We start from the raw sequence: 55,285 nt of genomic DNA, 5'->3' as shown, positions 1-55,285 counted from the left end.
CCCGCTCGGGCTCGTCGACGAGGGTGGCGCTCACGCCGGCGTGGTGCGTGACCGCGCGGATCATCCGGTGGGCCGCGCGGTCGGCCTCGTCGGGGCTGTCGCCGTCGAATTGCACCATCAGCCAGGCGTGTCCGTCCGGCAGCCGCCGGATCGCCTGCTCGGCGAGGTGCCGGCTGTGCTCGAGCCGGACGAGCCGTTCATCCAATCCCTCCAGTGCGGCCGGGTGATGCTCCAGCACCTCGGGCACCGCGTCGGCGGCGGCGAACACGTCGGGGAAGCCCAGCACCACGAGCGCTGTCGCGGCGGGGACCGGGACCAGGTCGAGCTCGGCGCGCAGCACTGTCACCAGGGTGCTCTCACTGCCCACCAGCAGTGTGGCGGCATCGGAACCGTGTTCCGGCAGCAGCGCGTCGAGGTTGTAGCCCGAAACCCGCCGGGGGATGCGCGGATAGGCGCGGCGGATGTCGCCGGCGTGGCGTTCGGTCAGATCGCGCAAACCGGTGCGCAGCGGGTCGGTGAGTCCGGCCATCCCGGCGCCGACCCACATGCGGGTGCCGTCATAGGTGAGCACTTCCAGCCTGCGCACCGAATCGGCCATCTTCCCGTAGGCCTGCGCGGTGGAACCGCACGAGTTGTTGCCGATCATCCCGCCGATGGTGCAGCTGACGTGGGTCGCCGGTTTCGGACCCACCATGAGGTCATAGGGCCCCAGCTCGGTGTTCAGGGCGTCGAGGGCGATGCCCGGTTCGGCCACCACGGTCCGCGCTTCCGCGTCGAGTTCGGTGACCCGGTGGCAGTACTTGCTCCAATCCAGCACGACCGCCGCGTTGCAGCATTGACCCGCCAGACTGGTGCCGCCGCCCCGCGACAGGACGGGCATCTCGTGCTCGCGGCACACCGCCAGCGCGGCCTCGGCATCCTCGGGTGTGCGGGGCACGACCACGCCCAGCGGCAGCGCCCGGTAGTTGGACGCGTCGGTGGAGTACGCCGCCCGCGATCCCGGATCGAAGCGCACCTCCCCGGCGACGGCGCGTCGCAGATCGGCGGCGACCGCCTCCAGGGGCAGCCGGGTGCGTTGTCGGGCTCGGTGCTGTCGATCGGATCCGGCCGTCATCGGCGTGCCTCCACTCCGGTGGTCACCTGCGGGTTTGGGTTCTGCTGTCGCGAATACCCGCTGTGCCCGACTGATCACGTGCCGATTGGGGTGCGGGTTCGCGGGTACTCGGGCGCTGTTCGCGGAGAACCGGCACAGGGACAGGAGACGCCATGGCCCGGCAAGTGAGTGATCACGTCGTGCAGCGGTTGCGGGAATGGGGTGTCGAGCAGGTTTTCGGCTATCCCGGCGACGGCATCAACGGCCTCATCGCGGCTTTCGGTCGCGCCGACGGTGACCCGGCCTTCATCCAGGCCCGGCACGAGGAGATGGCCGCTTTCCAGGCGACCGGGTACGCGAAGTTCAGCGGCACGGTGGGGGTGTGCACGGCGACGTCCGGTCCCGGCGCGATCCACCTGCTGAACGGGCTGTACGACGCGAAATTGGACCATGTGCCCGTGGTGGCGATCGTCGGCCAGACCGCGCGCAGCGCCATGGGCGGCAGTTACCAGCAGGAAGTGGATCTGCAGAGCCTGTTCAAGGACGTGGCCTCGGACTATCTGATCGAGGTGAACGTGTCGAGCCAGCTGCCCAACGCGCTGGACCGCGCCTTCCGCACCGCCCTCACCCGGCGCGCGCCGACCACGGTCATCATTCCCTCGGATCTGCAGGAGGAGAAATACGAAGCGCCCGAGCACGAATTCAAACAGGTGCCCTCCAGCTCCCCGGGCGCGCTGGCGGCGCCGACGGTGGTTCCGCCTCGCGCGGAGATCGAGCGCGCGGCCGAAATCATCAATGCCGGAACCAGAGTCGCGATCCTGGCCGGACAGGGAGCGCGCGGGTGCGCGACCGAACTCACCCGCATCGCCGAACTGACCGGCGCCGGCGTGGCCAAGGCGCTGCTGGGCAAGGACGTGCTCTCCGACGAGCTGCCGTTCGTGACCGGTTCGATCGGGCTGCTCGGCACGCGGCCCAGCTATGAGCTGATGCGCGATTGCGACACCTTGCTGATCGTGGGCTCGAATTTCCCCTACACCCAGTTCCTTCCGGATTTCGGACAGGCCCGCGCCGTCCAGATCGACATCGACGGCACCATGATCGGCATGCGCTATCCGACCGAGGTCAACCTGGTCGGCGACGCGAAAGCCACACTGACCGAACTGATTCCGATGCTGGCGCCGAATCCGGACCGGGCCTGGGCGATCGACATCCAGGAGAGTGTGGCCCGCTGGTGGCAGACGATCGAGAACCAGTCCATGCTCGACGCGAAGCCGGTCAACCCGATGCGGGTGGCCTGGGAGCTGTCGCGGCGCCTGCCCGAGAACGCCATCCTCACCTCCGATTCCGGTTCGGCGGCCAATTGGTACGCGCGCTGCCTGCGCTTCCGCGGTGAGATCCGCGGATCGCTGTCGGGCACGCTGGCGACCATGGGGCCCGGGGTGCCGTACGCGATCGGCGCCAAGTTCGCCCGCCCTGATCGCCCGGTCATCGCCCTGGTCGGTGATGGGGCGATGCAGATGAACGGGCTCGCCGAACTGATGACCGTCCAGCGGTATCAGGATCGCTGGGCCGATCCGCGACTGATCGTGTGCGTCTTCCACAACAACGACCTCAACCAGGTCACCTGGGAGCTGCGCGCCATGGGCGGTGAACCGAAATTCGAGGAATCGCAGACACTTCCGGACATCTCCTACGCGGACGTCGCCCGCTGCATGGGCTTGGCCGCCGTCGCGGTCGACCGTCCCGAGGACGTCGGCCCGGCCTGGGACACCGCATTGTCCGCGGACCGGCCGGTGCTGCTCGACTTCCGCACCGACCCGGAAGTGCCGCCGATACCCCCACACGCCACCTGGGAGCAGTTGAAGGCCACCGCGGAAGCCATCCTGCGGGGCGACCCCGGCGGCTGGCACCTGGTCGTCCAGGGCGCGAAGACCAAGGCCCAGGAGATGCGCCCGGCCCGGCACTGACCGGCGGGACGCCGCCTCGAAACAAAATGGCCGACAACCTGTTTCGGGTCCGAAGCCCCGGGTAGGTCCTGAATGTCCCTGCAATCGATATACGGAGGTATATCCCATGTCAGAGCACGAGAAGAGCGGTCCTCGGGAAGGCGCCGAAGGCGTGGTCGAGGGTGTCAAGGGCGCGGCCAAGGAAGCCGCGGGCAAGGTCTTCGGCAATGAGGGGCTGCGCGAGGAGGGGCGGGCTCAGCAGGACAAGGCCGAGGCCCAGCGCGACGCCGCCAAGCGGGAGGCCCAGGCCGAGAAGGATCGCGCCCGGGCCGAGGCCGAGGAGCAGCGGCAGCGCGCGCAGCAGCACCGCTGATCCGATTCATACGTAACCACACCGAAATCCCCTGGCCCGCAGCGCGACAGGCCAGGGGATTTCCCCTGTGCGCCCACACTCGCGGAACGGCATCGATTGCCCCGTTAGGCGGCCGATTGTCGGGGTATTCGCCCGTCAGGAGAAGGTGATGAGAAATGAGAACTTTCACGAATGACCGTCGGGTGTGGCGTGGACGCCGCCGCACGGGCGCGAGCAGCCTGCTGCTGCTGGTGGTCGTGATCTGGCTGATCATCGGAGCCGTGGCCGCCGGGCAACGGCACTATTACGACAGCGCGCCGAGCAACTGCGCGAGCGCCGGAACCATCGCGGTCACGATAGTGGCGGGTCCGCTCAACTATCTCGGCCTGAACCCGAAGATCGCCGACTGCCATGTCGATGTGCCGCAACCCAGTCCATGAGTGACCGGCACGAAACCCCCACCGAACGGCTGGATCGCAATTGGAACAGCCTGATGCAGGAATTGCGCGTCGTGCAGACGGGCGTGCAATTGCTGACCGGTTTCCTGCTGACACTGCCGTTCCAGGCGCGATTCACCATGCTGTCCGGCGTGATGCGGGTGGTCTACCTCGTGGTGGTGGCCGCCTCGATCGGCGCCACCATCTGCCTGATCGCGCCGGTCGCCGCGCATCGTATGCTCTTCCGGCGGCACCGGCTCGAGAATGTGGTGACCGCGGCGCATCGTTATGCGATCGTGGGCCTGAGCCTGCTCGGTGTCGCGTTGACCGGGGTGGCGGTGCTCATTTTCGACACCGTCGGCGGTACCTGGCCGGGGATCGTCGCCGGAATTGTTTCCGGCATCCTCTTCGTGGCCATCTGGGTATTGCATCCATGGCACGAGCATCGCGGCAGGAGCGCTTGAACCCGCGATGATCGCAGGGGTCCGGCTCAACGGGGACCGTGCCTTCGCCCATGGAGGGGCGTCGTCACCGGACGGTTACTCCCGCGACGGCGTGGTAATCGAACCGAGTGGAACCGACCCGGATCGAGCAGCCGCACGTATTGCGGGAGTACGCGTTCGTGGCCGACGGCGAACGGGGCGCGCTGATCGGTCCGCGCGGTGACATCGCGTGGCTGTGCGCACCGCAATGGGACAGCGCGCCGGTCTTCGACACGCTGATCGGGGGATCGAGCGTCTACTCGGTGACTCCCGACGAGCGCTGCGTCTGGGGCGGCTACTACGACCCCCGGACGCTGATCTGGAATTCCCGGTGGGTCACCGGATCCACGGTGATCGAATGCCGTGACGCGCTGGCCTTTCCGGGAGACGAGCACCGGGTCGTCGTGCTGCGCCGGGTGCGGGCGCTGCATGACGAAGCCCGGGTCCTGGTCGAACTGAACCCGGTCCACGACTACGGAAAGGCGCCGCTGCGCGATGTCCGGCGCACGGCGGGTGCGTGGGAGGCGCGGTGCGGCCGACTCCGGCTGCGGTGGAGCGGTGCGCCCGACGCGGTGTTCGATGAAGACCCGGTGTGCCCGGGTTGGCGTCTGCTCCTGCGAGTGCCACCCGGCGAGTTCCGGGACCTGGTCCTCGAACTGTCGGACATCGGTTTGCCCGATGCTCCGCTGGATCCAGAATTCTCTTGGACGGCAACGGAATTCAACTGGAATCGGGAGGTACCCGGGCTGCGGGCGAATGCCGCGCCGCGCGACGCGTCCCACGCGTACGCGGTGCTGCGCGGTATGACCGGGTCCAGCGGCGGCATGGTCGCCGCGGCCACCACCGGGCTGCCCGAACGGGACGAACAGGGAGCCAACTACGACTACCGCTACGTCTGGATCCGCGATCAGTGCCTGGCCGGGCACGCGGCCGCGACGGCCGGCGCGTTACCCCTGCTCGATTCCGCGGTCGGCTTCATCGCCGAACGCCTGCTCGCCGGCGGCCCGTCGTTGATGCCCGCCTACACCCTGCGAGGCGAGGCGGTGCCGCGTGAGCGGGATGTCGACCTGCCCGGCTATCCCGGCGGCACCGCGGTCGTCGGCAATCGCGTGCGAGATCAGTTCCAGCTCGACATCTTCGGTGAGGCGCTGCTGATGTTCGCCGCCGCCGCCCGCCACCACCATCTGCCGGCCGAATGCCGGTCAGCGGTCGGTGTCGCGGTGGAGGCCATTGCCGCACATCATGATCGGCGTGACGCCGGGATCTGGGAGATCGACGACGAGCACTGGGCGCATTCGGGGCTGATCTGCGCCGCCGGGCTGCGGGCGGTCGCCGGATTGCCGGACACCGGAGCCGACAGCGCCATCTGCGCCGGCTTGGCGGACGCGCTGGTCTCGCGGGTGGCGAAGACGAGTGTGCACCCCACCGGCCGCTGGCAGCGGTCGCCGCAGCATCCGGAAGTGGATGCCGCGCTGCTCCTGCCGATCATCCGCGGCGCCGTGCCGCTGGATGATCCGCGAGTCAGGGCCACTGTGTCCGCGATCGCGCGCGAATTGTCCAGCGACTACTACGTTTACCGGTATCGCGACGGCGAGAACCCGCTCGGCGGCAACGAGGGCGCCTTTCTGCTGTGCGGCTTCGCGATGGCGATCGCGACGGCCGATCTGTCCCTGCCCGTCACCGCGGCCCGCTACTTCGAACGCAACCGCGCCGCCTGCGGCACACCGGGCCTGTTCGCCGAGGAATTCGATGTCGCGCAACGCCAGTTACGGGGCAATCTACCGCAGGCGTTCGTCCACGCCTTACTGCTCGAAGCGTCCAATCATCCCGCTCTGCAATGGGAATGGGCGGATCTCGAACCAGGCGACGGTTCGCCGTGACCGGGGAGTCATGGCGAACCGATGCCCGGGGCGGTTCAGGCTCGGCCGAGAGCGTGGGCGAGCTGCGCTTTCGACATTCCCGAGCGGCCCTTGATGTTTCGCTGCTTGGCCTCGTTGTACAACTGGTCCTTGGTCAGGCCCTTGGGTCCGCGCCGGCCCGAACGCTCACCACCACGCTGTTGCGGGGACTTACCCTGCAAGGACGTCCGGCTGGCGGTCTTGGTCTCGCCCGCGCGGGCACGATTCTTGTTGACCGTGCGGGCACCGATCTCCCGAGCCCGGGCCGGGCTCTCGCCGCGCTCCTCGGCGGAGTCGCGGACGTGCTCGTACTGACGTTCCTCTTTCTTCGTCCATTCCTTGGGCATGGCACTGCTCCGATGCTGTGTCTCCGCTCTCTGAGCGGGTACGCCGAAGGCATCAGCACTCGGCGAGGAGGGTAGGGACATGATCGCAGTACCCGGAACCGGCGGACCGAACCTGTCGATCGGGATCGATCCGGACCACGATCAGGCCAGGTGACGGGATGTCCGAGCGCCAGGATTCGACGGTGTCGGATGACCCGGGGTCGGCCGGGCAGTCCGGTGCGCCGGGCGGACGCGGTTCGCTGCGGGACGCGGTTCGGCCGGGTCTGCTGATCGGGGCGGTGGGGGTCGTGTTCGGCGACATCGGGACCAGTCCGATCTACACGATGCGGACCGTGTTCGATCCCGCGGACCCGCACCCCGTGCCGGTGGAACCCGCCACTGTGTACGGGGTCGTGTCGCTGGTGTTCTGGTCGGTGCTGATCATCGTGACCGTCACCTATGTGCTGCTGGCCATGCGGGCCGACAACGACGGTGAGGGCGGGATCATGGCACTGATCACGCTGGTGCGGCGCTTCGCCGCGCGCGGCCGCCGGCCCGCCGCGGTACTGGCGGCCCTCGGAATCTTCGGCGCGGCACTGTTCTTCGGCGACAGCATGATCACTCCCGCCATCTCGGTGCTGTCCGCGGTGGAGGGGATCGAGGTGGTGGAACCGTCGCTGGCCAAGGCCGTCGTCCCGGTCACGGCGCTGATCATCGTGCTGCTGTTCATCTTTCAGCATCGCGGCACCGAGTCGGTGGGCCGGTTGTTCGGGCCGGTGATGGTGATCTGGTTCCTGGCGATCGCGGCGTGCGGCATCGGCGGGATCTGCCGGCATCCGGCGATCCTGAAGGCGCTGTGGCCGGGCTACGCGCTCGGCTTCCTCGCCGGGCATTTCGCCGTCGCGTTCTTCGCGCTGGCCGCCATCGTGCTGGCGGTCACCGGAGCGGAGGCGCTGTACGCGGATCTGGGGCACTTCGGCCGCCGATCCATCACCACCGCTTGGCTTGTGCTGGTGCTGCCCGCCTGCGTGCTCAGCTATTTCGGGCAGGCCGCCCTGATCCTCGGGACCCGCGCCCACGTGGCGAGCCCGTTCTTCCTGCTGGTCCCGCAGTGGGGTCGGCTGCCCATGGTCGCCCTCGCCACCGCGGCGACGGTGATCGCATCGCAGGCGGTGATCACCGGCGCGTATTCGGTGGCGTCCCAGGCCGCGCGGATCGGATACCTGCCGAGACTGCGCATCGCGCACACCTCGGCCTCGGCGCCCGGGCAGATCTACGTGCCGTGGGTCAACTGGCTGCTGCTGGTCGCGGTGCTCACGCTGGTGCTGGCCTTCCGCAGTTCGACCGCCCTGGCCTTCGCCTTCGGTATGGCGGTCACGTGCACGATCACCATCACCACCCTGCTGCTCGGCTACCTCGCCCACGCGAAATGGCAACTGCCACTGTGGCTCGTCGTGGTGGTCTGGACGCCCTTGCTCACGGTGGACCTGCTGTTCGTCGCCGCCAACCTCACCAAACTCCTGCACGGCGCCTGGCTGCCGCTGCTGATCGGCCTGACCGCCTTCGTGGTCATGACGACCTTCCAACGCGGGCGCGGCGTGCTGGCCGACGAACGCGACCGCCTGGAAGGCTCCCTGCGCGAGTTCGTCGACGACCTGTGGCACGACCCATCACGGTTGACGATCGTCGACGGCACCGCCGTCTTCCTCAGCCGCGGCAAGGACGCCGTGCCGCTGGCCCTGCGCGCCAATGTCGAACACAACAGCGTCCGCCACCGTCACACCGTCATCGCTTCGGTGGAAACCGAACCCGTCCCTCGAATCGCACCCGACGACCGCGTCCGCGTCGACCACCTCGGCTACCGCGACGACGGCATCGTCCACGTCACCGTCCGAGTCGGCTATATGGAAACCCCCGATGTCCACGCCGCCCTGGCCGCCCTCGACACCGACGAGGCCGAAGGCGAACTCGACCTGGACCACGCCTCCTACTTCCTCTCCGAGATCGAACTACGCGCCGCCGACCACCCCGCCATGTCCCGGTGGCGCACCAGGCTGTTCATCGCCACCAGCCACCTCTCCGCGGACGTGGCCGACTACTTCCGCCTGCCTCGCCACCGCACGGTGACCCTCGGCGAGCGCATCGAGGTCTGACCGGCCTTCGGCGCGGACATCTCGCGGGCGGGTGTGTGAAAGCGCCCGGCTCGGGTAAGCGGGCGATACGCAGACATCCGGGTTTCCGGCCATCGAGCGGAGGAGAGTCGCCACATGGACAGTGAGAGGAACGACAAGCAGCGCCAGCTGGATTCGTATCGCGTCGCGCGGGACCGGGGCTACCTGACCACGCAGCAGGGCGTCCGGGTGGACGGCACCGACGACACGGTGAAGGTGGGCGATCGCGGCCCGGCCCTGCTGGCCGACTTCCACGCCCGCGAGAAGATCACGCACTTCGATCACGAGCGGATTCCCGAGCGCGTCGTGCACGCGCGCGGTGCGGGGGCCTACGGGCGCTTCCGGCCGCATACCGGGTGGCTGGGCCGGTTCACCACGGCGCGGTTCCTCACCGATCCGACCGTGGAGACGCCGGTGTTCGTGCGGTTCTCCACGGTCGCGGGATCGCGCGGATCCGCCGACACCGTGCGCGACGTGCGCGGCTTCGCGACGAAGTTCTATACCGCGGAGGGCAATTACGATCTGGTCGGCAATAACTTCCCGGTCTTCTTCATCCAGGACGGCATCAAGTTCCCCGACTTCGTGCACGCGGTGAAACCCGAGCCCCACAACGAGATCCCGCAGGCCGCCTCGGCGCACGACACCCTCTGGGACTTCGTGGCGCTGCAACCGGAGACCCTGCACGCGATCCTGTGGCTCATGTCGGACCGGGCCCTGCCGCGCAGCTATCGGATGATGCAGGGCTTCGGCGTGCACACCTTCCGGCTCGTCGACGCCGACGGGCAGTCGACATTCGTGAAATTCCACTGGAAACCCAAACTCGGCGTGCACTCGCTGCTGTGGGACGAATGCCAGCAGATAGCCGGGCGCGACCCGGACTTCAATCGGCGCGATCTGTGGGACTGCATCGCCGCCGGGCAGTACCCGGAATGGGAGCTCGGGGTGCAGCTGATCCCGGAGCATCGGGAATTCGATTTCGACTTCGATCTGCTGGACGCGACGAAACTGATTCCGGAGGAATATGTTCCGGTGCGACCGGTCGGGACCATGGTGCTCGATCGCAATCCGGACAACTTCTTCGCCGAGACCGAACAGGTCGCCTTCCACACCGCGAACCTGGTGCGCGGCATCGATTTCACCGACGATCCGCTGCTGCAACTGCGCAACTTCTCCTACCTGGACACGCAGCTGATCCGGCTGGGCGGGCCGAATTTCGCGCAGCTGCCGATCAATCGGCCGGTGGCGGACGTGGCCAACCACCAGCAGGACGGCTACGGACAGCACGCCATCCCGCAGGGCGAGGCGGCCTACACCGAGAACACGATCGGGGGCGGCTGCCCGGCCCTGGCCGGGGACGGTGCGTTCCAGCACCATTCCGAGTCGCTGTACGGCGCCACGGCCCGGGGGCGCGGCGCGAAGTTCCGCGAGTACTACACGCAGCCGCGCATGTTCTGGCGCAGTATGTCCGAACCCGAAGCCGATCACATCGTGGCCGCCTTCGCCTTCGAACTCGGCAAGCTGACCAGGCCGGAGATCCGCGAACGCGTCCTCGAACACCTCGCGCGCATCGACGCCGAGCTGGCGGTCCGGGTGGCCGCCGAACTCGGCATGCGGGCCCCGGGGGTGTCGTACAACGGGGAGGTGACCGCGTCGCCGGCGCTGTCGCAGTCGAGCCTGCCCGGGGAGGGCATCGCCACCCGCAAGATCGCCGTGCTGATCGCGGACGGCGTCGACGCCGACGGGCTGGAACGGGTGAGTTCCGCGCTACGAGGACGCGGCGCGGTGCTGGAAACCCTGGCGGCCCACGGCGGCGAGGTCGGCGCCGAGGGCGGCGGGACCGTGCCGGTGGACCGTTCGCTGGCGACCGTGTCGTCGGTGTTGTACGACGGTGTCCTGGTCGCGGGTGGTCCGGACGCGGTCGAATCGCTGGGCGGTGACGGTCCCGCGGTCCACTTCGTGCTCGAGGCCTACAAGCACGCCAAACCGATCGGCGGATTCGGGGCGGGCGCGTCGCTGCTGCGGACCATCGGACTGAGTCCGATACCGCCCGAGGATGGGCTCGGCACTGTCGACGGCGTCGTGGTCACCACGGCATCCGGACGGGACATCCCGGCGCGATTCGCCGATGCCTTCGCGGAAGTCCTTGCGCGGCACCGGGTCTGGCGACGCATCACGCACGCCGTCCCCGCGTGACCCTCCGATCACGGAACTCGGTCGCTACTTCTTCGGGACGAGGATTCCGGTGAGGTCCGCTTCCCGGATCGGGGTGTCCGGATTGCGTTGCGCCTCGCACATCACGGTGATGGCCGCGATGGACGCGTCGACAGTGTCCGGCGCGGCCGACGGGGTCACCTTCGTGTCCTGTTCGAGATACTTGCGAACGGTGATCCGCTGCTTCGCCTTGTCCTGCTGGGTGAATTCGCTGCACGGTGTGCTGCCGCCCTTGTTCACGACTTCCTTGGCCTGATCGCATGCCCCCGTGAGGGGAATCAGCAGCGCCGCGGCCAGGATGGTCACGATGCGAACGGTGTGTCCGGTCATGGGGAACACTTCCTCGTATTTCGGTCACCCCCTGTGCCGATTGCCCGGTCCCGTGCACCCGAAACAACCACCCCGCTTCGTCGAAACGAACTGTCCGGCAGTTCGTTTCCGTACCGCGACCGCAGCGCGCGAACCTACCGATTCCCCGGCCCGTGACAGTGTGGGCCGGGGGATTCCGGGTTCAGCGACGCGCTTCGAGGACCGTCCGATCACCAGTAGTGCGCGCGGCCGCCGATCGGCCGTCCGGCCGCCCCGAGCAGCCACAGGACTGCGCCGATGAGCAGCAGAATGACACCGATGGTCGTGAGGATGCCGATCCCGAGAACCAACCCCAAGATCAGCAGAATGAGGCCCAGGATGATCATGACTATTCCTTCGTGGAAAGCGGCTATGGCCCTCACGCAGTTCCCGGCGTATCGAACCTCAAACGCTGATCAGCCCACGGGTATCACCGGAAACAGTCGCCGATAGCCAGGGGGCGGCGTTCCGCGTGGGCGTTTACCGAAGGGCGTCCCGGGCGACGACACGCAGGGTGTCCAGTGACGGGTCCGCGGGGTCGGGGACGTTCATTCCGGCGGCGATGCCCGAGCGGAGGTAGTCGATCACGGCGACGTCGATCAGTTCGCCGGGCACGATGACGGGGATGCCGGGCGGATAGGGCGTGACCTGTTCGGCGGCGATCCGTCCGGGCGCGCGGTCGATCGGAACCGATTCGCAGGGCGCGAAGAAGGCGTCGCGCGGCAGCATGATCGAATCCAGTTGCAGGTCACGAGGATTGGGCAGGTGGATGTCAGGGGGCGTGGGGTCGCGCAGCTGGGTGCGCCAGGCGATGAGACCGGCGACCAGGGCGTCGACGGTTTCCGGAGTGTCGGCCATGGACAGGGTCGCGAGGATACGGCGGTGGTCGCACAGGCCGAGATCGATGCGCCGGTGCTCGCGCATCCAGTCGGTGATCTCATACCCTGATGCGCCGGTGGCGGAGACATCCATCAGGACCTGGAGCCGATCCAGGTCGTGGGAGGCTTCGACGCCGAGCAACTCGTCCTCCATCACCGATATGCCCGGGATGGCATCGAGTTCGCGGCGCGCGTACCCGGCGGTCTCTAGTGCCGCGTCGAGCAGGTCGTGGCCGTGCTCGACCATCTGCCGCCGCCAGCCGTCCATGGCGGCGTACAGCAGTACGTTCGGACTGGTCGTCATGAGCAGATCCGCGCACTCGCGCAACCGATTCCGGTCGACGAGATCGCCCTGGAGATGGAACACCGACCCTTGCTCGAATCCCGCGCCCATCTTGTGCACACTGACCAGGCAGATGTCCGCGCCCGCGTCCATGGCCCAGGTCGGCAGGTCCTCGTGGAACGGCAGATGGGCACCCCACGCCTCATCGATGATGAGGGGTTTGCCGTGGCTGTGGCAGACCTCGGCGATCGCGGCGATGTCGGCGCAGGTGCCGTACGGGGTGGGACTGACGATCAGCGCACCGGCCGCTTGCGGATATCGCTCCCAGGCCCGGTGCACCTGTTCCGGCGACGGCGCGTGCGAGAGGTGCCGAGCCGCATCCCATCTGGGTGGCACCCAGTAGGGCCGTACCCCGGCGAAGATCAGTCCGGCGACGATCGATTTGTGGCTGTCGCGGCCCAGGATGAGCCCGCCGTCCCCGCCGGCGACGGCCATCATGGCCGCCTTCACCGACAGCGAACTGCCACAGGTGGAGAAGAAGGCGTAGTCGGCGCCCACCGCGTCGGCCATGAGTTCCTCGGCGTCGGTGAGATGGTGGCCTCGGGACAAGCGATCGTCCATGCCCGATCCGGCGAGGATGTCCGCGCGCAGGGCCGGGCCGAGGATCTCGTTCACGCGAGGATCGGCTCCGCGCGACTGCCGGTGGCCGGGCGGGGTGAAGCCGTAGCGGCCCTGGCGCTGATAGTCGGCCAGGGCATCGAGTATCGGTGCGGCGGAATGATTCACGATCCCTCCTCTGTGGTGGGCGGTGGGGCCGGGCCGCCTCAGGTACCGCGGAGCTTGTCCAGCAGCGGCTGGGCGGCCTCGGCCAGGAATCGATCCTGTTGTTCGTCACCGATCTGGACCAGCGCGACATCGGTGAAGCCCGCCGCCAGGTAGGGGTGCACGGATTCGGCCATGGCGTCGAGGTCGGGGCCGCAGACGATCTGCTCGGCGATGTCGTCGGGGCGGACGCATTGCGTGGCGGCGGCGAATCCCGCCGGGGTGGGCAGGTTGGCGTTGACGTCCCAGCCGCCGGTGGACCAACGGAACTCGTCGTGTGCGCGGTGAATCGCCTTGTCCCGGTCGGTGTCCCAGCTGACGGGAACCTGTCCGGTGACGCGCGAGGGTTCGTCGTCGTGCTCGGCGATTCGAATGCGCTGCCAGGCGTCGACGAGCTCGGGGTCCGGATCGGTGGTGATCATCTCGTCGGCCAGCGGCGCGAAGCGCCGGACCGACCGGGGCCCGGAGACCGCGACGGCGATCGGCACGGGTTGGGCGGGCAGATCCCAGATCTTGGCGGCGTCGACCCGATACCACCGCCCATGGCGGCTGATCGTGTCCCCGGTCAGCAGGTCCCGGATGAGGCCGATGGCCTCGGCGAGCCGGTCCTGGCGTTCGTCGAGACCGGGCCAGCCCGCGCCGATCACGTGCTCGTTGAGGCTTTCGCCGCTGCCGAGCCCGAGGGTGAACCGGCCCTCGGCGAGGATCTGCAGGGTCGCCGCTTGCTGTGCGACGACCGCCGGGTGGTAGCGCATGGTCGGGCAGCACACATAGGTCATCAGCGGAATGCGGTCGGTGGCCTGTGCGACCGCGCCGAGCATGGTCCAGGCGTGGGGTGCGTGGCCCTGGGACTCGAGCCAGGGCGAGTAATGATCGGAGCTGACCAGGAAGTCGAATCCGGCCTGTTCGGCCGCGACCGCGTAGCGGACGAGCTCGCGCGGGCCGCTCTGCTCGGTCATCAGGGTGTATCCGAACCGGGTCACGGCGGTGTCCTTCCGTTCGGTGCCGATGGGATACCCGTCGGCTACCCACTGCCGGCCCGGAATCACCGACGGCCCCCTGCGATTGATCGGGGAATCCGCAAATGCCGGGACGGGTTGAGACGGCTGCACGCGGGTATTGCGAACGATGTCCAGACCAGATGGTCTGGCAGGCATTACTTCCGGACGGCAGTCGCGGTCAGCACCAGCAGCACCGTCAACGGCGACGGTGTCTCGACGGCGAGATGTGCGCGCGTATCGCGACGTGAAGGGAGAGGAGAGATCGGTGTCAGCGGAACTCGATGGTGTTCGCGTCCTGATCGTCACTTCCAATACCGGGGTCGAGCGGGATGAACTGGTTGTTCCCCGAGATCAACTGCGCGCTCGCGGCGCATTCGTGACCCACGCGGCCGCGGAGGGTATCGACGTGCAGACATTTCGGCACGACCTCATCCCATCCGAACCCGTGCGGCCCGACCTGGCGCTGAGCGAGGTGGATCCCGGCTCGTTCGACGGCGTGGTGATCCCCGGCGGCACGGTCAATGCCGACAAGCTCCGAACCAACGCCACGGCAAGGGAACTCGTTCGATCGCTGATCGCGGCGGACCGCCCGATCGCGGCCATCTGCCATGGCCCCTGGCTGCTCGTGGAGGCCGCGGTGGTCGCGGGCAAGACACTGACCTCGTACCACTCGTTGCGCACCGATCTGGTCAACGCCGGGGCGACCTGGGTCGACCAGCCGGTCGTCCGCAGCGACGCCGAGGGCTGGACGCTGATCACCTCCCGCAGACCCGACGATCTCCCCGACTTCGTCGACGCGATCGCCGCGGAATTCTTGGTGCGCACCTCCTGACGGTGGTCGATTCGCCACTGCGCGCGGGAATCACCCCCGCGATCGCGGGGTAGTCGGACCGGATTTCGCGGGATGGTCCAGCCTCGGGTAGAGCAGCTCCCGGACCAGTAGGAGCAGACTGGCGGCGACGGGAATGGCGAGCAGCGCGCCCAGCACGCCGAGGATCGAACCGCCGATGAGCACCGCGACCACCGTCACCACCGCCGGAACCTGCACCGTGCGCCCGATGATGCGCGGCACCAGCAGATAGTCCTCGATCATGCGCATCGCGATGAAGAAGACGACGGTCGCCACGCAGACCGGCAGTGAAACCGTCAGTGCGACAAGCGTGATGGCGATGCCCGCCAGTGTGGAGCCGATCAACGGGATGAGGTCCAGCACGGCCGCGAGCACGGCCAGCACCAGCGGGAATGGGACGCCGAACGCCGCCAGCCAGATGAAGGTGACGACTCCGGTGATCAAGGAGATCAACAGATTACCCAGCACGTAACCGCCGACCTTGGCGAAGATCGCATCCCCGAGCAGGATCGCGCGCGGCCGCCGATCGCGCGGAACCAGCCGATACAGGTTGGCGCGCAAGGCCGGGAAGTTCGCCGAGAAGTACGCGGTGAGCACCGCGACCAGCACGGTGGCGGTGACGCCGCCGAAGATCACCTTCCCCGCGCCGACCAGGCCGTGCGAGACCTTGTCGAAATCGGCGTCGGAGCTCTCTTTCAGTCGTTGGTCGAGGTGGAATCGCTCGGCGGCCTCCCGGACCAGGGGATAGCGGTCCTCGAGGCCGCGCAGCGCGTCAGGTGCGTGATGGAGCAGACCCTGGCCTTGATCGATCAATGGCGAGATGGCGGCCCACAGGAACCCGGCCAGACCGCCCGCGACGATCAGGAACACCAGGGCGACGGCGAAACCGCGCCGGACATGGTGTCGAATCAGCCAGGACACCGCGGGCTCCATGCCGATGGCGAGAAACAACCCGGCCGCCACCAGGAGCAACGCCTCGTGCGCCGCGAGGACGACTCGCACCGCGCCGACCGTCACCAGCACCCCGGCGGCACCGGTCAGCCCCACCATGAACGGTGAGTTCCGGTCGAATCTGCGCCCGGGCCTGCCGAGCGGATGCCGATCGCTGGAGAGTTCCGCCGCACGTTCCTCGGCAGCCTGGATCGGGGCCGGTTCGCTGTCGGAGTGCGGCTGCCCGACCTGTTCATGGTGCGCTGTTTCGTCGTTCATGATGCTCGATCCCGTGGGAAAACTGGTTATCGCAGTAATAGCCCGCAGCGGCCGGGGTATCGCCTACTCGTGAGATCGAAATCGAGCGAAAGAAGGACACCGTCATGGCCGAACAGGACGTGGTCGACCTCTTGACCGCACAACACGAGGAGATCGCCACCTTGCTCGAACAACTGAAGTCCGACCGGGAGGATCAGGAGGAACTGTTCACCGAATTGGTCCGTCTGCTCGCTGTTCACGAAAGCGCCGAGGAAGAAGTGGTGCATCCGATCGCCAAGCGGGCCAGGTTCGGCGCCGAGGAGATGGTCGACGCCCGGCTGGAAGAGGAGAGTCACGCCAAACGCGCGCTCGCGCAGCTCTACGATCTCGGCGTCCATCATCCGAATTTCCAGGCCGAACTCGCCGATTTCGCCGACGCGGTCGCCGATCACGCGGCGCACGAGGAGGCGGAGGAATTCGTCCTGTTGCGACGCCAGTATTCGGCGACCCAGCTCCAGCACATGGCCGGATCCGTGCGTGCCGCCGAGGCGGTGGCCCCCACCCGGCCGCATCCGCATACGGGCTCCTCGGCCGCGGCGAACCTGATCGCCGGACCGCCGCTGGCCGTGTTCGACCGCGTACGAGACGCGGTGCGCGACTGGCGAACACAAAGCTAGCCGGACCGCGACTTCCCAGCTGTCGTCAGCAGGAGGTGTTCATCGTGCGGAGGGTGTTGCCGCAGCCGTGCGGCGAACTGTCCGCGGGCGTGCTCGCGGCCTTGGGCGGCAGGGCGGGATCGGCGGTGCCGACGGTGCCCGACCGGGCGACCGCCGACAGCCGCGATCTGCACATGGCGCTGCATACCTGCTACGCGCTGCACTACGCGGGTTTCGACGGTGTCGACGAGGACTGGGAGTGGAATCCCCAGTTGCTGTGTCTGCGTTCCGAATTGGAGCGCCGGTTCCTGACCATGTTGCGGAGCGACGCCGGGTCAGATCTCGATCTCGACCGCGAGCTCGATGCCCTGTTGACCGTCCCCGACGAAGACACCGGTATCGCGGCGTTCCTCGAGGAGCGCGGTGAGCCCTGGCAGGTGCGAGAGTATTTCGCGCACCGGTCGATCCTGCACCACCAGGAGGCCGACCCGTACGCGTGGCTGATTCCGCGCCTGCGGGGCCGGGCCAAGGCCGCGCTGGTCGCCGTCGAATTCGACGAGTTCGGGGGCGGGCACGCGGATCGGATCCATCAGCGGCTCTACGCGGATCTGTTGGCCGGCGCGGGCATGAATTCCGCGTACCTGTTCTATCTCGATGCTGTACCGGCCCACATGCTCGCGATCGTGAACATGATGTCGTTGTTCGGACTGCATCGTGGTCTGCGCGGCGCCGGTGTCGGCCATTTCGCCGCCGTCGAGATCACGTCCTCGCCCGCGTCGCGACGCATGGTCCGCGCCTTGGAACGGCTGCACGCCGATCCAGCCAGCATCCGGTTCTACCGCGAACACGTGGAGGCCGACGCCGTGCACGAACAGCTGATGCGGCGGGAGGTGATCGGCGATCTGCGGGCGGCCGAACCCGAACTCCGCGCGTCCATCGCGTTCGGAATTCATGCCACCGGCCTGCTGGAGGATCGCTTCGCCGAGTATGTGCTCACCCGCTGGCGTGACGGCCGCACCTCGCTGCTCTCGGCGGAGCCGGCCGGCGAAGGAAGCGAGTTCGATCGCCCGTTCGCGAATGAACAGTGAATTCAGGGCTATCCCTGGTTCATGATGTTGATTCGCGCGCCCGGCGTCTATCGCCCCCAAGCCGACACCCGGCTGTTGGTTCGCGCGTACGCCGACGCGCACATCCCACCACGCGGCCGGGTCGTCGACGTGTGCACCGGAACCGGCGCCCTGGCCATCGCGGCCGCCCGATGCGCCGGGTCGGTTACCGCGGTGGATATCTCACGCACCGCTCTCGCCTCGGCCTGGTTCAACTGCCGCCGCCGGGGCATCGATGTCGAACTGCTCCACGGCGACTTCCAGAAAGTGTTGCCGGGCAGGACTTTCGATGTCGTGGTGTGCAACCCGCCGTATGTCCCGTGCCCGCATCGCGATCCACCCCGCGGTGCGGCACGCTCGTGGGACGCTGGGGCCGACGGGCGGTCGGTCATCGACTCGCTGTGCCGACTCGCACCCGAGTTGCTCTCCGACACCGGCACTTTGCTGATGGTGCAATCCGCGCTGTCCGGTGTCGACAGCACTCTCGCCCTGCTGCGCGACGCGGGTTTGAAAGCGGCCGCGGTCGCCCGGACGACGATCCCGTTCGGCCCGGTCCTGCGCAGCCGAGCCGCCTGGCTCACCCGCACCGCGCGGATCCGGCCGGGACAACGAGACGAGGAGCTGGTGGTCATCCGTGCCGACCGACCCAGACAATGACCGGCGGACAATCACTGTCACCGCCGACGGGCCCGTACTCGTCGAGGGCCCGGTGGAACTGGTGACCGCCGACGGCCGCACCATGCGCTGCGACCGCTGTGTGGTGGCGTTGTGCCTGTGCCGTCGGTCGGAAATCTATCCACTGTGCGACACCAGTCATCGCAAGCACCGACGTACCGCCGACTAGGCCGGGTGCCCCGGCACGACGTCCTCGACCTCGTCGTAGCGCATGGACGGTGGCTCGGCGCTGCCCGCCTCAGCCCAGGTCGGAGCTACCAGGAAGCCGACATGATCGCCGAAGTCGTCGTGCCGCAGGATCTCGCCGGCGAAGCACCCGGCGGCGGCATCGAGGATCGGCAGGGAATGCGGGCCCTCGTGCCATTCACAGTGCTCGAATTTGTCGATATCCGAACCGGTTTCGGCGCCGAAGAGCTGGGCGAGTGCGCGAGCGCCCGCCGGGAGGAGATGAACGGCGAGGTAGCGCGCGCGAGACGCCACGTCGTAGGTGTGATTGGCCTTGGACAAGCAGGTGAGAAACCGCCGCGGTTCGATACCGACCTGCGTCCCGAATCCCACCAGACAGCCCGCGCGATGACCGTCCGCGATGGTCGTGACTATCCACATCGATTGATCCGCCCGGGCGATCACGCGGTCGAAGGCGAGAGCTGTCGCACGAGGGCTCGACATGGCGACCTTTCCGCGGCGGGCCGGTCAGCGGGTGAGCGGGGTCTGAACGGTCCGGCGCTGGTCCATGCTGTTCGGTGTGATTCTTCGCCTGCCTGGGTACGGGTCGAGATCGTCGGATTCGATCATCGCAGACGGGGGAAGGAGATCACCCCGGAGGTCACTCGCCGGGTGGGATGCCCAGTCGGAGGGACGACCGGCAGACATCGAATTCCGATGCCAAACCGACTACTTCCAGTACTCGTGTGACGCAGTAGGAGCCTTCGAGGCATAGCGCGCAGTGCCGCCGATCGGCGAAATCGCGAGCCGCGATCAAGGCGCCGATCCCGGCTATGCCGAAGAAAGTCACCGCGGTCATGTCGATGACAGTCGATCCGCCGATGTCGACACTGTCGAGCAGTGCTTGCTCGAAGGCGGGGGCGGTCAGGGCATCGATCTCGCCACCGACGGTGCAAACGTTCGTATGGTCCGTGATCGTGGCCGAGGTGGTCATGAGAACAGGGGTCGTTGGACGGTTCATTACCATCACCTGGGTTTTTGGGGGGCGCATTGGAAGAACGCCGTTCACGGTCAGCACCCTGCATGGCCGCGAGTGACCAGGCTTTTTCATAAACCCTGAACAAATAGTACTCCCAGGGGGTGGTGGGGGATCCGGTAACGACCCGGTCACCTATTCGCCGCGATCGGCACCGACCGGTTGAGAAGACGGACCTCTTGGTATGCGCTGAGATGTCGGCGCTACACACAACCCCCGACGGTTGAGCCGATACGAGGGTCGCGCCCCACGTGTACTACAGGGACGCTGGGGCGAGACCCTCGTCCACCGGAAACCCGTGCACGTGGGGCGATCCCGTATCGGCTCGGCGACGCGGGCCGCGCGCCGCGGACCGGTTGTTAGCGGAAGGTGAATCCGGGTACGCGGCCGGTAGGAGGTGCGAAAGAATGATTATTCCGCTACTGGTGCTCCTGCTCGCAGGGATTATCTTTGCGGCCGGTTTCGCACTGAATGCCTTGTGGTGGGTCGCCGCGGCGCTCCTGGTGGTGTGGATCTTCGCGTTCGGCTTCCCCCGAGCCGATGAGGCGGAGGCGCACAGACACTGGTTCCGATGGTGACTACGAAGCAATTCGGCCGAATTCCCATAGGATCGAGCTGATCCCGCCTTTCCCGTGCTCCACACCCCACGTTTGCAGTTCCCGCGACTAATCGAACGGTGGTTCACACTATGCGGATTCGGAAGCCCGCCCTCGTCACGGTCCTCGCGTGACACTCGGTGAGCTGGTGCCGGGTAATCTCGTCGCGGGTGTCCGTGGCGCTGCCGATTTCGCGCGTCGCCGCCTCACCGGCGACTTCCAGCGCGACGAGTTCGGCCTCGACGAGCATCTCCTGGAGTCGCTGATTCTGCCGGTGCTGCGGCCGCTGTCGCAGCGGTGGTTCCGGGTCCAGGTCTCCGGCATCGAGAACCTCCCGGACGCCGAGGGCGCGCTGATCGTGGCCAACCATGCGGGGGTGCTGCCGCTGGACGCGCTGATGCTGCAACTGGCCGTCCACGATCGCCACCCCGAGCATCGGGCGCTGCGCCTGCTGGCCGCCGATCTCGTCTTCGAGCTGCCGATCGTGAGCGGGCTGGCCCGCCGGGCGGGGCACACGCCGGCCTGCCCCGAAGGCGCCGAGCAGCTGTTGCGCACCGGCGAGCTGGCGGGAGTGTTCCCCGAGGGCTTCAAGGGTGTCGGAAAGCCGTACAGCGCGCGATACAAGCTCCAGCGTTTCGGGCGGGGCGGCTTCGCCTCGCTGGCCCTGAAGACCGGTGTACCGCTGATTCCCTGCTCGATCGTCGGGTCGGAGGAGATCTATCCGAAACTGGCCGACCTCGCGCCGCTGGCCCGGCTGCTCGGGCTCCCGTATTTCCCGGTGACGCCGCTGTTCCCGCAGCTGGGTCTGCTCGGGTGCGTACCGCTGCCGTCGAAGTGGTACATCGAGTTCGGCCACCCCATCCCCACCGCCGGGTACGGCCCGCAGGCGGCCGACGATCCGATGACCATGTTCGAGGTCGCCGATCAGGTTCGCGAGACCATTCAGCGGATGTTGTACAAGCAGCTGACCGTGCGCCACAACCCGTTCATGGGGTAGCGATAGGGCCGACGAGCCGCCCGGTTTCGGTGCGGGGCTTTGACATGTGCAGGTTGTGAATTGCCCCGAAATCTCTGTTTCTCCTGAATTGTGTTGTGTCCTAGTGTCTGTCGATATCGGCCTCGCCATGCCCGGGGAGATCCCCTGAGGCGTGGCCACCGCTCTGCCCGCTGGTGACGCACACCCTCGGACTCGGCGCGAACCCCGGAGGGTGGGTTCGTCCCACTCCCTGGGTGGCTATTTGCCGGCGATTTGCGCGCACATCATTGCTGGCAGGGCACGGTCCGAACCGTCCCCCCGACGACAGAATCCGCCAGCCAGGAGTTCACCGGATGCATTCCACCTTCGTCGCCCATCTCCGAGGCCGAGCCGAGGCCCTCGGCGATACCCGGACCTACATCTACTTGCGCGAGGCCGGTCGCGAGCTGGTCGAGGACGTCACGACCTACCGCGAGCTGGACCGCGATGCCAGGGCCCTGGCCGACTGGCTGACGTCGCGCGCGGAGGCCGACCGGCCGGTCCTGCTGCTGTACCCGCCGGGTCCGGAGTTCCTGCGCGCCTTCCTCGGCTGCCTGTACGCGGGGGTGATCGCGGTGCCCGCGCCGGTCCCCACCGACGCGCGCAGCATGCGGCGGGTGGCGGGCATGCTCGCCGATGCCGGCGCCGGGCTCGTCCTCACCGCCACCGCCCTGCGCGAACCCGTGGCCGGATGGCTGCACGCCCAGAACGGATCGGTCGCCGTCGTGGCCACCGACGCGGAGTCCCTCGGTGATCCGGAGGCCTGGGAGATGCCGGGCATCACCGGCGAGACGATCGCTTTCCTGCAGTACACCTCGGGTTCCACGAGCGAGCCGAAGGGCGTGGCGGTGTCGCACGCCAACCTCATGCACAACGAGGCGGCCATCACCGAACGAGCCGCCGTCGGCGACACCGACGTCGTCGTCGGGTGGCTGCCGCACTTCCACGACATGGGCCTGATCGGGATGCTGCTGCAACCGCTCTACGCGGGCGCGAACCTGGTCTTCATGTCGCCGGTGACGTTCCTCAAGCATCCGGTCCGGCTACTCGAAGCCGTCGACCGCTACCGCGCGAACTTCATGGCGGCCCCGAACTTCGCCTACGAACTGCTCGCGCGCCGGGTGACCGACGCGCAGCGCGCGGGACTGGATCTCTCGTCGCTGCGGGTGGCGCTCAACGGCGCCGAACCGATCCGGGCCCGCACCATGGACGCGGTGATCGAACACCTGGCCCCGGCGGGTCTCGCCGCGACCGCGTTCCTCCCGGCGTACGGCATGGCCGAGGTGACGCTGATGGCGACCGCGGCGCGGCCCGGCACGCCGCCGGTGTATCTCGACGTGGATTCCGCGGAGCTGGAACGCAATCGGCTCGTGCCCGCCCCGCACGGCACCCGCCTGGTGGGGTGCGGCGCGGCGGTCACCGGCCTCGACGTCCGGATCGTCGACCCGGTCACCCTGAAGACCCTGCCCGACGGGCAGATCGGCGAGATCTGGCTCGGCGGACCCAGTGTGGCACAAGGCTATTGGAATCGGCCCGACGAGACCCGGGACCGCTTCGCCGCCCGCACCGAGGGCGCGGGATCCTATCTGCGGACCGGCGACCTGGGCGCGCTCCGCGACGGCGAGCTGTTCATCACCGGACGGCTCAAGGACCTGATCATCGTGAACGGCCGCAACCTGTATCCGCACGATATCGAGGAGGCCGTGCGCGACACCCATCCGGCGGTGGCCGACGCGCCCGGGGTGGTGCTGTCGATCGACACCGACAGCCAGGAGCGTCTGCTGGTCGTCCAGGGCGTGCGCACCGCCCAGCTGGGTGAACTGCCCGTCGCCGAGTTGTCGTCCCGCATCAAGGCGGCGGTGGCGCGCGGCTTCGAGCTGCCCGCGCCGAACGTGGTGCTCGTCGAGCACCGCGCGGTCCACCGCACCACCAGCGGCAAGGTGCAACGCAATTCGATGCGATCCGCGTTCCTGGACAACACCGTCGACGGCGTGCTGCACGAGGAGATCGAACCGTCGGTCCAACTGCTGCGCGCCAACGTTCTCGCCCGCTGACCCGACCCGCAATCGACACCTCAGGAGACACCACCGATGAGACCCTTTGCGCCCGCTCGCCAGGACACCGTCGTCGTGGACTGGCTCACCGCCCGGGTCGCCGGGTACCTCGGCCGATCCCCGCGCGATATCGACCCCACCCTGCCGCTCGCCGAACTGGGCATGGACTCGGTGTCCGCGGTGAGCCTGTGCGGCGAGATCGAAGTCGAATGGGACCTCGCGGTGGATCCGACGATCGTGTTCGACTACCCGACCATCCTCGAACTCGGCGGCTACATCACCGGCCGAGTCGCCGAATTACCCGGGCCGCAGGCATGAACGACGCGATCGCCATCGTCGGAATCGACTGCCGCTTCCCGCAAGCGCCGGACCCCGAAGCGCTCTGGGCGTTGCTGATGGCGGGCGCGGACGCGATCACCGAGGTCCCAGCGCACCGCTGGCCCGCGGCCGACTTCCACGATCCCGCGGGCGGCCCGGGCCGGGTCAACAACCGCACCGGCGGATTCCTCACCGACGCGGACGCATTCGACGACGAGTTCTTCGGCATCACGCCGCGCGAGGCCGAGGCGATGGATCCGCAACAGCGGCTGCTGCTGCAGGCGGCGTGGCGGGCGTTCGAGGACGCCACCCTGGACCCGCGCGGGCAGGCCGGCTCGAACACCGGGGTGTTCGTCGGGGTCATGGCCAACGAATGGGCCACGGTGCGGATGCGCGACTACGACCGCATCACCCCGCAGATCGGCTCGGGCAACGGGTATTTCATGACGGCGAACCGGCTCAGCTATCAGCTGGATCTGAAGGGGCCGAGCATGGCGGTGGACACCGCCTGCTCGTCGTCGCTGGTCGCGATCCACCAGGCCTGCGTCGCGTTGCGCGCCGGTGAATGCGATCAAGCGCTGGCCGGGGGCGTCAATATCGCGGTGACGCCCGCGCTCAACGTCTTCTACACCCAGGCGGGCCTGTCCGCGCCGGACGGGCGCTGCAAGCCGTTCAGCGGCCACGCCGACGGCATCGGCCGCGGCGAGGGCGTCGCGGTGCTGGTACTGCGCAGGCTCGCCGACGCCCAGGCCGCGGGCTTGCCGATCTACGCGCTGATCACCGGCAGCGCGGTGAACAACGACGGCCGCAGCAATGGGATCACCGCGCCGAATCGGTGGGCCCAGCAGCAGGTCGTCGCCGAGGCCTACCGGCGGGCCGGGGTGGACGCCGATCAGGTCGCGTTCCTCGAGGCGCACGGCACCGGGACCGTGCTCGGCGACATGATCGAGATCAAGGCGCTCGGCGCGGTGCACGCGGCACGGGCCGCGAGTCCGTGCGCGATCGGCTCGATCAAGGGCAACCTCGGCCACACCGAGGGAGCCGCCGGTATCGCGGGAGTGATCAAGGCGGCGTTGAGCCTGCACCACGGCACCGTCCCGCCCACCCGGTACGCGGCCGAGGCGAACCCGGGACTGCGGCTGGCCGAGCACGGGCTGCGCTTGCTCGACGCGCCGATGGCCCTGCCGGAGGGACGGATTCACGGCGCCGTCTCGAGCTTCGGCATGGGCGGCACCAATGCGCACATGCTGCTGACGAGCGCTCCGCCGGTCACACCGGCGTCCGCGACCGATGGCGGCGGCGTGCTCACCCTGTCGTCGAACGATCGGGAAGGATTGCGGCGTAACGCTGTTCGCCTCGCCGATCGGATCGCGGGGGAGTCCGGCCGGCTGAGTGAGCTGTGCTGGTCGACGAATCAGGTGAAGTCGTCGGGGCGCCACCGGCTGGCGCTGGTGGTGCGGGACCGGGAGAGCGCGGTGGCCGCGCTGCGTGAATGCGCCGCGGACCCGGTCGTCCTCGACATGAACTCCGGTGCCGCCCAGCGGTTGTCGATCGGCTGGATGTTCACCGGGCAGGGCTCCCAGTATCCCGGGATGTCGCGCGCGCTGTACCGGGCCTCCGCGGTGTACCGGCGCGCGCTCACCGAGGTGGACGAGCGCATGGCGGTTCACCTGCACCGCTCGATCGCCGATCTGCTGCTCGGCGACGATGATGGCAGCGTGCATCGCACCGAGTTCGCGCAGCCGGCGCTGTTCGCGGTCGAATACGCCCTGTCCCGGACGCTGCTCGAGCTGGGGGCCGAACCCGCCTGGCTGCTCGGGCACAGTGTCGGCGAGTTCGCCGCGGCCGCGATCGCCGGGGTGTTCTCCCTCGACGACGCGTGCCGGCTCATCACCGCCCGCGGGCGGCTCATGCAGAATCTGCCGGGCGACGGCGCGATGCTGGCGGTGCGCGCGACGCCCGAGACGGCCGCCGCATCGATCGCGCACGAGCCCGATGTGGCGCTGGCGGCGATCAACGGCCCCCAGGACGTGGTGGTTTCGGGCGCGGGCGACGCGATCGAGCGCCTCGGCGCGGTGCTGACCGGCCGCGGCGTCGGCGTCCGGCGGCTCACCGTCTCGCACGCCTTCCACTCGCCGCTGATGGCGGGCATGCGGGACGAGTTCGCCACGGTCGCAGGGGAATGCGCCTACCGGCCGCCCGAAATCCCGATCTACTCGACGCTGCGCGGCCGCCTGCTCGAGGCCGGGGAGCCGATGGACGCCGCCTACTGGACCGAGCAGCTCGAGGCCACCGTGCGCTTCGCCGACGCCGCGGCCGCCGCGCTGGCCACCGAACCGACCCACCTGATCGAGGTGGGCCCGCGGCGCACGCTCGCGACCCTGCTCGGCCGCTCGGCCGACGGTCCGGTGATCCCGGTGCTCGCGCCGTGCGCCGGACCGCGAGCCTCGGGCGACGAGCTGGCCGAGACCATCGCGGCGCTGTATCACGATGGGCTCGACCCGGATTGGGACGCGCTGTACGAACCCGGCGATCGGATCCGGCGGCGCGTCGGCGGCTACGACTTCGACACCACCCACCGCTACTGGACCCGGATCGACTCCACGCCCGCCCCGTCACCGACACCCGCGGCACCCCCGATCGAGGACACCACCATGGACCAACTCATCGCGCTGTTCCGGGAACAGAACGCCCTGCTGTCGGCCGCCGCCGGAGGGCCCGTCGCGGCCCCGGCGCACCCGGCCCAGCCCCCCGCCCTCACCGTGCCCGCCCACACCGGCGCGAGCCCCGATGCCGCGGCCGTGGTCCGCGCCGAGTTCGCACGGGTGAGCGGATTCCCGGTAGCCGGACTCGCCGGCGATCAGACCATCAGCGGCGACCTGGGATTCGACTCGATCATGATCGCCGACCTGTTCGGTGGAATCGCCCGCCGCATACCGGGATTCGCCATCACCCCCGAGTGGTTCACCCCGGCGACGACGATCGCGGACGTGATCGGGCTGGTGGCCGCGCCGTCGCCGGCGGAGCCCGCGGAACCGCTCGTGCCGGAGCCCGCCCCGGGCGTCGAACCGCAGTACCGCATCGCGGATTTCCCGGAGGTGCGGGAGATCTTCGACCGGATCGGGCTGGCCGAGCAGCTCGGCGTCAGCAATCCGTACTTCCTGATCAACGACGGAGTCACCCGCGACACCTCGGTGATCGGGGGACAGGACGTCCTGAACTTCTCGAGCTACAACTACCTCGGCATGTCCGGCCACCCCGCCGTCACCACCGCCGTGTGCGACGCGGTGACCCGATACGGCAGCTCCGTCTCCGCCAGCCGCCTGCTCTCCGGCGAGAAGACGATCCATGCCGAACTCGAACGCGAGCTCGCCGCCCTGCTCGGCACCGAGGACGCGATCACCTTCACCAGCGGACACGCCACCAATGTCACCGTGATCGGGCACATCGTCGGCCCCGGCGACCTGATCCTCCACGACAGCCTGGCGCACGACAGCATCCTGCAGGGCTGCAAGCTCTCCGGAGCCACCCGGCGGCCGTTCCCGCACAACGACCACGCCGCGCTCGACCGTGTACTCACCGACATCCGCGACCGCTACCGGCGGGTCCTGATCGTCATCGAGGGCGTGTACAGCCAGGACGGCGACATCCCCGACCTGCCCGCGATCATCGAGGTGAAGCGGAAACACAAGGCGCTGTTGATGATCGACGAAGCGCACAGCATCGGCGTGCTCGGCGCGACCGGCGGCGGCATCGGCGAGCACTTCGACATCGACCGCGCCGACGTGGAGCTGTGGTCCGGCACCATGTCGAAGGCCCTCGCGGGCTGCGGCGGTTATGTCGCGGGCAGCGCCGAACTGGTCCGATTCCTGAAATACACGACCCCCGGGTTCATCTACAGCGTCGGCATCACCCCGGCCAATGCCGCGGCCTCACTGGCGGCGATCCGCCAGTTGCGGGCCGAACCCGAGCTGCCGCGGCGACTGCGCGAACTGTCCCGGCTGTTCCTGACCCTCGCACAGGAAGCGGGCATCGATACCGGCGACAGTCATGACACCCCGGTGGTGCCGTGCATCATCGGCGACTCGATGCGGGCGCTCGCCTTGTCGAATGCGTTGCTGCGCAGGGGCATCAACGCCAACCCGATCCTGTATCCCGCCGTGCCGGAGGACAAGGCCCGGCTGCGGTTCTTCATCACCGCCTGCCACACCGAGGAACAGATCACCTCCACGGTGAAGATCCTCGCCGAGGAGCTGGAGACCCTGCGGGCGGCGGGGTGAGCGGGTACCTCGACCCCGTCGCCGCGGCGGATCCGGAGTCCTTGCGGCTGTTCTGCTTCCACCACGCGGGCGGCGGGTCCTCGCCCTACCGTGGCTGGCAGCGCGCCCTGGGCCCGCACATCGCGGTGCGACCGGTGCTGCTGCCGGGACGCGAACGGCGCGGCGCGGAGCCGCGATTCAGCGAGATCGAGCCATTGCTCGCCGACCTGGACGCTCGGCTGGACGAACACCTGGCCGCGCCGCACGTCTTTTTCGGGCACAGCATGGGTGGGCTCATCGCGTACCGGCTCGCCTGCCGCCGACGCGACCGGGGCGCGACATTGCCTGCCGCACTGATCATTTCCGGGTGCGCGGCCCCGCACCTGCCGTGGCCGCTGCCCCCGGTCGAGGCGCTCGACGACGCGGCGCTGATCCGATTGCTGACCGACCTGGGCGGGCTGCCCGCACCGATCCTCGAGGTCCCGGCGCTGCTCACGGCCGCGCTGCCGGTGATCCGAGACGATCTCCGGGTCTGCGCGGACGCTCGAAACGACGCCGGCCCTCCGCTGCCGTGCCCGATCCACGCCTTCGGCGGCGAGGCCGATCCGCTGGTCGGTGAACTCGACCTGACCGCCTGGCGTGAGCACACCACGGTCCACAGCGAGGTACGCGTCCTGCCGGGCGACCACTTCTCCCAGTTCGACCGCACCGACCCGCTGTTCGATCGGTTACGACCACTCCTGCGGCACTACGCGGCGCCCGGTCTCGTGCCGCCGCACGCATAGAGCCGATTGCGCCGAAGCGGCGAGACAGATCACAGGTGTATCTCGCGACCGGAGCGGGTACCCCATGGTCACGGTTGAAAACCAGCAGCCCAGCCCGTGCCCTGCGGCATGGGTGCTTCATGATGCGACGGCCTCGGGCGGGGCACGTCACATGAAACGGACAAGGATCTGATCCTGATGCCGACTTCATTCATCGTCGCTGGTGGACCGGCGATCGTCGAGCGGCGTGGACAGCACTCGCTGCTGGGAGTCACTCACAGCGCACCATCACCGACCACGACGGTAGTGACCGCTACGGGCGAGATCGACTACTACAACGTCGGAGACTTCCGCGAACACCTCGGCTACGCGATCTCCACGAGTACTCGGCTCGTGGTGGTCGACCTGTCGCGACTGACCTTCCTGAGCATCTCCGGGCTGCAGGCCATTCTGGATGCCGACGACCACGCCCGCAGCCGCCGGCGAGTCCTTCGGGTGGTCACCGGAACGCGATGCGTGGACCGGCTGCTGGAGGTCTGTTGCCAGGACGCCGAGCTGGAAATCGCGCGGACGATCGCCGCCGCGTGTACACGATGGCCTGGGTAACGTGAATTCCGCTGCGGCACAGGGTTGAGGCCGTCGACAGCGGGACCCACGCGGCCACCGAGAACATCGACGTCCAGACATTTCGGCACGACCTCATTCCATCCGAACCGGTGCGGCCCGACACGTCGATCGGCGAGATGGATCCCGGCGCGTTCGACGTCATGGTGATCCCGGGCGGCACCGTCAACGCCGATAAGCTCGGAACCGACGCCAAGGCACGAGAACTCGTCCGTCCGCTATCGACGCGGGCCGCCCGATCGCGGCCATCTGCCACGGCCCGTGGCTGCTGGTCGAGGCCGCGGTGGTGGCGGGCAAGACGGTGACCTCGTATGCCTCGCTGCGCACCGATCTGATCAACGCGGGTGCGTCCTGGGTCGACGAGCCTGTCGTCCGCAGCGACGCCGCGGGCTGGACACTGATCACTTCCCGCAATCCCGGTGATCTCCCCGATTTCATCGACGCCATCGCCGCGGAATTCAGCGTGCGCACATCCTGAACCGGGCGGGCGGGGCGCGCGGCCGCGGTCTGCGACCGGCGCGCCCCTTTGCCGCGCGCGGCGGGATGGCTACGGTGGCCGGGCGACCGTCTATGCCATCGCTCAGTTGAAGTTCACCGACCGCGACGCCTACAACCGGTACCAGGCGGCGTTCATGGATGTGTTCCAACGCTATTCGGGAACGCTGCTGGTGGCCGATGAGGCGCCGCGGGTCGTCGAAGGGGAGTGGGATCGGGACAAGGTCGTGTTGATGAGCTTTCCCGATGAGGCGTCGTTCCGGGACTGGGCGGAATCGGATGACTATCAACGGATCTCGGAAGACCGCCGCGCGGGCGCCGAGACGGCGGTGGTGCTGGTGAAGTCCATCCGGGGATGACAACCGTGTGCTGATCGTCAGGTCAGGGCGGTGATGATCGCGGCCAGGATGGTCGCCGTGGCGGCGACCAGGGCGGTGGCGGTCCAGCCGAACCAGCCGACCGCTGCGGCGCCGAACGCGGTGCCGAGGCTGCCACCGATGAAGTAGACGACCATGTAGGCGCTGTTGAATCGGGCAGGGCTGGTGGGATCGATGGCCAGGACCGTGCTCTGATTGGCAACCTGGGCGGCGAACAGTCCGGCATCGAACAGGCCGAGGCACAGCAGGGTCAGCGCCGTGTTCGACACGGTGACGGCGAGGACCGCCGTACCGGCGATCGCCGGCGGCAGGCCGAGCAGAATCACCTGGCGTGCGCCGATCCGATCGGTCCAGGTTCCCGCGATTCGGGTGGCGATGATGCCGAGCAGCCCGGCGAAGGCGTACAGGCCGATCCGTTCGGGGGAATACGAGAACGGCGGCTGGGACAGGGCGACCGCGAGTCCGGCCCAGATCGCGCAGAAGGCGAAGAACCAGAGGGAGCCTCGGATCGCCGCCAGGCGCAGCGCCGGATGCCGGGTGAACAGCGCGGGCATTCCGCGCAGGGTCGCGAGATAGCCTGCGGTGGCGGTGCCCGCCGCCGCGGGCAGGGCGACGCGGGCGGCGACGGCACAGCCGACACACGCCGCGGCGAACACGAGCAGCATTCCCCGCCACCCCATGACATCGGTCAGCCAGCCACCGACGATCCGGCCCGCGAGGATGCCCGCCGAAATGCCGGCCGTCACGATCCCGAGCACGGTCGCCCGCGTGTGCGAGGCCGCGAATCTTCCCGCGACCGAACTCAATTGCGCGCCGATCGAGGATCCCGCCCCGACGAGTCCCACCGCGAAGCCCAACAGCCACGGCGATCCGACTGCCGCCGTGGCAGCCAGAACCGCGGCCAGCACGGCGAATTGAACCGAGACCACCGCGCGCGCCGCGTACCGATCGACCAGCGGCACCAGCACAGCCAGCCCCACCAGATATCCGATCGGCCCGCACGCCAAGGCCGTGCCCACGGCGGCCGTCGAAGCATGCAGTGACTCGCCCAACTCGGCTATCGCGGGGTGCAGCGGATACATGCTCGCGGTCCCGAGCGCGGCCGCGAAGGCCATGAACCACACCGTGGGTGTCCGCAGCACCCATTCCCGCGAGGACGGAATGACATCGAGTTCCATCTCTCCGACGCTAGAAACACCACGATCACGCTTCCGGCGGAAATCGGACCCCATAGCTGCCGCGACCCGTCCGGAGGCCGATCCGCCCAGCGAGAACCGCAGGTCGTCGTTCTCCGCTGCCACAGCGAACACGACGACGCGTTGACCTTGACGTTCGTTGGTTCATGGCGTATCCCTCTGGGTACAGCTACCGATGTAAGCGGTATGCCGGCGCGTGGGGAGAGGTGGTCCAGGTGTCGATGCGTCCTTCGTGGTCGACGCGGCTGTGGCGAGTGCGCCCGTGGAACTCCAGTCCGTTGATGCGTGTGTCGGATCGGGCGGAGGTGGTGTTGCGGGCGTTGGCCGTGGTGGTGGTGGCCGCGGCGGTGCCGGTGGCGGGGGCGGTGGGGACCGTCAGTTATACGGGGGCGCAGGCCCGGATCGTGGCGCAGGACTCGGGGAAGGTCCGGGTGGTGGCCACGGAGACCGCGGACGCGGTGCGGGTGCCGGATTCCGATCGGTACGCGACGCATCAGGTGCGGTATCAGGCGCCGGTGCAGTGGGACAGTGGCGGGAAGATCGCGACCGCGACGGTGGATGTGCCGGGACCACAGGTCGCGGGGGCGACGGTGATATTGTGGACCAAGAACGGGCAGCCGACCATCGCGCCGTCGCGGCCCGGGTCCGCCGCCGCGGAGGGGATCGGGACCGGGCTGGCGATACTCGTCGAAACCTGGTGTGCCGCCGCGGCGACCGTGTGGTTCACCGGGACCGTGCTCGATGCCCGGCGGTACGCGCGCTGGGAGCGGGAGTGGCGCGGAATCAATCGGCCGATCGGCAAGGACACGCTGTAGCCCGCACAGCTCTCGGGTTCGTGTTGCGCCAGTTCGGTATTCGCTGCTTCAGTATTCGCCGCTGACGAGATTCTCCGGCGGCTCACCCGCGAGGTAGCGCGCGATTTCGGCGGTCGCGATGGTCCAGCCGCGCTCCAGATTTCCTGTGCTGCTGCCACCGACGTGCGGGGTGAGCAGCAGGCCCGGTGCGTCCCACAGCGGGTGGTCGGCGGGCAGTGGTTCGGGGTCGGTGACGTCGAGAATGGCGCGCAGGCGGCCGGATTGCAGTTCGGCGAGCAGGTCGTCGGTGCGGACCACGGGGCCGCGGGCGGCATTGACCAGGATGGCGCGGTCGGCCATCCGGGACAGGAAGGCGGCGTCGACCATACCGATGGTGTCGGTGGTGACCGGAACCATGAGGATGACCGCGTCGAAATGCGGGAGCAGGGCGGGAAGTTCGTCGACGCCGTGGACGCCGGCGCGGGCTCGGGTACCGACCAGTTCGACCGTTGTGCCGAAAGGCAGCAGCATGCGCTGCATCTCGGTGCCGAGGTCGCCCGCGCCGACGATCAGGACGCGCTTGCCGTGCAAGGTATCCGTGCGGTGCTGGGTCCAGCGGTGTTCACGCTGGGCCAGCGCGAATTCGGTGAATTCCCGGTAGACGGTGAGCAATCCGGTGATCGCCCACTCCGCCGTGCTGGCCCCGTGCGCGCCGCGACCCGTGGAGATCATGACATGCTCGGGCAGCCGTCCGACCCAGGTTTCCGCGCCCGCCGTGAGCAGTTGCACCAAGCGCAGTTTGGGCAGCGCCTGGGCCAGTTCGAGATTCTCGGGGCGGCTGGCCAGGAACGCGGGCACGAACACCTCCGCCTCGTCCGCCCCGGCGGGGAGCGGCTCGCCGAGCGTGTAGCGCAGCGGCCGCGCCCCGGGCAGCCGGGAAACCGCCGCGAAACCGTGTTCGTCGGGCACCAGCACCGTCACCGTCATGAAACCGACGCTAGCCGACCGGGTGGGATCCCGGTCGGCGTGGTGGCACCGGACCTCGGTGTCCGGTCGATGACACTGGTGCGCGAGTCGATGACCCGGGTGCGCGAGTCAATAGCGCGGGTGCGCGAGCCAGCGGGCGGGCGCACCCATCAGCCACTGGATCAGGGCGACGGCCATGGCGATGATTCCGAGCGAGGACAGGGCCGGGGTGGCGAGCAGCCAGCCGGCATCGAGCAGCGCCAGGCCGAGCACGACGAACATTCGGAGGGTTCCTATTGGGCGGCGGATTCTTTCGGGGCGGGGGACCCGCTCGGGCGACCGAGGAAACGGTTGACCGACCAGTTCGGCTTCGAGAGGGCACGTTTCGGCGCCATCTTGGCCAGGGGAACCACCGGCTTCCGAGGTGGCTCCACGTTACCCGCGGGCTTGGAGGTGGGTACCGGTTTCGTGAGTTCCTTTCGCGCGGCGGCCATTTCCCGTCGCGACTGACGCAGCTCGCGCCGCGCCACCTGGCCGCGCCGCGAGGTGGTCCAGATTCCGGCCAGCAGCAGGATCGCTCCGGCCGCGCCGGCCGCGCCGATCACCATCCCGTACGCGAACAACAGTCCGCTCGAGCCGTGATAGGTGTGATCGAATACAGTGAAGCCGTTGGGAAGTGCGTGCGAGTCACCGCTGTTGGCCGCGACCCCGGCCACACCCACGGTCACAGCACCCAGCAGAGCGATGAGCCCGATGATTGTGAACATATCGGGGCAATGCCCGCTGCCGCGCAGGCCAAACCCCGATTCGGCAGGTTGTCCGGCGAGTCCCCCTGTTTGTCCGCCGAATTCGTGGCTATGCCCGGAATGCGAACTCACGCACTATGAACGGGAGCGAACCGATGTCGACCTACACCTACGAAATGCCGCACTTCGCCTCCGAGGCGACCCTCGCCGAACGCGCCCTGCGCGGCATGGACTCCACCAGCGCGGTCACCGTCGATCGCGCGGCCGAGACCATCACGGTCACCTCCTCACTCACCTACGGCGAGGTCCTCGACACCATCCGAGGCCAGGGCTTCTCGGCCAAATAGCGTCCGGACCCCGCCGTCAGCGGGTGACCACCAGTTTCATCGGTGTCTCGAGCAGCGCGTCGATGGACTCCTCCCACTCCGCACTGCGGGTGGTGACGATCGAGGGATCGAACCTGCCGGCGACGACCAGGTCGAGAACGGCCGGAATGGCCGGGCGGGCGTGGGCGCGGCCGGTGTGGAAGGTGCAGCAGCGCGAGTACATCGCGAGCAGCGGCAGCTCGACGTCTTCGCGTTGCACGCTGACGCTGGTGCAGGTGCCGTCCGGGGCGGTGGCGTTGATCGCGGCGCGCAGCGCGGTCGCGCCGCCACACGCCTCCACGGTGACGGGGAATCGCCCGACTCGCGCGTCGGGGCCGGCCTCGACGGCTTCGGCGCCGAATCGTGTTGCGATCTCCAGCCGTTCGGGTTCGGTGTCGACATAGACGACCCGCGACGAGCCCAACGCGACCGCCAATCCGGCGGCGTAGAGGCCGATCGACGCCGCCGCGGGGCCGCCGAGCACCAGCACCTCCGCCCCCGGCTCGGCCGAGAGTCGCGGTCCCACAGTGCGATACGCGTCGGGAATATTGTCGCTGGCGCTGGCCACCGCGGCCGGGTCGATGCCGTCGGGGAGCGGAACGAGCATGGCGTCGGCATGCGGAACCACGGCGAGGTCCGCCCAGAGGCCGCCCCAGTTCAGCCCACCCATCGCGCCGAGACCGAAGGTCGACATCATCGGGTGGCTCGCGCAGTTGCCGGTCCGCCCGCGTCGGCACGGTTCGCAAGTGCCACAGGAAATTTGGAACGGCACCACGACCCGGTCGCCGGCCGCGACCGTGCGGACGTCCTCGCCGACCGCCACGACCTCGGCGACACCTTCGTGGCCGAAAGGGAACGGACCGGGCAGCGGGAATCCACCGCGCAGCACGGCCGGATCGAGGTCGCAGGTCGCCAGCGCCACCGGCCGGACCAGTGCCTGATCCGGATGGTCGAGCGTCGGTTCGGGGCAGTCTTCCCAGCGCAGGCGTCCGGGACCGTCCAGCATCAATCTCCGCATGGACTAGAGTTTCGCTAGAACGTTCTTTCTAGTCAAGGGTGTGCGGAGGGCAGGATGTCGGATTCCAAGCGGCGGATCGTGGTGGCCGCGGCGGAGTTGCTGGCCCGGCACGGGTATCACGGATTCGGGCTCAAGGCGCTCAGCGGCGCCGCCGGTCTGCCCTACGGCTCGATCTATCACCATTTTCCCGGTGGGAAGGAGGAGATCGCGGTGGCGGCGATCGCGGGGACCGGGAACCTCGTCGGTCGGATGATCCGGCAGGCGCCGGACGACGTATTCGCTACGACCACAACGCTGTTCGGTTTCATGGCCGCGAAACTCGCCGACTCGGACTGGACCGATGGCTGCCCGGTCGGCACTCCGGCGCTGGACGGGGGCGGCGACGTGGAGACCGTCCGCGCCGCCTGCGCGTCGGCCTTCGATGCCATGGAACGCGGATTCGCCTCACTCCTGGCGGATCTGGGATTGCCCGAGGCGGACGCGGCGGGGCTGGCGGTGACGGTGGTCGCGGCCTACGAGGGCGCGACCCTGCTGGCCCGGGTGCGCCGATCGGACGAACCTCTCGATATCGTCGCGGCACAGTTGGCCCGGCTGATCCGTGCTTCGCTGCGGGAGGCCGGAATCGGCGGGGGCTGACGACTCCCCGGCGCATCCTCAGCCGGGTGGTACCGAGTCGAGGGCATCCCGCAATTCGGCGAGGACGAGCGGAAGGTCTTCCAGTGCGGGCGATCCCAGGGCGATGCGCAGACCGTGCGGGACGTGCTGGGTGACGGCGAAGACGTCGCCGGTGCAGACCCGGACGCCGCGGCGCGATAGTTCGGCCGCGATGCGGTCCATGCGCTGGTCGGGGTCGATGGGGAGCCAGGCGAAGAACGAGCGCGGATGGGCGGTCGGCCGGAGGTCGCCCAGTTCCCGGCGCAGCACCTGCTGGTGGTCTCCGGCCGCGCGGCGGCTCGCGTGTTCCAGGGCGTCGACCGTGCCGTCGCCGATCCAGCGCACCGCCACGGCCGTTACCAGGCCCGGCGGGCTCGCCATGGTCGCGCGGAGCAATCGTCCGAGCGCGGGTTCGGCGCGTGGCGGGATGACCAGGATGCCGAACCGCAGACCGGCCGCGGCGCTCTTGGACAGACTCGAGACCCAGAACGTGCGCTCGGGAGCCAGGGTGACCAGTGGCGCGGGTGCGGGGTCGGCGAGGAAGGCGTAGGCCGCATCCTCGATCAGGAACAGATCGTGGTGCCGCGCAATCGAAACGAGGCGCTCGCGCTGCGCGCGGTCGAGAACCCAGCCGAGCGGATTGTGCAGGGTCGGCATGGCGTAGACGGCGCGCACCGGGCGTCGCGCGCACAGCCGGTCGAGGGCATCCAGGTCCGGGCCGTCGGCGGCGGCCGGGATCGGCGCGACGTCGACGCCGTGGGCATGGGCGAGCAGCTTGAAGCCGGGATAGGTGAGCTCGTCCGCCGCGACCACGTCTCCGGGTGAGAACAGCGCGCGGACAACGAGATCCAATCCGTGCTGCGCCCCGTGGGTGAGCACGACGCGCGCGGGGTCGGCGGCGATTCCGCGTCGATCCAGGAACTCCGTGACTACCGCGCGGTCGTGCGGCCGTCCGCCCGGCGGCTGTTGGCGCAGCAGGGCGTCCAGGTCGCCGCCGCTGGCGAGGTCGCGCAGTGCGGTGCGCAGCAGTTCCGCGCGGCGCGGCGACATCGGTTGCGTGAAGGCCAGATCCGCCCACACCGTGTCCGCGCCCGCCCCGTATTCGGCCGACGCCAGCCGCACCGATCGGTCCCGCACGAAACTGCCCCGGCCCGGCTCGCCGACGACCAGGCCGACCCGCTTGAGCTCGGCGAATACCCGGGTCGCGGTGGCCACCGCGATACCGTGCCCGGCCGCGAGCTCCCGATGTGTCGGCAGCCGTTGCCCCGGGGCCCAGCGTCCCGCGCGGATCTGCGCCGCTAGTTCGGCCGCGACCTCCTGATACGTGCGCATCACCCGACTGTACCTAGGACAATTTCTTGATCGTCCTACATGACCGGTCCTACCGTCATGTCCATGACGATCTCGCCGACCGAACTGCCGGTCCTGGACTACCTGCACGCCCAGCTGACCGGAACCCTGGCGGAGGGCCAGACCTGCCAGTTCCGGTATCCGACAGCGATTTCCCGCACCCTCGGGATCCGCCTGGCCGCGGTCGTCCTGGGCCGGGCGGTCGTCGAGATCGATACCGATCCCGCGGTGCACGGCAACCAGCAGGGCACGGTGCACGGCGGGCTGCTCACCGAACTGGCCGACGCGGCCATCGGCACCGCGCACTCCACGGTGGTCGGTCCCGGCGAATCGTTCACGAGCATCGATCTGCGGGCGGTCTTCCTGCGCCCGGTCTGGCGCGACACCCTTCGCGCGCACGCATACCCGACGCATTCGGGCCGCACCATCACGCACTACCGGTGCGATATCACCCGCGGTGACGGCAAACCGGTCGCCACCGTCACCAGCATCGTGACGACCCTCTCCGGTGAGCGCTCGCGGGGGCGGTGACGGAATCAGGGTGGCCGAGTAGGCGGATAACGAACCGGGCGTCCCCGGCGCGCCGTGGCGGCGGGAAGGCAACTCGATAGCAAACTCCCGGGCATGTCTCGTTCGCCCGGATATCGGCGCGGATAGCGGCCCGCGTGGCCGCCTCGGTCCGCCGCGGCCCGTCGCCCATGCTGGCGACCGGGGGGCCGCCGCCGGGCGGGCCCGGGTGGGCGGTGGAGATGAAGTGGGACGGAGTCCGCATCATCGCGATCCGCGAGGCCGGGGAATGCACCCTGTTCAGCCGCAACGGCAATGACGTCAGCGCGGCCTATCCGGAGATCATCACTGCGCTGAAAGAGTTGCCCGGCAAGGGATCTCTGATCTTGGACGGCGAGATCGTGGCGCCGGACCGCGATGGAGCGCCCTCGTTCGGGCGGTTGCAGCGGCGCATGCACGTGGTGCGGCCGGGGGAGCAGCTGATCGGCGAGGTCCCGGTGCGGTTCTTCGTCTTCGACGTACTTCGTGTGGACGACCTCGACGTCACCGGCGAGACCTACCTCCAGCGCCGTGAGCGGCTGGCCGGGCTGCCGCTGAACGAACCGCTGTCGGCGCCGCCGCACTGGCTGGACGTGGATGCGGCACAGTTGCTGGAGGTGGCGCGGGAACATCGGATCGAGGGTGTCGTGTCCAAACGGACCGACTCGGTGTACCTGCCCGGCCGCCGGTCCCCGGCCTGGATCAAGACGCCGTTGCGGCAGAACACCGAGGTCGTGGTGGCCGGGTGGACGCCGGGCGCGGGCGGGTTCGGGACCACCTTCGGGTCGCTGATCATGGGCGCACACGACGAGACCGGTCGGCTCGTCTACCTCGGCAATGTCGGCACCGGCTTCACCCAGGCCGCCCGCCGCGTCCTGCGCGGCGCACTCGACGGGATCACCGTCTCCGCAGCCCCTTTCGACCCGCCGCCACCGGAAGCGGCAGGGGCGGGCTGGCACTGGGTGGATCCGATCCTCGTCGCCGACGTCGAATATCGCGAATACTCCGGCGAGCGCCTGCGCATGCCCAGCTGGAAGGGGTTGCGCACCGACAAACCGCCCGCCCTGGTCTCGGTCCCGCCAGTGCGCTGACACCGCGTGCGAACCTCGCGATGGGGCAAGGCAATTGGCGTTATCGGTGCCGATCGACCACAATCGGAGGGATGGGCGGCGTAGGGGCACGGAAGCTACGCGAGCTTTCGGCTGCCGATTCACTGAAACGACTGGCGGGCGCGCAATACGGGCGAATCGTCTACTCGCGCCGGGGACTTCCGATCATCCGGCCGGTCAACCACATCGTCGAGGAGGACGTCGTCGTGGTGCGCGCGCACCTGGGCGCCAGCCTGCTGCGCGGCGACGGCCAGGTGGTGGCGTACGAGGCCGACTCGTTCGACGAGCACACCCGGCAGGGCTGGAGCGTGATCGTCACCGGGGTGGCGCGGGTGGTCATGGATCCCGAACAGGTGCAGCGCTACGAGACGCTGCTGGACCCGTGGATCAATATGCCGATGGACCACGTCATCCGCATCGAGGCCGAGATCGTCACCGGTCTGGAACTGATCGACGAGGGCGACTGGACCCAGACCCAGCGCCCCTCGCCGCGCTGACCCGAGACACCACGCTGACCCGAGACACCACGCGTCACTCTGGACCACCGCGCACCGCGCCGACCCGACACCACGCGCCGTGGTGACTGTGAGCCGCAGACCACTCCGGTAGCGTGACACGCCGTTGGATCGAGCGCCGCAATTCGTCGGCACGCTCGACGCGGCCGGTGTCTCGCAGGTGCGAACAGGGGGGTTCCGGCCGCCGGCACGCGGAAGGAACACCATTTGACAGCCTCGGAACGGCAGCTACCGGACACCGGCGCCGCACCCACGGACGAGGGATATTCGCGCGGCCTCTCACCGCGCACCATCCAGATGATCGCCATCGGCGGCGCGATCGGCACCGGCCTGTTCTACGGCGCGGGCGGCGCGATCCAGAAGGCCGGTCCGGCGCTCATCCTCTGCTACCTGGCCGCCGGTCTGGCCATCTTCGTGATCATGCGGGCGCTGGGCGAACTGCTCACCTACCGCCCGGTCGCGGGCAGTTTCGCCGAGTACGCGCACGAATTCCTGGGCCGCTTCGCGGGATTCGCCACCGGCTGGACCTACTGGGCGGTCTGGGTGGCCACCTGCATGGCCGAGATCACGGTGGCAGGCAAATACGTGCAGTACTGGTTCGACATCCCGCAGTGGGTGACCGCGCTGGTCGTGCTGGGCATCATGTTCGTCGCCAACCTGGTGTCGGTGCGACTGTTCGGCGAGGGCGAGTTCTGGTTCTCCACCATCAAGGTGACCGCCATCGTCACCATGATCGTGCTCGGCCTGGGCGTGCTGATCTTCCACTTCGGCCACGCCACCAACCCGACCGTCACCAACCTGTGGAACGACGGCGGCGTATTCCCCAACGGTTTCGGGCAGGCGCTGCTGGCCCTGCAGATCGTGGTCTTCGCCTATGTCGGCGTGGAGCTGGTGGGCGTGACCGCCGGTGAGGCGCGCGACCCCAAGCGGACCCTGCGCAAGGCCATCAACTCGCTGCCGTTGCGGATCGGCCTGTTCTACGTCGGCGCGCTCGTGGTCATCATGTCGGTGTCGAGCTGGCGCACCTTCCACGCGGGCCGCAGCCCGTTCGTGGAGGTCTTCGAGCAGATCGGCATTCCGGGCGCGGCCGGGATCATCAACTTCGTGCTGCTCACCGCGGCGCTGTCGTCGTGCAACTCGGGCATCTACTCGACCGGGCGCATGCTGCGCAGCCTGTCGCAGCGTCAGGAAGCGCCGCCCGCGCTGGCGAACCTGAGCGGCCGGTCGGTCCCCGCGGCTGGAATCGCGGTCTCGGCGGCGGTCATGGTGATCGGTGTCGCGGTGAACTACTTCTCGCCGGACAAGGCGTTCGGCTACATCACCTCGGTGTCCACCATGGGCATCATCTTCGTCTGGGGCATCATCCTGGTCTGCCACCTGATCTACCGGGTCCGCGTCCAGCGGGGCGTGCTGCCGGGCAGTGACTACCGGCTGCCGGGAGCCCCGATCACCACGGCGCTGGCGCTGGCGTTCCTCGCGCTGGTCGTGGTGCTGCTGTTCTTCACCGAGGACGGCCGCAGCGCGCTCGTGGTCGGCGCGGTGTGGGGTCTGCTGGTGTGCGCGGCCTACCCGTTCATGTCCCGCAAATCCGCGGAAAACGCTGTCCACCAGTAACTCCGGACCGGTCCGAGACGCCGCCCGCCCCGCCACCCACCGGTGGCCGGGCGGGCGGCGTCGTTTCGCCCCAGGTCTCATTCCCCGTGCGAGGTAACGAAATCCGGGCATGCGGAGCGCACGGCGGGCGTAGCTTGCTTGGTGCAGGCTAGTTCCAGGGGTGAACATGAACGATCCGCGACGCTACGTTGTCATCGGCGGGGGACTGGCCGGACTGGCCTCCGCGGTCTGGCTCGCCGAAGCCGGGAAACAGGTCACGCTCCTGGAACGCCGCGGACGGCTCGGCGGGCGCACGCACTCGCTGGAAGTCGCCCCGCTGCGCGACATTCCCGACAACGGCCAGCACGTGATCGCCAGCGGGTACGAGCATCTGTTCCGGTACCTGACCAGCGTCGGCACCCGGCAGTACGTGAGCTTCCCGCAGCAGGGCGTGCTGCGCTGGCCCGGCGGGCGCACCGCGATCATGGGCACCACCGGATTCCCCGCCGTGCGCGCCCTGCTCGGCGCCCACCCCGACGCGAGCGCCGCCGACCGGGTGCGCGCGGCCGCCGCCACCGTCAAGATGGGCTGGCAGAGTCTGCGCCAGCCCGGAGATCTGGCCGACCTCACCACCGACCAGTGGTTCCGCCGCCTCGGCATGCCCGACACCGCCCGCGAGGCGCTGTGGGACTGGCTGGCCCTCGGCATCGCCGCCGAACCGGTGCGGCAGGAATCGGCCAAGGTGTTCGCCGACGTGCTGGCCACCGGAATCCGCTTGGGCGTCAAGCGGATGCGGCCGGTCACCATCGGCTACCCGACCACCGACCTGGACACCCTGTTGGTCTCCGGCGCGCAGCGGGTCTTCGACCGGCACGGGGTGGACGTGAAATACCGGGCCGTGGCGCGCCGCATCCACATCACCGACGGCGCGGTCACCGGCGTCGAATTGGCCGGGGGCGAGGTGCAACCCGCCGATGCGGTGGTGTGCGCGGTCCCCAACTCCTACATCGGCGGACTGCTCGACGAGCTGCCCGAGCACGACCGCATCTATTCGGCCGCCGACAAACTCGGCTACACCCCGATCGTCAGCACCAACCTGTACCTGGATCGCCCGCTCGGCACCAAGGCCGCCATGGAGGCCCTCATCGGCGGGACCGGCGTCATCGACGAGGTCTTCGACCGGCAGCGCATGCACGGGCGCGGGACGCTGAACGGCTGGCTGTACTGCCTGACCACCAGCGGCGCGTACGAGCAGATCCACAAAGGGCACCATGAGGTGGTCGACGAGCAGATGGCACTGCTGCGGCGCTATTACCCGGCCGCCGAAGAAGCCAAAGTGCTGCACGCGCAGGTGGTTCCGATGCCGCGGGCCACCTTCTCTCAGGTGGTCGGCACCGACGGGCTGCGGCCGGACCAGGCCACCTCGGTGCCCACGCTGGTGCTGGCGGGGGATTGGACCCGAACCGACTGGTCGGCCACGATGGAGAGCGCGGCGCAGAGCGCGGCCAGGGCCGTCGACCTGCTGCTCACCCTCCCCGCCGTCCGCACCCAGAACCGGCGGAAGGTCATGCGCCGCTGAGGCGGCGAACCATCACTCGCGTTCGGCTCGCGACACGGGCTCGCGGAAGTAGTTGAGGATCAGCCGGGTGATGTCGGCGAGAAAGCGCTCGCGCGGGATGGGCGGGCCGTCCAGCAGATAGCGGATGGTCAGATGCTCGACCGTGCGCACCAGCATCCACGCCGCCGCGTCGGCATCCACCTCGGCCGGAATCGGATACTGCCGCATGGACAGCGCGACCCGGGCCAGCTCGCCGATCTGCTGCTCGAACGCCACCACCGGGCCCGCGGCCGACAGCCGCGGCGTCTGCTCCACCACGGCCCGCAACAGTTCCCGGTCATTGCCGAGGGCATCCATGAGGTACGAGATCGTCTCCGGCACCGACACTTCCGGTGGACGGCCGATATTCGACAGCACCCGCGCGCGGACCCGCTCGGCCACCTCGGCGGTGTAGCGCTCGATGACCGCGGCCACGATCGCGTCCTTGTTCGGGAAGTACTGATACAGCGAGCCCGGACTGATATCCGCCGCCGCCGCAATGCGATTGGTCGACGCGCCGTCGTAGCCGTGGGTGATCAGCACCCGCTGGCCCGCGTCGACGATGCGGGCCACCATGGCGCGCGAACGATCCTGTTGCGGGGTCCGGCGCGGCGGCGGCACCGGGGATTTCGGGGTGCGGCGTTTCGATGTCATGGCGATTCGGGCGAGATCCGGAAATGCGAATTGAAGACGAGCGAAAAGTCGTGTCAGCGTGGGGACATGGTGTCACAGAACGCGGTGCCGGACCAAGGTCCGCGGGAGATCCGCGAGCCCGCGGGGCCGCTCGGACCGGACTCGCTGACCTGGAAGACCTTCGGGTCGCTGTACTTCCTGCCCAGTGCGCTGTTCGTCGGGATGGTGCAGAACATGCACCCGGGACTCGGGGCGGGGGTCGAATTCCATTCGGAGATCCACGACGAGTTCTATCAACGGATTCTGCGGTCGTTGTACCCGATCTACGGGGTGGTGTTCGACGGCGAGCGCGCCGAGCGGACCGCGCGGGAGATCGTCGGCTATCACCGTGACATCAAAGGCGTCGACGGACAGGGCCGCCGGTACCACGCGCTGGACCCGGGCACCTTCTATTGGGCGCACGCGGTGTTCTTCGTCCAGAACCTGCGGGCCGCCGACCTTTTCATGGGCGGGCTGAGCGGGGCCGAGCGGGAGCAACTCTGGCGCGAGCACTATCGCTGGTACGAGCTGTACGGCATGAGCATGCGGGTGGTGCCGACGAGCTGGCCCGACTTCCAACGCTATTGGGCCGACATGTGCCGCGACACCCTGGAACCGACCAAGGCCGCTCGCGATGTCTTCCACCTCGTCGACACCGTGCCCGTACCGCCGTTCCCGCTGGTGGGGCGGCTGCCGAAGCCAGTGTGGGAACGCCTCGTCCGGCCCGCGGGCGGGCACTTCTATCGGTTCGTGACGATCGGGCTGTGCGATCCGGAGATCCGCCGCACCATGGGCTTCACCTGGACCGACCGCGACCAGCGGCGGTTCGACCGGCTCTGCCGGACGCTGTCGGCCATGAACCGGGTGACACCCGACGGGGTCAAGTACTTCTTCCCTCGCATCCACGCCGCCCGCCGCCGAGTCGCCGGGAGACGCCCGGCCTCGCTGGCACCTCCCGAAGCACCCGAAACGCTGTGGCCCGCCGCCGGACACCGCGCCGAGGGCAAGCACTACTGCCCGGTCCACGCCGATCGCGGCTCGGACCCGATCACCAGATTCCGTCAGCTGACAGGGTTGTGACGCCATGGCACACCCGTACGACTACCCCTACCGGCCGGGGATGCCGCTGCGCCCGGCCCCGCCGCGGGCCGTGCCGTCGGACCTGTGGTTCGAACCGCGGAAAGCCATGCTGGGCGCGTGGATCGACGTGCGCCGCGAACCCGTCGAGACGCCACGCACCCGGCTCATGGCCGATCACCTGTGGCAGGGCGACGAACCGATGGACGCGCTCGTCGCCGCGTTCGGCCGCCTCGGATCCGCGGGCGGTCGCCGCATGCTGAACCAGGCCCTCACACACGGGATCGACAGCCTCGACGACCCGCCGCCGGAACTCGTGAATCTGTTCGCGCTGTTGGACGATCCGCCCGACTGGTACGACCCCGATCTGTGGGAATACGGCCGCCGGCTGTGGATCAACGTGTCGCTCGCGGGCAAGATGGCCATGGGCGTCCAGGACTTCATGGGAACCTTCGTCGGCGCGGAAGTCGCCTCTGCCGTCGGTCGGACGGGACGGTTCGTCCGGGACCCGTACCGGCGGGGCCTGGAATCCTCGGTCTGGTTTCGCAGCGTCACCGCACCCGGAGCCCTGGATCGTCGCAACCCGATCTTCCACGACACCGTGCGGGTCCGGCTCATGCACGCCCAGGTGCGAGCCATGCTCCGGCGAGCCTGGGGCGATGAGCATTTCGCCGAACACGGCAATCCCATCTCCAACGCCACCACCATGGGCGCGGCGGTCACCTTCGGCCTGTCACCGATCTGCTTCGACCATGCGCACGGGCGGCGCAGCACCACCCGGCAGCTCGACGCGGTCATGCATTACTGGGCCTATATCGCGCATGTCTTCGGCGTGGCCGACGAACTCATCCCGCGCACGGCGGCCGAAGGGATGGAACAGGCCGACTTCATGGTCGCCACCGCGGGCGTGGCTCCGGAATGGACCGCCGAAATGGCCGGTGCCGCGACCCGGCGCTTCACCACCGCCACACCGACCGGTCGCCTCCAAATCGCCGCCACCGCACCGCTGCTGGGTGCTCTGGCCTACTACAGCGGCGCGCCCCTGGTCCGGGCCCTGCTCGCGGACACACCGTTGAATTCGGTCCCGCTGCAACCGTTCTCGCAGCTCACCGCCCTCGCCGCCACCACGCAGGTTCGGCTTCGTGCCCTCGACGACCGGCTGCCGGGCGCCCGCGCCCGCATGATCCGCCGCGCCCGCCACATCGACCCCATGTGGGACCGCAACACCAGAGTCGCGCGCTACCTCGCCGCCCGTGCCGGAATCCACGGCACCCCGTTCGACCACCACGACAGCACCGCCGACACCGCGCGCTGCCCGGTCTGATCGGTCAGCCCTGGGAGCCGACGATGCCCAGATAGACGACCATCAGCGTGAACAGGAACCAGCCCACGCCCTGCCAGATCGGCCACGCCCGCCCGGCCCGCCACGCCCGGTACGCGAGCACCAGCGCGAGAATGCCGCCGGCGAGCAGAACCCCGCCCGGCACCAGGCCCACGACCACCTTCGAGGTGCCGTCGCACAGCACCGACCCCGCGTTCAGGCACCGATCCCGGGCCGAGGCCCACACCAGCACGATCACGCCGCCCGTCACGGCGATCCCCAGCACGCTCACCACGTAGCGGGTCGCGTGCCGCAGCATCTCCGGATCGTTCCACCGCTTCTCCACATCGTTGACCATCGCCGCACCTCCTCACCCCGGCGTTACCCGTTCCGTGCTGGATACCACCATGATCGTCCCCGCGACCGCAGCCCGGCACGCCTGACCAATCGATTTCGCTACCGCGGATGCCGGACCGAGTTCGAGTCGGCTGTGTAGTCGGCCAGGGGCGCGCCGGCAGCGAGTAGGGGGTCACCGGCGAGGGCCGGCGGCTCCGGCCGGTGTGACCGGTTGAGACGATGCTTCCCGAACCCGTGGCCTAGGCATCGTCTGCGCACTGCGCACTGCGCACTGCGCACTGCGCACTGCGCACTGCGCGCTGGGTGCTGGGCGCTCGGCGCGACTGGTCCGGCACTGGGCGCGACTGGTCCGGCGGGGGCACTGTCGCCTGGCCGCATAGGAGGCCCCGATGCTGGGACCTCGCGAGGAGTCGGCGTGTACGCGCTGACGTGCCGATCAGGGGTGTGAAGTACGGCATTCTGGCGAAAACCGCTGGCCGAGGCCATGGGGTGGTATGTCAGCATCGAGGCATGCCCCACTGGATTCAGGTGCTGCCCGCCTTCGCCCTCGCCTCGCTCATCCTGGCCGCGCTGCCCGGACCGGCCACCGCGCTGTTCCTGCAGCGGTCGGTGCGCGACGGCCGCGCCGCGGGGCTGGCGGCCGTGGTGGGCAACGAGATCGGGATCTTCGGGTGGACGGTCGCCGGCGGCGCGGGACTGTCGGCGCTGCTGGTGGCCAACCAGGTCCTGAACGTGGGCATCCATCTGATCGGCGCGCTCGTACTGATCTGGCTGGGCATCCAGGCCTGGCGCGGCACCCGCGGCGACCGCGGGGCCCGCGCCGACGACGCCTTCGGCGCGGCATTGACCGCCGCGCTCCCGGGCGGCCGCACGCCCGCGGCCGCCTTCCGCGCCTCGCTGATCTCCATCGCGGCCAACCCCAAGGCTGCGGTCTTCGGCCTGACGATCCTGCCGCAGTTCCTGCCCAGCAGCGGCCCGGTGCTGCCGACGGTGTTCATCCTGGCCGCCATCCAACTGGTCATCGACACCTCGTGGTGCGTCGGCGTCGTCCTGGCCGCCGACCGCGCCGGAACCTGGCTGCGCCGCACCGGCATTCGCCACCGCATCGAACGCACCCTGGCCGCGATCCTCGTCGCGCTCGGACTCGGCCTGGCCGCTGACGCCCGCTGAGCTGACCCTGCTCGCGCTCGACCCGGCTCGCACCCGCACGGGCCCGCGTCCCGGCAAACCCCGTGCCCCGCGCGCGTTCCCGGCCCCGGGCGAGGTCGTGGGTGGCGGTGGCGTCGATGACGGCGGTGAGGATGTGTTCGTCGTGGATGGCGGGGCGTTGGGCGAACAGGCGCAGGCTGTCGGGACGCATGCCTCCCGGACTCGCACCATAGTGCGACCGGCGGGCCGTTGAGGTGGGCGCGGCACGCGGCCACCCGGAGTATCGATGGTGCGCCGCGGTTGTGGCCGTGGCCGCTGCGCGCGGGTCAGCCGTGGCAGGCGGCGGGTGCGGTCGACAGGAAGTCCCGGCCGCCGACGTAGACCGTGTGGCCCCGTGGCGCGTCGAGGGTGGTGGCGTCGGCGACCGCGGTGGCGAATTCCTCGACCGTCGGCAGATCGCCCTGGTCGCGGCGCTCGGTGACCGCGTCGGGGTCGCGGCGTTCGAGCAGGCGCACGATGATGGTTCCGTCGATCATGTCGCCGGACACCACGGTGAAACCGATTCCGCGGTCGGCGAATTCGCCGGCCATGGCACGCAGCGCGTCCTCACCGGCCCGCTTGCTCGCGGCGATCTGCTCGTAGCCGGGCGGGGGTTGGCGGGTGGGGGAGAAGTGGGCCTGGTGGCTGGTGACGAACACGATCCGGCCGCCCGCGGGCAGATGCGGCAGCGCGAGCGCGGCCAGCCCGGTCTGGGCGTCGCGGTTGAGCAGCATGGCGTAGTCGGGCGCGGCATCGCGCTCCAGGCCGCCGGAGGCGTTGAGCACCAGCACATCCAGGCGGCCGAACTCCGCGACCACACTCTCGACGAGCGCCCGCGCGCTCTCGGGATCCGCGATATCCGCGCCCGCCACCGAGGCGCTGCCACCCGCGGCGGCGATCTCGGCGGCCAGCGTCTCGGCGCGCTTGCGCTTCTCCCGGTAGTTCACGACCACGTGGTCGCCCCGGCCCGCCAGCACCCGCGCGGTCTCCGCGCCGATCCCGCGGGAGGACCCGGTGACCAGCACGATGCGCCGTCCGGTCCCTGTCGTCGTAGTCATGCGCGACCTCCATCCACCAGAGTGCTTCTAATTCAGAAGCACTACATTGGTACTTCGAAATGAGAAGCGCAAGTCAGCCACCGCCCGCCAACAGCCGCGCCGACGATTCGGCCGCCCCGCTCCTGGCCGCCATGGACCTGCTCGGCCAGCGCTGGATCCTGCGCGTGATCTGGGAATTGGAGCCGGGCGCACTGGGCTTCCTGGAACTGCGCCGCCGCATGGGCAATTGCTCGTCGAGCATGCTGTCGGTGCGCCTGCAGCGGCTCGCCGACGCCGGGGTCGTGCTCAAGCGCCCCGACAAGTCCTACGAGTTGACCACCGCCGGTACGGAGTTGGGCCGCGCGCTGGAAGGCGTGTGGGAGTGGTCGGAGCGGTGGGCCGGCAACCTCGAGGGCGCCCACGACACCGACGGCGGATAGGGGCGCCGCACACAGGGGGCCGGTGGCGCCGGACGATCAGGCCCGGCCGCCCGACCTTGTGATGCCGCGCCGGACCTCACCCGGCGTGTGCTCCTCGCGCGGGGTGGCGCGGAAGCGCGACGAATGCAGCTGCCAGGGCACGCTCGTCACCATCACCCCCGGCTCGAACAGCAACCGTGCCTTGAGTCGCAGGGAACTCTGGTTGTGCAGCAGGTTCTCCCACCAGCGGCCCACCACGTACTCGGGGATGAACACGCTCACCACATCCCGCGGTCGCGACTTGCGCTGCCGCTTGATCTCGTCGAGTACCGGCCGGGTGATCTCCCGGTACGGCGATTCGATGACCTTGAGCGGGATGCCGACCCCGAAGCGCTCCCAATCCCGGGCCAGGTCGCGGGTATCGCTGTCGTCCACATTGACCGTCACCGCCATCAGCGTGTCCGGCCGGGTGGCGCGCGCGAACTGCACCGCCCGCTGGGTCGCCTTGTGCCAGCCCGACACCAGCACCAGCGCGTGCACCCGCCCCGGCAGCATCTCCAGCTCGGCCGGATCGATGGCCAGTTCGCCCCGCACCGACGTGTAGTGCCGGTGGATCAGCCACATGATGGCCACCAGGATCGGCATGGCGATGACCACCAGATACGCGCCGTGGGTGAACTTGGTGATCATCACGACCAGCAGCACCACACCGGTGAAGCAGGCGCCGAAGGCATTGATGAAGCGCGCCCGGTGGATTCGCAGCCGCTCGCCCGAGCTCTGCGCGGTCCGCAGCTCCCGGTTCCAGTGCCGCACCATGCCGGTCTGGCACAGCGTGAACGAGGTGAACACGCCCATGATGTAGAGCTGGATGAGCCGGGTGGTGGACCCGTCGAAGGCGTAGATGAGCGTCCCCGCCGCCACCGCCAGCAGGATGATGCCGTTGGAGAAGGCCAGCCGATCGCCGCGGGTGTGCAGCTGTCGCGGCATGTAGCGGTGTTGCGCGAGAATCGAATTCAGCAGCGGGAAGCCGTTGTAGGCGGTGTTGGCGGCGAGGATCAGGATCAGCGCCGTGGTGACCATCAGGTAGTAGAAGGCGAGCGAGTGGCCGCCGAACACGGCCGCCGAGATCTGCGCGATGACGGTCTTCTGCGCGTCGTTGTGACAGTCCCCGGCGAATCCGATGATGTCGCAGGTGTTCTCGGTGACCCGGGTCTTGGTGATCATGGCCAGCGCCGTCACCCCGGAGAACATGGCGATGGCGATGACGCCCATGGCGGTCATGGTGCGCGCGGCATTGAGCGCCTTGGGCTTGCGGAAGGCGGGCACTCCATTGGAGATGGCCTCCGCGCCGGTGAGCGCGGTGCAGCCGGAGGAGAAGGCCCGCAGCAGCAGGAAGGCGACCCCGGCGGTGGACAGGCCCACCTGCTCGGCGTGGATCTCGTAGTGGGCGCTCTCGGCGACCGGGCTGTGCCCGAGCAGCGTCTGCCCCAGCCCGACCACGATGAGCGCGAACACCCCGAGGACGAACCCGTAGGTGGGAATCGCGAAGGCGCGGCCGGACTCTCGCACACCGCGCAGGTTCATGGCGGTCAGGAAGACGATGAACCCCAGGTCGATGATCACCCGGTAGGCGTTCAGGTCGGGCACCGCCGAGATGATGTTGTCCACGCCGGCCGACACCGACACCGCCACGGTCATGACGTAGTCGACCAGCAGCGCGGCCGCCACCACCAGGCCGGGCAGCGCGCCGAGGTTCTCGGCCACCACCTCGTAGGAGCCGCCACCGGAAGGATATGCCTGCACCACCTGCCGATACGACAGCGCCACGACGGCCAGCAGCACCACCACGCCCGCCGCGACCACCGGTGTCAGGTGCAGGTAGGCCAGCCCGCCCAGGGTCAGGATGAGCAGGATCTCCTGGGTGGCGTAGGCGACCGAGGACAGCGGGTCGCTGGCGAAGATCGGCAGCGCGAGCCGCTTGGGCAGCAGGGTCTCGCCGAGCCGATCGCTGCGAAACGGCCGTCCGAGCACGAGTCGTTTGGCTACGTCGATCGGTGAAACCACGCTCCGCAGCCTAGGTCTGAAAACCGGGAGAATCGGAGCCCCATGCCGTAGAGAATTCGTAAAGATACCGGACTGTCCGGCCCCGCTGCCTGCGGATTCGAAGACTTGTGCGGTTGATCGAACAACCACCTAGACTGTCTGGGACGTAATCGAGGGTTTTGGAGAGGTGACACGATGGGAGACCGGACGGTCGTCGCCGACGTTGCCGACGAATTGGCGCGCCGCGTGGCATCCGGGGAGTACGAGCCCGGTGGTCTGATGCCGTCCGTCCGCCAGGTCGCCGAGGAGTTCGACCTCAATCGTGCGACAGCGCAATTGATTCTGGGCCGGCTGGAATCCTACGGCTTCGTGGACGCCCACCGCGGCAAGGGATTCGTGATCCGCGATGTGCGCGCCGAGGGCGGCGTGGACGTGTACGGGCGGCTGTTCCGGCTGTCCATGCCGGAACCGGAGATCGCCGCGGAGATGTTCGGCAATATCGTCGACGAGGAACGCGGGATCGCACTCGAGGCGCTGCTCGCCTACACCGGCAGCGAGCGCCCGCTCGATCCGGCCGAACTCAAGGCCGCGATCGACGAGCTGGAAACCCTTGCGCGCGGCGCGGACCCGGACCCGTATCGGATGCTGAGCATCGAACTCGGGCTGCTGCGCCGGATGCTCACCGCACTCGGGCTCTCGGTACAGCGCGCGGTGCTCAACTCGATCGGCGAGATGGTGCTCGAGGTGCCGGCGGCGGTCGAGGCGTACTTCGCGGTCTCCCCGGATCTGCACGTGCTGGTGTGGCGGGCGCTGGTGGCGGTGTGGGAATCCGACGCCGGTCCGAGTCAGGCGCAGCTCGCGCTGTTCGAGGATCTGTTCGGCATGTACCACCGGAAAGTGGTGGTGCGCTTCGAGGAACTGGTCGGTGTGGCCGGATCCGGCGCCGCCGGTGTGGTGGCCGCGACCGCGTGAGTTCCAGCCGACGGGTCGGTCTCGTCCCAGACAACCCCTCTTGGCAGAATTTTCGGCGATTTCCAGCGCCCGAATTGGGAGCTATTGACCGATTACCGCGTTCATGATGGTGCCCGCGCTCGTCGCCACAATGCCACCGACGAGCGCCCCGGCCACCTGTTTGGGCGACTGTAAACCGCTGCCGCTCCACTTTTCCCACGCGAAGCGACCGCCCGCGTAGGTGATGGCGAGGACTCCGGAAAGCAGCACGAACCAGGTGAAATACCGGACCAGCCGCATCAGCTTGTCGGCCGCGGGCGGGGTCTCGGGGGTGGGATCGACGATCTGCGCGTGCTGAATCTGGGTCAGCAGCTCGTGGGCGGCAATAAGAAACATCTCGGCGCTCTTCCACGTGGGGGCAATTCACCCTCCGGGGTACTCGCCGGACCCACTGTCACGCAAGGGAAGTCGCGCTCTTGTTCGTCATCGGGCATCGACGCGAACGCAATAGTGCGCGCGCCCGGTACGGTCAGTCCACGTCGTTGTCGGCGGACAGGTACGCTATGGCGGCCAGATACTGCCGGCAGGCGAAGTGCTGGTCGTGCGCGCGGAGCAGGGCGCGGGCCTGGCGGTAGGTGAGGGTGCGTGGTTCCGCCTCGCAGTCACCGGATTGGTCGCCGCGGGCGGCGGTATCGGTGGGACGGACGAGCATCTGCGTCATGGGATGCCTCTGGCCGAGTGGGGGATTGGTGCACCGAGTTTAGAAGTTCGGATCGTGCAGATGCAAGCACATCTGCACGCTCGTCACGGGTGTCGAGGAGAGATTCCGGCGTCACGTGACCTTTCGGGCAAAGGGTCCCGGAACAATCGGGCGAACGGGACGAACTGACCCGAATTCTCCTGCCCCTCTTCGCAACTTCGCTCTTGGACATGGGTTTCCAAGATCAAATCTGTTGTGTTGCAAAGGATGTGCCGCCTCGAGGCCATCGATCATGGGCTACCTGCGTGCTATCGTCGTGCTTGCGGTTGCAACTGTAAGTACATCTGATCGAACAATTGCAAGTACTGGGACCACCGTCTGCGGGCGGTACTGGCAAGGAGTCTGAAATGACGGACATCTCGGCAACCTCGATCGATCGCTCGAATCTCTTGTGGCGCAAGAGCACCTTCAGCAATCCCAGTGGAAACTGCGTGGAACTCGCCCCGCTCGCCGACGGGCAGGTCGCGGTGCGCAACTCGCGCGACCCCGAAGGCTCGCTGATCGTGTACACGCGCCCGGAGATCGATGCCTTCCTGCAAGGCGCGAAGAGTGGAGAGTTCGACGACCTCGCGCGCTGAGCGGTAGCATTGGCAATCGGCGCGGTGGTTCGCGACTAGCCGTTGTGAGTCCACTGCCGGCAAACCCGAGCATCGGAGTGGACCTCATGATCGCAGAACCCCTTGCCCACCTGCAGGCGGATTCCGCTGTCGCCGAACGCGGCCCGACCGCACTGCGAATCGCGGTGGGCAGCCAGCTACGAAAGCTGCGGGAGTTCAACAAAATCACGCGGGAGGCCGCGGGTGAACACATCCGCGGGTCCCACGCCAAGATCAGTCGCCTGGAACTCGGGCGCACCGGATTCAAGGAGCGCGATATCCGGGATCTGTTGACGCTGTACGGCGTTGACGATCCCGGCGAGCGCGAGCAGTTCCTGGATCTGGTGCGCAAGGCGAATCAGCCGGGCTGGTGGCACCGCTACAGCGATCTGCTGCCTTCCTGGTTCGAAACCTATCTGGGGCTCGAGCACGCGGCGAAATCCATTCGCACCTACGAGGGACAGCTGGTTCCGGGTCTGCTGCAGACCCCCGACTACGCTCGCTCGGTCGTTGCCCTCGGGCACGATGTGGATGGGGAGCGCCGCGTCTCGCTGCGCCGGCGTCGGCAGGAGCTACTCACCCGCGATGGCGCGCCCAGCTTCTGGGCCGTGCTCGACGAGGCGGTCCTGCACCGTCCCGTGGGCGGGCCGGGCGTCCTGCGCGGTCAGATCGAGTACCTCATCGAGATCTCCAAGCGCCCGAACGTCACCATCCAGTTCCTGCCGTACGGGGCGGGTGGCCACGCGGCTGCGGGAAGCTCGTTCACCATGCTCCGCTTCGCCGAGGCCGAACTGCCCGACATCGTGTATCTGGAGCAGCTCACCAGCGCGCTGTATCTGGATCGCCGGGAGGACCTCGAGCTGTACCGGCAGGTGATGGATCAGCTGAGCGTGCAGGCGGAGCCGCCGGAGCGTTCACGCAAAGAGCTGGCGAAGATTGCCGAGAAGCTCGACTGAGCGCCGCGCGGGGCCGTAAGGACCCCGCGCCTGCTGCCCCGCGGATACCCCGCAGACGGATAAGGGGCCCCTCACGGGGCCCCTATCAGCGTGCCGCGGACCGGGCGGGTCTGCGACACGGCCGGATTCGGTTACTGCCTGATGAAGCTGGAAGCGATCCGCCAGAACGCCTCCGGCTGCATATGGTGCAGATCCCAGTCGTTCACCATGGCGTGTGCCGTGGTGACGATCCGCTCGATGTCGAAATCATACCGAGTGGCCGCTCCGGTGGATTCGACCTGGCGGATGACGAAAGCGGTTGCCGTCTCACGTGAATAGGTTTGCTCCGGCTGACTTCTGTCGGCAAACCCGAGTCGGCTGAGGTTGATTGGCTGGTTCATTCGAACGCCCCTGACGCCAGGCCGACGGCTGACCGTGGGCGAAGAATCGCCGGTGATTCACCGCTCGGCTCTCTGGTTGTCCCCTATTGGTGCCTTGCAACGACGAGTCTATGACCGTGCGTTGCGCAGATGCAAGTACATCTGCAACATCGAATTCGCAGTGTCAGAGTGCTTTTCGGGATGCTATGAGTTTGCGAAACGATGGTTGGCGAAAGGTTGTAATGCGCCCCGAGCAGGGCTTTCCCAGTACTTCCGATCGAAAGTTCTGGAGGGAAACGACTGTTCCGCTTTATCCAGGAATTCGCTGAAGATCAAATATCGCCGTGATGTGCCCTGTCCTGGATCTTCGCAGCTTTGATCCGATCTTGTTCGAGGACCATCAGGCCGATTCCGAAACGCAGGCAGAGCACCCCGGTGAGCCCGCACAGCGCGCTCCAGGCGAGCTCACCGTACCCGGCGGTGGTCAAAGTCAATGCGATCGACACGATTCCGGCGGCGGTCAGAATCGGGCCCGGCAGATTCTGGATGGCCGTCGGCCGATTGGCGGTCTCGTCCGGCGGCCGGTCGGCGCCGCCCGGCCGATTGGGGGTGCCGCCGTGCGGAATGTGGGCGCCGTCCGGCGGAATGTGGGCGACGGGGTAGGCGTACGGAGT

Annotated in this window: 58 protein-coding genes and 1 pseudogene (2 of these 59 cut by a window edge); 36 read left to right on the top strand and 23 right to left on the bottom strand. The window is 68.6% G+C overall.

All coding sequences use genetic code 11. The annotated features are described in order from the left end of the window. Nucleotides 1-1,114 carry the 5' portion of an FAD-binding and (Fe-S)-binding domain-containing protein gene (locus ACFRAQ_RS26760; protein WP_379104326.1) on the bottom strand. Its footprint begins 1,790 nt before the window's first position, so 1,114 of the gene's 2,904 nt are visible here — the first part of the coding sequence; it begins with the start codon at nt 1,112-1,114; its stop codon lies off the left edge, out of view. A 152-nt stretch (nt 1,115-1,266) separates the two neighbouring features. Between ACFRAQ_RS26760 and ACFRAQ_RS26755 the strand changes: the two genes are divergently transcribed. The 5 genes from ACFRAQ_RS26755 to ACFRAQ_RS26735 all read left to right on the top strand — a co-directional run bounded on the left by ACFRAQ_RS26755 (nt 1,267) and on the right by ACFRAQ_RS26735 (nt 6,190). Further along, entirely contained in the window at nt 1,267-3,060 is a 1,794-nt protein-coding gene (locus ACFRAQ_RS26755) for a thiamine pyrophosphate-requiring protein (RefSeq protein ID WP_379104323.1), read from the top strand. 106 nt (nt 3,061-3,166) lie between these two features. Beyond that, the gene (locus ACFRAQ_RS26750; RefSeq protein WP_357277725.1) at nt 3,167-3,412 is read left to right on the top strand and encodes a CsbD family protein; all 246 of its coding nucleotides are present in this window, start codon (nt 3,167-3,169) and stop codon (nt 3,410-3,412) included. A gap of 155 nt (nt 3,413-3,567) precedes the next feature. Then, the gene (locus tag ACFRAQ_RS26745; RefSeq protein ID WP_379104319.1) at nt 3,568-3,831 is read left to right on the top strand and encodes a hypothetical protein; all 264 of its coding nucleotides are present in this window, start codon (nt 3,568-3,570) and stop codon (nt 3,829-3,831) included. Continuing rightward, the gene (locus ACFRAQ_RS26740; RefSeq protein ID WP_379104317.1) at nt 3,828-4,292 is read left to right on the top strand and encodes a DUF6328 family protein; all 465 of its coding nucleotides are present in this window, start codon (nt 3,828-3,830) and stop codon (nt 4,290-4,292) included. Before ACFRAQ_RS26745 ends, ACFRAQ_RS26740 begins: the two co-directional genes overlap by 4 nt. Before the next feature lie 107 nt (nt 4,293-4,399). Continuing rightward, the gene (locus ACFRAQ_RS26735; protein ID WP_379104315.1) at nt 4,400-6,190 is read left to right on the top strand and encodes a glycoside hydrolase family 15 protein; all 1,791 of its coding nucleotides are present in this window, start codon (nt 4,400-4,402) and stop codon (nt 6,188-6,190) included. A gap of 35 nt (nt 6,191-6,225) precedes the next feature. Here the strand turns inward: ACFRAQ_RS26735 and ACFRAQ_RS26730 are convergent, their stop codons facing one another. Next, nucleotides 6,226-6,555: a plasmid stabilization protein gene (locus ACFRAQ_RS26730; protein WP_379104313.1), complete on the bottom strand. Its 330-nt coding sequence runs from the start codon at nt 6,553-6,555 to the stop codon at nt 6,226-6,228. 158 nt (nt 6,556-6,713) lie between these two features. Between ACFRAQ_RS26730 and ACFRAQ_RS26725 the strand changes: the two genes are divergently transcribed. Then, nucleotides 6,714-8,687 (top strand): potassium transporter Kup, encoded by a 1,974-nt coding sequence (locus tag ACFRAQ_RS26725; protein ID WP_379104311.1) that lies wholly within the window; start codon nt 6,714-6,716, stop codon nt 8,685-8,687. Between the two features lie 114 nt (nt 8,688-8,801). Continuing rightward, a complete protein-coding gene (locus ACFRAQ_RS26720) occupies nt 8,802-10,898 on the top strand; it encodes a catalase (RefSeq protein ID WP_379104308.1) in 2,097 nt (698 codons plus the stop codon). Nucleotides 10,899-10,922: 24 nt separating this feature from the next. Here ACFRAQ_RS26720 and ACFRAQ_RS26715 read toward each other — a convergent pair whose 3' ends face one another. The 4 genes from ACFRAQ_RS26715 to ACFRAQ_RS26700 all read right to left on the bottom strand — a co-directional run bounded on the left by ACFRAQ_RS26715 (nt 10,923) and on the right by ACFRAQ_RS26700 (nt 14,230). After that, complete coding sequence (locus ACFRAQ_RS26715) at nt 10,923-11,246, bottom strand: hypothetical protein (protein ID WP_379104306.1); 324 nt, start codon at nt 11,244-11,246, stop codon at nt 10,923-10,925. Between the two features lie 209 nt (nt 11,247-11,455). Further along, the gene (locus ACFRAQ_RS26710; protein WP_357277705.1) at nt 11,456-11,611 is read right to left on the bottom strand and encodes a hypothetical protein; all 156 of its coding nucleotides are present in this window, start codon (nt 11,609-11,611) and stop codon (nt 11,456-11,458) included. Between the two features lie 133 nt (nt 11,612-11,744). Next, entirely contained in the window at nt 11,745-13,211 is a 1,467-nt protein-coding gene (locus ACFRAQ_RS26705) for an aminotransferase class I/II-fold pyridoxal phosphate-dependent enzyme (protein ID WP_379104303.1), read from the bottom strand. A gap of 38 nt (nt 13,212-13,249) precedes the next feature. After that, nucleotides 13,250-14,230, bottom strand: a complete 981-nt coding sequence (locus tag ACFRAQ_RS26700) for a TIGR03557 family F420-dependent LLM class oxidoreductase (RefSeq protein ID WP_379104301.1) — start codon at nt 14,228-14,230, stop codon at nt 13,250-13,252. Between the two features lie 283 nt (nt 14,231-14,513). On the opposite strand from ACFRAQ_RS26700, the gene ACFRAQ_RS26695 reads away from it, so the two are divergent. Next, nucleotides 14,514-15,080 carry a type 1 glutamine amidotransferase domain-containing protein gene (locus tag ACFRAQ_RS26695; RefSeq protein ID WP_379104299.1) on the top strand — a complete coding sequence of 189 codons (567 nt, stop codon included), beginning with the start codon at nt 14,514-14,516 and terminating at the stop codon, nt 15,078-15,080. 30 nt (nt 15,081-15,110) lie between these two features. Here ACFRAQ_RS26695 and ACFRAQ_RS26690 read toward each other — a convergent pair whose 3' ends face one another. Continuing rightward, complete coding sequence (locus tag ACFRAQ_RS26690; RefSeq protein ID WP_379104296.1) at nt 15,111-16,307, bottom strand: AI-2E family transporter; 1,197 nt, start codon at nt 16,305-16,307, stop codon at nt 15,111-15,113. A 104-nt stretch (nt 16,308-16,411) separates the two neighbouring features. On the opposite strand from ACFRAQ_RS26690, the gene ACFRAQ_RS26685 reads away from it, so the two are divergent. The 4 genes from ACFRAQ_RS26685 to ACFRAQ_RS26670 are packed head-to-tail and all read left to right on the top strand — an operon-like array spanning nt 16,412 to nt 18,892. Then, nucleotides 16,412-16,963, top strand: coding sequence for a hemerythrin domain-containing protein (locus tag ACFRAQ_RS26685; protein ID WP_379104294.1), 552 nt, complete (start codon nt 16,412-16,414; stop codon nt 16,961-16,963). A 44-nt stretch (nt 16,964-17,007) separates the two neighbouring features. Continuing rightward, nucleotides 17,008-18,030, top strand: a complete 1,023-nt coding sequence (locus ACFRAQ_RS26680; RefSeq protein ID WP_379104292.1) for an iron-containing redox enzyme family protein — start codon at nt 17,008-17,010, stop codon at nt 18,028-18,030. A 21-nt stretch (nt 18,031-18,051) separates the two neighbouring features. Beyond that, nucleotides 18,052-18,705 carry a HemK2/MTQ2 family protein methyltransferase gene (locus ACFRAQ_RS26675; protein WP_379104290.1) on the top strand — a complete coding sequence of 218 codons (654 nt, stop codon included), beginning with the start codon at nt 18,052-18,054 and terminating at the stop codon, nt 18,703-18,705. Beyond that, on the top strand, nt 18,683-18,892 hold the full coding sequence (locus ACFRAQ_RS26670; protein ID WP_379104288.1) for a CDGSH iron-sulfur domain-containing protein: 210 nt from the start codon (nt 18,683-18,685) through the stop codon (nt 18,890-18,892). Before ACFRAQ_RS26675 ends, ACFRAQ_RS26670 begins: the two co-directional genes overlap by 23 nt. Here the strand turns inward: ACFRAQ_RS26670 and ACFRAQ_RS26665 are convergent. Together ACFRAQ_RS26665 and ACFRAQ_RS26660 are read right to left on the bottom strand one after the other, a co-directional pair. Beyond that, nucleotides 18,889-19,329 carry a flavin reductase family protein gene (locus ACFRAQ_RS26665; RefSeq protein WP_379104286.1) on the bottom strand — a complete coding sequence of 147 codons (441 nt, stop codon included), beginning with the start codon at nt 19,327-19,329 and terminating at the stop codon, nt 18,889-18,891. The genes ACFRAQ_RS26670 and ACFRAQ_RS26665 overlap by 4 nt on opposite strands. A gap of 220 nt (nt 19,330-19,549) precedes the next feature. Further along, nucleotides 19,550-19,882, bottom strand: a complete 333-nt coding sequence (locus ACFRAQ_RS26660; RefSeq protein WP_379104284.1) for an STAS domain-containing protein — start codon at nt 19,880-19,882, stop codon at nt 19,550-19,552. Nucleotides 19,883-20,331: 449 nt separating this feature from the next. On the opposite strand from ACFRAQ_RS26660, the gene ACFRAQ_RS26655 reads away from it, so the two are divergent. The 9 genes and pseudogenes from ACFRAQ_RS26655 to ACFRAQ_RS26615 all read left to right on the top strand — a co-directional run bounded on the left by ACFRAQ_RS26655 (nt 20,332) and on the right by ACFRAQ_RS26615 (nt 30,408). Beyond that, entirely contained in the window at nt 20,332-20,502 is a 171-nt protein-coding gene (locus ACFRAQ_RS26655) for a hypothetical protein (protein WP_379104282.1), read from the top strand. A 148-nt stretch (nt 20,503-20,650) separates the two neighbouring features. After that, nucleotides 20,651-21,517, top strand: a complete 867-nt coding sequence (locus ACFRAQ_RS26650) for a lysophospholipid acyltransferase family protein (protein ID WP_379104280.1) — start codon at nt 20,651-20,653, stop codon at nt 21,515-21,517. A gap of 332 nt (nt 21,518-21,849) precedes the next feature. Then, nucleotides 21,850-23,589: a fatty acyl-AMP ligase gene (locus tag ACFRAQ_RS26645; RefSeq protein ID WP_379104278.1), complete on the top strand. Its 1,740-nt coding sequence runs from the start codon at nt 21,850-21,852 to the stop codon at nt 23,587-23,589. Between the two features lie 36 nt (nt 23,590-23,625). Further along, complete coding sequence (locus tag ACFRAQ_RS26640) at nt 23,626-23,907, top strand: acyl carrier protein (protein ID WP_379104276.1); 282 nt, start codon at nt 23,626-23,628, stop codon at nt 23,905-23,907. Beyond that, nucleotides 23,904-28,187 carry a type I polyketide synthase gene (locus ACFRAQ_RS26635; RefSeq protein WP_379104274.1) on the top strand — a complete coding sequence of 1,428 codons (4,284 nt, stop codon included), beginning with the start codon at nt 23,904-23,906 and terminating at the stop codon, nt 28,185-28,187. The genes ACFRAQ_RS26640 and ACFRAQ_RS26635 overlap by 4 nt, the downstream gene beginning before the upstream one ends. Further along, on the top strand, nt 28,184-28,951 hold the full coding sequence (locus ACFRAQ_RS26630) for a thioesterase II family protein (RefSeq protein ID WP_379104272.1): 768 nt from the start codon (nt 28,184-28,186) through the stop codon (nt 28,949-28,951). Before ACFRAQ_RS26635 ends, ACFRAQ_RS26630 begins: the two co-directional genes overlap by 4 nt. A gap of 177 nt (nt 28,952-29,128) precedes the next feature. Beyond that, entirely contained in the window at nt 29,129-29,536 is a 408-nt protein-coding gene (locus tag ACFRAQ_RS26625; protein ID WP_379104270.1) for an STAS domain-containing protein, read from the top strand. 137 nt (nt 29,537-29,673) lie between these two features. After that, nucleotides 29,674-30,032 (top strand): annotated as a pseudogene (locus ACFRAQ_RS26620) (DJ-1/PfpI family protein). A gap of 97 nt (nt 30,033-30,129) precedes the next feature. Next, nucleotides 30,130-30,408 (top strand): DUF1330 domain-containing protein, encoded by a 279-nt coding sequence (locus ACFRAQ_RS26615; protein ID WP_379104953.1) that lies wholly within the window; start codon nt 30,130-30,132, stop codon nt 30,406-30,408. A gap of 17 nt (nt 30,409-30,425) precedes the next feature. Here ACFRAQ_RS26615 and ACFRAQ_RS26610 read toward each other — a convergent pair whose 3' ends face one another. Beyond that, a complete protein-coding gene (locus ACFRAQ_RS26610; RefSeq protein WP_379104268.1) occupies nt 30,426-31,604 on the bottom strand; it encodes an MFS transporter in 1,179 nt (392 codons plus the stop codon). A gap of 299 nt (nt 31,605-31,903) precedes the next feature. On the opposite strand from ACFRAQ_RS26610, the gene ACFRAQ_RS26605 reads away from it, so the two are divergent. After that, nucleotides 31,904-32,437, top strand: coding sequence for a hypothetical protein (locus ACFRAQ_RS26605; RefSeq protein WP_379104266.1), 534 nt, complete (start codon nt 31,904-31,906; stop codon nt 32,435-32,437). Between the two features lie 48 nt (nt 32,438-32,485). On the opposite strand, the gene ACFRAQ_RS26600 is transcribed toward ACFRAQ_RS26605, so the two are convergent. The 3 genes from ACFRAQ_RS26600 to ACFRAQ_RS26590 form a co-directional block, all read right to left on the bottom strand. Beyond that, a complete protein-coding gene (locus ACFRAQ_RS26600; protein WP_379104264.1) occupies nt 32,486-33,403 on the bottom strand; it encodes a 2-hydroxyacid dehydrogenase in 918 nt (305 codons plus the stop codon). 108 nt (nt 33,404-33,511) lie between these two features. Continuing rightward, nucleotides 33,512-33,664, bottom strand: a complete 153-nt coding sequence (locus ACFRAQ_RS26595) for a hypothetical protein (protein WP_357277651.1) — start codon at nt 33,662-33,664, stop codon at nt 33,512-33,514. Nucleotides 33,665-33,675: 11 nt separating this feature from the next. Further along, nucleotides 33,676-34,149: a hypothetical protein gene (locus tag ACFRAQ_RS26590; RefSeq protein WP_379104262.1), complete on the bottom strand. Its 474-nt coding sequence runs from the start codon at nt 34,147-34,149 to the stop codon at nt 33,676-33,678. Between the two features lie 134 nt (nt 34,150-34,283). On the opposite strand from ACFRAQ_RS26590, the gene ACFRAQ_RS26585 reads away from it, so the two are divergent. Next, nucleotides 34,284-34,475 carry a hypothetical protein gene (locus ACFRAQ_RS26585; RefSeq protein ID WP_379104260.1) on the top strand — a complete coding sequence of 64 codons (192 nt, stop codon included), beginning with the start codon at nt 34,284-34,286 and terminating at the stop codon, nt 34,473-34,475. Nucleotides 34,476-34,491: 16 nt separating this feature from the next. Here ACFRAQ_RS26585 and ACFRAQ_RS26580 read toward each other — a convergent pair whose 3' ends face one another. Continuing rightward, nucleotides 34,492-35,511, bottom strand: coding sequence for a zinc-binding dehydrogenase (locus tag ACFRAQ_RS26580; RefSeq protein ID WP_379104258.1), 1,020 nt, complete (start codon nt 35,509-35,511; stop codon nt 34,492-34,494). A gap of 54 nt (nt 35,512-35,565) precedes the next feature. On the opposite strand from ACFRAQ_RS26580, the gene ACFRAQ_RS26575 reads away from it, so the two are divergent. Further along, nucleotides 35,566-36,147: a TetR/AcrR family transcriptional regulator gene (locus tag ACFRAQ_RS26575; RefSeq protein WP_379104256.1), complete on the top strand. Its 582-nt coding sequence runs from the start codon at nt 35,566-35,568 to the stop codon at nt 36,145-36,147. 18 nt (nt 36,148-36,165) lie between these two features. On the opposite strand, the gene ACFRAQ_RS26570 is transcribed toward ACFRAQ_RS26575, so the two are convergent. After that, nucleotides 36,166-37,497: a PLP-dependent aminotransferase family protein gene (locus ACFRAQ_RS26570; RefSeq protein WP_379104254.1), complete on the bottom strand. Its 1,332-nt coding sequence runs from the start codon at nt 37,495-37,497 to the stop codon at nt 36,166-36,168. A gap of 63 nt (nt 37,498-37,560) precedes the next feature. On the opposite strand from ACFRAQ_RS26570, the gene ACFRAQ_RS26565 reads away from it, so the two are divergent. From ACFRAQ_RS26565 to ACFRAQ_RS26545, 5 genes are all read left to right on the top strand, one after another. Beyond that, nucleotides 37,561-38,046, top strand: coding sequence for a PaaI family thioesterase (locus tag ACFRAQ_RS26565; protein WP_379104252.1), 486 nt, complete (start codon nt 37,561-37,563; stop codon nt 38,044-38,046). A gap of 134 nt (nt 38,047-38,180) precedes the next feature. Then, complete coding sequence (ligD, locus tag ACFRAQ_RS26560) at nt 38,181-39,152, top strand: non-homologous end-joining DNA ligase (protein WP_379104250.1); 972 nt, start codon at nt 38,181-38,183, stop codon at nt 39,150-39,152. A 71-nt stretch (nt 39,153-39,223) separates the two neighbouring features. After that, nucleotides 39,224-39,667: a pyridoxamine 5'-phosphate oxidase family protein gene (locus ACFRAQ_RS26555; protein WP_379104248.1), complete on the top strand. Its 444-nt coding sequence runs from the start codon at nt 39,224-39,226 to the stop codon at nt 39,665-39,667. Between the two features lie 225 nt (nt 39,668-39,892). Beyond that, nucleotides 39,893-41,299: an amino acid permease gene (locus ACFRAQ_RS26550; RefSeq protein WP_379104246.1), complete on the top strand. Its 1,407-nt coding sequence runs from the start codon at nt 39,893-39,895 to the stop codon at nt 41,297-41,299. Nucleotides 41,300-41,465: 166 nt separating this feature from the next. Then, nucleotides 41,466-42,857 (top strand): FAD-dependent oxidoreductase, encoded by a 1,392-nt coding sequence (locus ACFRAQ_RS26545; protein WP_379104244.1) that lies wholly within the window; start codon nt 41,466-41,468, stop codon nt 42,855-42,857. 12 nt (nt 42,858-42,869) lie between these two features. Here the strand turns inward: ACFRAQ_RS26545 and ACFRAQ_RS26540 are convergent, their stop codons facing one another. Beyond that, complete coding sequence (locus tag ACFRAQ_RS26540; protein WP_379104242.1) at nt 42,870-43,529, bottom strand: TetR/AcrR family transcriptional regulator; 660 nt, start codon at nt 43,527-43,529, stop codon at nt 42,870-42,872. A gap of 66 nt (nt 43,530-43,595) precedes the next feature. Between ACFRAQ_RS26540 and ACFRAQ_RS26535 the strand changes: the two genes are divergently transcribed. Next, a complete protein-coding gene (locus tag ACFRAQ_RS26535; protein ID WP_379104240.1) occupies nt 43,596-44,627 on the top strand; it encodes an oxygenase MpaB family protein in 1,032 nt (343 codons plus the stop codon). 4 nt (nt 44,628-44,631) lie between these two features. Beyond that, nucleotides 44,632-45,948, top strand: a complete 1,317-nt coding sequence (locus ACFRAQ_RS26530) for an oxygenase MpaB family protein (RefSeq protein WP_379104238.1) — start codon at nt 44,632-44,634, stop codon at nt 45,946-45,948. 4 nt (nt 45,949-45,952) lie between these two features. Here the strand turns inward: ACFRAQ_RS26530 and ACFRAQ_RS26525 are convergent, their stop codons facing one another. After that, a complete protein-coding gene (locus tag ACFRAQ_RS26525; protein WP_379104236.1) occupies nt 45,953-46,303 on the bottom strand; it encodes a hypothetical protein in 351 nt (116 codons plus the stop codon). A 509-nt stretch (nt 46,304-46,812) separates the two neighbouring features. On the opposite strand from ACFRAQ_RS26525, the gene ACFRAQ_RS26520 reads away from it, so the two are divergent. Further along, on the top strand, nt 46,813-47,472 hold the full coding sequence (locus tag ACFRAQ_RS26520) for a LysE family translocator (RefSeq protein WP_379104234.1): 660 nt from the start codon (nt 46,813-46,815) through the stop codon (nt 47,470-47,472). Between the two features lie 305 nt (nt 47,473-47,777). On the opposite strand, the gene ACFRAQ_RS26515 is transcribed toward ACFRAQ_RS26520, so the two are convergent. Next, a complete protein-coding gene (locus ACFRAQ_RS26515) occupies nt 47,778-48,548 on the bottom strand; it encodes an SDR family oxidoreductase (RefSeq protein WP_379104232.1) in 771 nt (256 codons plus the stop codon). A gap of 59 nt (nt 48,549-48,607) precedes the next feature. Here ACFRAQ_RS26515 and ACFRAQ_RS26510 point away from each other — a divergent pair, with 59 nt between their 5' ends. Further along, nucleotides 48,608-48,967, top strand: coding sequence for a winged helix-turn-helix transcriptional regulator (locus ACFRAQ_RS26510; RefSeq protein WP_379104230.1), 360 nt, complete (start codon nt 48,608-48,610; stop codon nt 48,965-48,967). Between the two features lie 36 nt (nt 48,968-49,003). Here the strand turns inward: ACFRAQ_RS26510 and ACFRAQ_RS26505 are convergent, their stop codons facing one another. Further along, a complete protein-coding gene (locus ACFRAQ_RS26505; RefSeq protein ID WP_379104228.1) occupies nt 49,004-51,010 on the bottom strand; it encodes an APC family permease in 2,007 nt (668 codons plus the stop codon). Nucleotides 51,011-51,184: 174 nt separating this feature from the next. Here ACFRAQ_RS26505 and ACFRAQ_RS26500 point away from each other — a divergent pair, with 174 nt between their 5' ends. Continuing rightward, nucleotides 51,185-51,961, top strand: a complete 777-nt coding sequence (locus ACFRAQ_RS26500; RefSeq protein ID WP_379104226.1) for a GntR family transcriptional regulator — start codon at nt 51,185-51,187, stop codon at nt 51,959-51,961. An 81-nt stretch (nt 51,962-52,042) separates the two neighbouring features. Here the strand turns inward: ACFRAQ_RS26500 and ACFRAQ_RS26495 are convergent, their stop codons facing one another. Continuing rightward, entirely contained in the window at nt 52,043-52,336 is a 294-nt protein-coding gene (locus ACFRAQ_RS26495) for a hypothetical protein (RefSeq protein ID WP_357278156.1), read from the bottom strand. A 133-nt stretch (nt 52,337-52,469) separates the two neighbouring features. Continuing rightward, on the bottom strand, nt 52,470-52,661 hold the full coding sequence (locus ACFRAQ_RS26490) for a hypothetical protein (protein WP_379104224.1): 192 nt from the start codon (nt 52,659-52,661) through the stop codon (nt 52,470-52,472). Between the two features lie 386 nt (nt 52,662-53,047). On the opposite strand from ACFRAQ_RS26490, the gene ACFRAQ_RS26485 reads away from it, so the two are divergent. Further along, nucleotides 53,048-53,278: a DUF397 domain-containing protein gene (locus ACFRAQ_RS26485; RefSeq protein WP_379104222.1), complete on the top strand. Its 231-nt coding sequence runs from the start codon at nt 53,048-53,050 to the stop codon at nt 53,276-53,278. Between the two features lie 86 nt (nt 53,279-53,364). Next, nucleotides 53,365-54,252, top strand: a complete 888-nt coding sequence (locus ACFRAQ_RS26480; RefSeq protein WP_357084772.1) for a helix-turn-helix transcriptional regulator — start codon at nt 53,365-53,367, stop codon at nt 54,250-54,252. Nucleotides 54,253-54,383: 131 nt separating this feature from the next. Here ACFRAQ_RS26480 and ACFRAQ_RS26475 read toward each other — a convergent pair whose 3' ends face one another. Then, entirely contained in the window at nt 54,384-54,632 is a 249-nt protein-coding gene (locus ACFRAQ_RS26475; RefSeq protein WP_213554958.1) for a hypothetical protein, read from the bottom strand. Nucleotides 54,633-54,943: 311 nt separating this feature from the next. After that, a protein-coding gene (locus tag ACFRAQ_RS26470) for a hypothetical protein (protein ID WP_379104219.1) crosses the window boundary here: on the bottom strand, nt 54,944-55,285 show its 3' portion. 12 nt of this gene lie beyond the right edge of the window; the window shows 342 of its 354 coding nt (coding positions 13-354); its start codon lies off the right edge, out of view; the stop codon is at nt 54,944-54,946.

The sequence above is a fragment of the Nocardia sp. NPDC056611 genome (assembly GCF_042792755.1).
Classification (GTDB): Bacteria; Actinomycetota; Actinomycetes; order Mycobacteriales; family Mycobacteriaceae; genus Nocardia.
Note: the sequence above shows the minus strand (reverse complement) of the source record. Positions and strands in the feature narration are given on the sequence as shown.

Coding starts and splice junctions, on each gene's coding strand:
- ACFRAQ_RS26600 (WP_379104264.1), bottom strand. CDS start 33,403: ATGACGGTGACGGTGCTGGTGCCCGACGAACACGGTTTCGCGGCGGTT.
- ACFRAQ_RS26580 (WP_379104258.1), bottom strand. CDS start 35,511: ATGCGGAGATTGATGCTGGACGGTCCCGGACGCCTGCGCTGGGAAGAC.
- ACFRAQ_RS26510 (WP_379104230.1), top strand. CDS start 48,608: ATGAGAAGCGCAAGTCAGCCACCGCCCGCCAACAGCCGCGCCGACGAT.
- ACFRAQ_RS26720 (WP_379104308.1), top strand. CDS start 8,802: ATGGACAGTGAGAGGAACGACAAGCAGCGCCAGCTGGATTCGTATCGC.
- ACFRAQ_RS26520 (WP_379104234.1), top strand. CDS start 46,813: ATGCCCCACTGGATTCAGGTGCTGCCCGCCTTCGCCCTCGCCTCGCTC.
- ACFRAQ_RS26540 (WP_379104242.1), bottom strand. CDS start 43,529: ATGACATCGAAACGCCGCACCCCGAAATCCCCGGTGCCGCCGCCGCGC.
- ACFRAQ_RS26635 (WP_379104274.1), top strand. CDS start 23,904: ATGAACGACGCGATCGCCATCGTCGGAATCGACTGCCGCTTCCCGCAA.
- ACFRAQ_RS26585 (WP_379104260.1), top strand. CDS start 34,284: ATGTCGACCTACACCTACGAAATGCCGCACTTCGCCTCCGAGGCGACC.
- ACFRAQ_RS26590 (WP_379104262.1), bottom strand. CDS start 34,149: ATGTTCACAATCATCGGGCTCATCGCTCTGCTGGGTGCTGTGACCGTG.
- ACFRAQ_RS26495 (WP_357278156.1), bottom strand. CDS start 52,336: ATGTTTCTTATTGCCGCCCACGAGCTGCTGACCCAGATTCAGCACGCG.
- ACFRAQ_RS26690 (WP_379104296.1), bottom strand. CDS start 16,307: ATGAACGACGAAACAGCGCACCATGAACAGGTCGGGCAGCCGCACTCC.
- ACFRAQ_RS26475 (WP_213554958.1), bottom strand. CDS start 54,632: ATGAACCAGCCAATCAACCTCAGCCGACTCGGGTTTGCCGACAGAAGT.
- ACFRAQ_RS26645 (WP_379104278.1), top strand. CDS start 21,850: ATGCATTCCACCTTCGTCGCCCATCTCCGAGGCCGAGCCGAGGCCCTC.
- ACFRAQ_RS26655 (WP_379104282.1), top strand. CDS start 20,332: ATGATTATTCCGCTACTGGTGCTCCTGCTCGCAGGGATTATCTTTGCG.
- ACFRAQ_RS26660 (WP_379104284.1), bottom strand. CDS start 19,882: ATGACCACCTCGGCCACGATCACGGACCATACGAACGTTTGCACCGTC.
- ACFRAQ_RS26725 (WP_379104311.1), top strand. CDS start 6,714: ATGTCCGAGCGCCAGGATTCGACGGTGTCGGATGACCCGGGGTCGGCC.
- ACFRAQ_RS26535 (WP_379104240.1), top strand. CDS start 43,596: ATGGTGTCACAGAACGCGGTGCCGGACCAAGGTCCGCGGGAGATCCGC.
- ACFRAQ_RS26675 (WP_379104290.1), top strand. CDS start 18,052: ATGATGTTGATTCGCGCGCCCGGCGTCTATCGCCCCCAAGCCGACACC.
- ACFRAQ_RS26530 (WP_379104238.1), top strand. CDS start 44,632: ATGGCACACCCGTACGACTACCCCTACCGGCCGGGGATGCCGCTGCGC.
- ACFRAQ_RS26545 (WP_379104244.1), top strand. CDS start 41,466: ATGAACGATCCGCGACGCTACGTTGTCATCGGCGGGGGACTGGCCGGA.
- ACFRAQ_RS26485 (WP_379104222.1), top strand. CDS start 53,048: ATGACGGACATCTCGGCAACCTCGATCGATCGCTCGAATCTCTTGTGG.
- ACFRAQ_RS26685 (WP_379104294.1), top strand. CDS start 16,412: ATGGCCGAACAGGACGTGGTCGACCTCTTGACCGCACAACACGAGGAG.
- ACFRAQ_RS26715 (WP_379104306.1), bottom strand. CDS start 11,246: ATGACCGGACACACCGTTCGCATCGTGACCATCCTGGCCGCGGCGCTG.
- ACFRAQ_RS26755 (WP_379104323.1), top strand. CDS start 1,267: ATGGCCCGGCAAGTGAGTGATCACGTCGTGCAGCGGTTGCGGGAATGG.
- ACFRAQ_RS26565 (WP_379104252.1), top strand. CDS start 37,561: ATGACGATCTCGCCGACCGAACTGCCGGTCCTGGACTACCTGCACGCC.
- ACFRAQ_RS26570 (WP_379104254.1), bottom strand. CDS start 37,497: ATGCGCACGTATCAGGAGGTCGCGGCCGAACTAGCGGCGCAGATCCGC.
- ACFRAQ_RS26730 (WP_379104313.1), bottom strand. CDS start 6,555: ATGCCCAAGGAATGGACGAAGAAAGAGGAACGTCAGTACGAGCACGTC.
- ACFRAQ_RS26745 (WP_379104319.1), top strand. CDS start 3,568: ATGAGAACTTTCACGAATGACCGTCGGGTGTGGCGTGGACGCCGCCGC.
- ACFRAQ_RS26740 (WP_379104317.1), top strand. CDS start 3,828: ATGAGTGACCGGCACGAAACCCCCACCGAACGGCTGGATCGCAATTGG.
- ACFRAQ_RS26490 (WP_379104224.1), bottom strand. CDS start 52,661: ATGACGCAGATGCTCGTCCGTCCCACCGATACCGCCGCCCGCGGCGAC.
- ACFRAQ_RS26665 (WP_379104286.1), bottom strand. CDS start 19,329: ATGTGGATAGTCACGACCATCGCGGACGGTCATCGCGCGGGCTGTCTG.
- ACFRAQ_RS26555 (WP_379104248.1), top strand. CDS start 39,224: ATGGGCGGCGTAGGGGCACGGAAGCTACGCGAGCTTTCGGCTGCCGAT.
- ACFRAQ_RS26710 (WP_357277705.1), bottom strand. CDS start 11,611: ATGATCATCCTGGGCCTCATTCTGCTGATCTTGGGGTTGGTTCTCGGG.
- ACFRAQ_RS26610 (WP_379104268.1), bottom strand. CDS start 31,604: ATGGAACTCGATGTCATTCCGTCCTCGCGGGAATGGGTGCTGCGGACA.
- ACFRAQ_RS26750 (WP_357277725.1), top strand. CDS start 3,167: ATGTCAGAGCACGAGAAGAGCGGTCCTCGGGAAGGCGCCGAAGGCGTG.
- ACFRAQ_RS26480 (WP_357084772.1), top strand. CDS start 53,365: ATGATCGCAGAACCCCTTGCCCACCTGCAGGCGGATTCCGCTGTCGCC.
- ACFRAQ_RS26575 (WP_379104256.1), top strand. CDS start 35,566: ATGTCGGATTCCAAGCGGCGGATCGTGGTGGCCGCGGCGGAGTTGCTG.
- ACFRAQ_RS26605 (WP_379104266.1), top strand. CDS start 31,904: ATGCGTGTGTCGGATCGGGCGGAGGTGGTGTTGCGGGCGTTGGCCGTG.
- ACFRAQ_RS26595 (WP_357277651.1), bottom strand. CDS start 33,664: ATGTTCGTCGTGCTCGGCCTGGCGCTGCTCGATGCCGGCTGGCTGCTC.
- ACFRAQ_RS26625 (WP_379104270.1), top strand. CDS start 29,129: ATGCCGACTTCATTCATCGTCGCTGGTGGACCGGCGATCGTCGAGCGG.
- ACFRAQ_RS26500 (WP_379104226.1), top strand. CDS start 51,185: ATGGGAGACCGGACGGTCGTCGCCGACGTTGCCGACGAATTGGCGCGC.
- ACFRAQ_RS26525 (WP_379104236.1), bottom strand. CDS start 46,303: ATGGTCAACGATGTGGAGAAGCGGTGGAACGATCCGGAGATGCTGCGG.
- ACFRAQ_RS26515 (WP_379104232.1), bottom strand. CDS start 48,548: ATGACTACGACGACAGGGACCGGACGGCGCATCGTGCTGGTCACCGGG.
- ACFRAQ_RS26640 (WP_379104276.1), top strand. CDS start 23,626: ATGAGACCCTTTGCGCCCGCTCGCCAGGACACCGTCGTCGTGGACTGG.